Here is a 57,671-nt window from a genome sequence, read left to right as displayed (position 1 = left end):
ATTCTAAAAGCACAAGTTTGTCTGCCCAGTTTCCAGTGATGGGATATGGCAAGAAATTTTCTCTGTTTTTTACTCTTCTTATTAATAAAGCCAATTCTTCAATGTTTGGAGTAAACTTAAAGTTTTCCGAAGTCTCAAGAGTTCGCCATTCACTATGATACTCAAGACAAGACAATAAAAATTTCAATGCTTCCTTTTCGGGTTTGTTAAAGGTTTCATTATCGCTACTACTAATTTTTCGTTTAAGGTCTTCCAACATACCAGACGATAATTTACATCCTGAATCATATGATGCACCTGCACCAAAGAAGAAAAGACTATTATTTATTGCATCAGTTATAGTTATATTCATATCTTATAAAAACCAAGGAGTATTATTAACTGTTTCATTATTTGGTAAAACACCATTGTAATTAGCAGCAAACTCAGCTATCAATTTAGCATAAATTGTAGTAGCTGGTTGGCTTCTTTGTTTCAATCCTTTCCAATATAATCTTGAAAATTCATAGACTTGACTTATTAAGTCTTTGTGTGAAAAGCCACCAGTATCAGCAAAGTGAATCGCTACTTTGATTGGTAATTCTTCGGCCACACTTCTTAAAGGATTTTTTTGATAGCGGGTGTTATTAAAAAGTAGATATTCTGTTTTGCTAACTCTTACATATGTTCCACTTTCAGGCATTCCCATTGTAAAATCCTTATCAAAACAAATGTCCATTTGAGATTTACTGTCATTAATTTCCACAATTGCAAAAGGTATATTTAATCTTAATTCCTTTTGTATAAGGTCTTCAATTGATTTTTGTTCTCTTCCGCTTTGGGGTTTATAATAATGTATTACTAATCTCTCAGGCAGGGATTCTTTTTGACTAATGTATTGTTCAATTGCAGATTTTAAATTACTTATTAAGGCTGTTTCAGAATTTGTTTCAGGAAAACCAAATGTTTTACCAAGCTCTCCATCGTTTGAAAAGAACACCGCACTACCAATAAATCGATTTTCACCAATACTTTCTTGATTGAACCCAATTACTAATTCATCAGTCTTCTTGGTTTTTAAACGCCAAGGTATTCCACCAAGTTTTGCTAAAATACCGATTGAAATATTTGGTAAAAAGTAATGAAAACTTCCTGAATGAATATTTTTATCTTGGATAAATTGAGTTGGTATGCCCTTCTCTAAAAATTTCCTCTTAATCTCATAATACATTGGGTTTTCATCTTCCTCAATTTCTTCTTTATCCTGACTACTATTCGGATTAATAATTATAGCTAACAAATCACCGTAATATTCATTTGGCAGATTTTCCGCAAGAAAACTATCCATTCTGTTTTTTAAGTCATCAACTCCTGAGTATTGAATTTTTAAATCAGATAGACGAATGGGTATTCCAACATAGCTCCACAAGCCAGGGTAGTGTTTTAAGCCATTTTTTAAATATAAATAAAGTTGGTTAGCATCTCTACTATTCTCATATACAAAGATGAATTTTACATCCATTGCTTTAGGCGAAGGTTTATAAATGCCATAGTCTCTCATTCCTGTAACTGCATTAATATCTGTCTTTTCTTTTCCGAAAAGCATAAGATTTTCATTAATATTTACTTTGTTTAAATCGATTTGTTCAACATTTTTTAATCCACCTGCTTCGATTTTAAAGTTATCCTTGTCAAGGCTAAGCAACTGGTTATTGTAGAAGGCAACTAATTGTTTGTATAAATTCTTGTAGTTTAATTTTCTTGGTTCATTACTGATTCCTAATTTAGTTCGTTTGTCTCTATTTGCAATTATTCGGCAATTATTCACACCTTCTTTACCTCCAAGAGGCTTAATAAAACTGTCTTGATTATCAATAATTCTAATTTTATCAATTCGTTCAAAAGTTTGTGTTTGATTGCTTATTAGTGTTTTTTCACTGCCAATATTAAATGCAACTTCCTTTCTATGCGTCCGCACTAATAAATCGTATCTTCTATAAATACTCCATTCATTATTGAAATCATCTATTTTCTCATAAACACTTAGGTCGTTACCTTTAGGAAATGGCTCAACTAGAAAAGCCCTTTTTTTAAAGAAATTAATTAGTTGTTCCCGAATAAATTTTTCTTTGAATCTATTAAAAAGGTAATCTTCGGACTTAATTGCAAGAAAGTCAAAATTACTTGGTTCTGTAAAGCTGTAATAAATATAATCTTCTTCTTTTAATCCATTTGCCCACTGAGAAAAGGTCTCTTCTTTAAGGCGATTTGAAATGCGTTGTTTAAAATGCGTAACTTGCATCCTGAAAATTAAATTGTCAATTTTAGACAGATATAAATTCGGAACTTCGTCTGACAAAATATAATTTACTCTATTTATAATAAGATTTGTCATATTGTATTTTTAAAACGCATTAAACATATCACCCATATAATGTTTTAGATTGTATTTTTTTGATGTATCTAAAGCACGTTCAAGGCAAATGAACTTTTTGTCTATGTATTTCTTGAAATACTCAACAGTATCCATATGAATGGAAACATCTAAACATATCAAGGTTTCTTTTATGTTACCTGTCCCAACACTAGCAGGATCTGTGGCAAGATAGATTTCATTTTTTTTGAACTGTTCTTGCTTTTCTGTTGTGTAATTTAAGTTGAAACCTTTTTTCAATAATATTTCTGTCAATAATTCATCACGATTGAAAGCTGTTATTAATTGAGCCTCTTTGTCTCGAATATATTTTTTGAGCAATTCTATATTTTCTTCGTCCGTTTTTTCTGGGTCAGGAGCAAACTCAACTCTTGGAAAATTTGATTTTACCAATTTGAATACTTTAAAACCTAAGCCTTTTATAGAATCTTCTTTATGACCATTTGTAAATAAATCGGGTTGTTCCTTTTTTCTTTCCTCAACTATCCTTTCTACAACTCGTTTATTACGCTCTATGGTTATATCACTAATTTTTTTATACCCCGCTTTGTAGGCTTCACTCATTTCGTCTGTCGCCTCTGGAATCTGGATCAATATAAATTTGCGATCGCCAAAATCTTCTTGGTTTAATTCAAAGACCGAATGTCCTGTAGAGCCTGATCCCCCAAAAAAATCTAAAATAATATCTCCCTTTTTTAATACGAAGGGCAAAAAGGAATTTATAAATCTATAAGGCTTGGGATTTGTGAAAAGACGTTGAGAGTTTGGAAAAATCTCTTTCAAGTCATAGGACCCAATTCGTCCATCTAAATCTATTATACTTGATAACTTCTCCTCGTAGTCTTTTGCGTAGACTTTAAGTTCAATAATTTTTGTCTCGTCTTCACCGAATAGTATTTTCTCTTCGTTTATCAGATTGGTCATCGTATCTTTAGGAAACCTGTAACCCATTAAGGGCTGTTTACAAGGCTTAATTGTTACTGGATGAAGTACATCATACCTGTATCCTTCTTTCCCTGGATTGTGTACGCTTTGGCTGCCAGTATAAACACCACCAGTATCGATGTATTTATATCGATCCAGAGGCCAGAGCTCGGATTTATGGGCACGATACCACTCATTGTATTTAGTAATTAGTATATCAAGGTTGTCATTTTCCTTAACGAGGGCGTTGCCAATATTAATTAGTACTTCCTTTACATCTGATAACTGACTCTTCCATTCGTTTTCCAACGAACTTTTATCTTTTGCATAGCAATGAACATATTCGTGCTCTATTGCAATTTGAGTTGGATTGTTATCCGTAGCGTTTTTCCATACAATAGTGCCAATCCAGTTTTCTTCACCAAAAACTTCATCCCCTACCTTTCTCAAATGATGAACTTCACTGTCATCTATGGAAATAAAAATAACACCATCTGATTTTAAGAATTGCCTTGCGATCAGTAACCGACTATAAATCATATTGAGCCAATTACTATGATATCGGCCATCTGTCTCAGCATTCGTGTCTATTTTAAAGCCATTTTCGACAACACCAGCATCTTCCCAATATCCTTTTGTATCCTGCTTCCAAATATCCTTATAGACAAAATCTTTATCCTTATTATAAGGGGGATCAATGTAGATGCATTTTATCTTTTCTCGGTAACTATCACTAAGTAATTTGAGGACTTCTAAATTTTCTCCTTCAATAATAGTGTTTTCGCATTTGGTAGGGTTCACGCTTCTGTTTTCATCATAAACCAAGGTTGCATTACTTGGAGTAAACGCATTACGTTTCGCCTGGCTTTTGCCAAACCAACGAAATTCATAACGTTCAGTTTCGCTTACGTTTTTTGGGTCTACTACCTTTTTGAGTTCGTCAATATTGAGTTTCCCTTCATTAGTGAAGAGGTCAGGAAACAGTTTTTTCAGGCTATCCAAACGCTCTTTATTCAGATCGCTACTCAAGGGCATATAATCGTTAATATTTTCCATTGTCTTATGCTTGTTCAATTACTTTGTTAATGGTTTTATCTGCTTCGGTTCTAAAGAACTGGTAATCTTTAATTGGTGCGTTGTAATGCACTTCCACGCCTAAGGTTGTAAAGTGTTTCATTGCACACTTTATTTTATATACTTCGCTTTCGGTCAGTGCTTTTTTGTCGTTGATGTTGTTTGTTCCTTTGGTTTCTAACACAAAATAAAATTCTTTCTCATTTCCGCTTTTCAATTCCTTTCGTTTCATTATCAAACCAAAATCAGGTTCATATTCTCCAATGGGTGTTTTGATTTTATACCAACTTGGCAATTTGATAAAGCAAACAATTTCGGGGTCTCTGTCAGCACCTAAAGAAAATTGGCGTTCCACATCACTATCAATTAGCATTTTGTCAAACACGCCCTTATTTGGCGTATCAACGTAACCATTTGAAACCACATTTCTTATAAAATCATTAAAGCTAAACGGATAACTTTCACCAATTAAATGGTAATCTAAACCTCTTAGCATTTCATCCAATTCTATGTTGCGAATAATTGCCGCTGCTTCGTGAATGTATCTCGGTGGATTTTTAATTAGTTCATTGTGATTGGTTAATTGTTCAACAATTTTAAAAAGTGTGTTGTAGCTCAATCCTGTGTTTTCGCTTAATTCTTCAACCAAATCCAAAGGTGTAAACCTTGCTTTTTGCTTGATGCTTTCCGTACCGCCAAAAGTGTCTTGTTTACCTTCGTCTGTAATTTCATTAATTAAATGACTTGATGCTTCAATTACATAATCAGGAATAGTTATGGCGTTAATTCTTTGAGTTGCCGTTTCAATTAAATTTTCTTCATTAAACGCAATAGTATAATCGGTTTTCTTTGCTAAAGATTTCCAAAACCGTTTAAACGCTGCATCAATAGTATCGGAAGGATTACGTTTGAATTGAACTTCGTCTTGTGGTTTGCCTTTGTGCGTATGTGTCATACCTGCACCCGCTTTCGTGCTGCCATATATGGCTTTTATTTCTTCCTGATACTGCGTTACAAATGTTTCATAGGTTTCATTTGGAATTACAGTCAATTGATTGATGCGTTCAGCATCTTCAACAGTCAAAGCATCATAAATCCTTTGTCCGTCTTGGTTTACACAAATACGCAAACCCCTACCAATCTCTTGTCGTTTACGGATTTCGGAATATGCAGTGTTTAAAGTTGCGATATTGAAAACATTTGGATTGTCCCAACCAACACCCAAAGCGGAGTGAGAAAAAATAAATTGAACAGGGTTTGAAATGGTCAACAATTCTTCTTTTCCTTTTAAAATCAATTCATAAATTTTCCCTTGTTCTTTTACGCCTCCTTCGTTGTCGGCATATTCACCACTTGCTTTTTGTGCAAAATAATATCCTTGAATATCTTGTATATGTTGGTCGGTTGCATCTTTACCATCGTTATACTCAGGATAAATTCCTTTGTATTTTTCAATGAAAAGGTTTTTGATAACGGGAGTTTCTCCCATATAGTTTGCAACTCTGTCAATAAAAATTAGTGATAAACATTTTATTCCATTGGTCGCCAATTTTTGCGTTTTAGCAAAATGGCGGTGTATGAGCCATTCTAATTGCAAAGCCCAAATGTTTTCTAAATTACCTGATGCTTGTTTTTCAAATAACTCAACACCATTAGAAAAAGTAATACTCCATTTTCCACTTTTCAAACTCTTATTGATACGTTCAACTTTATAGTTTAAGTAACTTGGATTGTTTGTTTTTTCACCCAAATTGTCGCCAACTTTAAGCCAAGCCGTAAGTTTAAAATCAAACTTGTTTGTTGAGTTAGATTGATGCCAAGCCTTTAGTTTAGCTTTCGGGGCACTTGTTCCGTTTTGTGTTTCTGCTAATTCAATTTTTATGGTTGCTTCGTCATTCTTTTCGGTAACGGTCAACACTTCAATTTTTTTAACCAACCCCTGCTTGTAACTGTCATAAGGCGTTAAGCGATATAGTAAGTTTTTTACAGCTTTATGAGTTGCGGAATATCGGATTTTAAATAATGGATTGAGTTTCGCAATTTGCTTAACAGAGTTTTCTGTATCCATTCCCTCCTGTGGCTCGTCCATTAAAATAATTGGATTTGTTTTTCCGATTGCATCTATAAAAGGAATGTTTGCAAACAAATCTTCACGTTGTGCCTGATTTAATATTTTGTCTTCAGAGTTGAAAGAAGCCAACGTCATAATCATTACTTGTGGATGCTGGTCTTCAATAAAGTTGGTAACTTTGCTCAACTTCTTACTGTCATACTCAAAAGAGTTGGGTTTGAAGCCGTAAATGCTTTCTAATTGGCTGTTAAATGAGTTGAATGTTCCTAAAACGCCTTGTCTGATAGCAACAGAAGGAACTAGAATGATAAATTTTGTAAAGCCATAATGTTTATACAATTCGTATATGGTTTTGATGTACACAAGCGTTTTACCTGTGCCTGTTTCCATTTCTATTGTTAAGTCCTTTTCTGCTGTAAGGTTTAAAGTTTCAAGTTCAATTCCGTTTTCTTCAGCAATTGATTTTATATTTTCTTGTAATTGTTCAAAAGAAAGTTTAGAAACATTTGAACGGATGCCTTCAAAGCAAGCATTGTCAAAAGTGTTTTTCTCTGTTCCGTCAAACACCTTTACCACCGCTTGAATGGCTTCATCCTGATATTTTAGATTTTCAAGTTTTAATTCCATTATTTCTTGCCGTTCTTTTTGGTGATGTACTTTATTTACTCACCGATTTTATTTTTTTAATTGGTATTCGTGATTTAGCATAGCTAAGTTCTTCTTCGGCGGCAATTAAAATGTCCTTTGCAAATTTCTCGTCTGCCAATTGATAGGCAACTTGTTTGCTCATAAACTTTATTACGAGTTCCTTTTCATCCACCTTGAAAGTCTTTGCAATGATTGGCAACATTTGTCTGCTTACTGGTCGTTCTCCACGTTCCAATTTGCTAAGTGTGCTTTGGTCTATGTCGAGCAATGCAGCAAGTTTCCGTAATGGCATTTCAGCCTGTTCCCTTAACTGTCTAATGTAGTCGCCTATGTTTTCTATATGCATCTTGATTTATTTGTCTTGACAACAGTGTCAAAGATATAAATCATTTTAATATGAAGTATAATTTTTGATAACTAAATATTAATTTCTTTAACATAATTTTAGGCTTTATCCCTAAAATTAAAATACCCTGAATATATTGCTATATCCAGGGTATGGTGTTCTCAAGGGACTCAAAACAATAATTGCTAAATCAATAAAGGAAATATATCATTCCTTTTTTCTACATAATCGCTTCACCAGATTGGTAGCGAGATAAGATGATATGGCTCCGAGTGAAGATAAAAAGATAGTCTTAAACAAATCATTTATATCTATGCAAGAACAAATGCCTACTAAGGAACCAAAACATGTGGCGAGAAAACTGTGATCTGACTTCATCCTATTCTTCTTTCTCGACTGTTATCTGACTTACCGAACTCAATACTCCAGATGCTACCATAACATATCCAGCCACACTGATCACTAGTGGTGGAAGAGTAATGGGTGAGCTCAAAATGGCTCCGGCAACTCCTGCCAGGATTAATCCGATATTACGAAGCCGCTTGAAGAGTATTGGTGTGGGTGCTTTCCACCTTTCTAGCATACTCAATGGCTTGGAAGAACTTTTATGAATGCTTTTCATGGTGTTGTGTTTTTAATGGTTAAAAATAATGTTCCCTTTTTCATCAGACTCAAGTTGGCAATACTCATCATCTGCATAAAGGCCTTTTTGGAATAGATTCCTTGGCCTTCGCCCGTAAGACAAATGACTGGAGCTATGCATCCTTGCAGTTCTTCACTAGCATTATTGGCAGTATGTATAAGGATGTGATCTCGATCTATAATATTCTTGACTAAGAGCACATTTCCAAACTTCTGACTATAATGCTTTATCAGTTCATATCTTCCTTCCGGAATACAGGAGACTCTTCTACTGTTGTTCAGCCAAGGAAGTTCTATGGTATGGCAGATCAATTGACCACCACACCACAGACTTCCATTGCTGCCATTCGGAAAATATTCTCGGATTAGTATCCATTCCATTATCCGATTCATGGCAGAATGATTAGCTTACATGAACCAATTGGATGGCATTATGACCACCATTTTGTAGTGGATAAAATTGACCATTAAGATTCTGAAGAAAACTCACTTTCAATACTATGAAAGTAATACCAGAACCTGCCGGGGCTATTGTTGGTGACAAGACCACATTATTGGAAGTAAGATCAATCAGAAACTGACTTTCCGGGGATGAAGATGATTTAACTTCATTCGTTGTAAAATCAATGTTTGACCATCCACATTCTAGACTACAATGTGTAGCACCTGCTGGAAAAAGCAAGTCTTGCTTAGGAATGAAATTAGCAATAGTGACTTTACCTGTTGGTTCATCAATCGTAAACACGGATTTTAGAACTTGGGTAAGCACTGATCTAATATTGAAATTAAATCCTACCAATAAAGCTTTACCTTCTGAAGTGCTTAATCCAATGCCCACCTTACGTAAACCACGTAAACTTGTGGTATCTTCCTTCAATACTTGTGAAAGACTTTTGAGCAATCTGCTGGCAGATCGTGGATCTGAACCATTGCTGATAACATTGCGTAAGGATGTACGAATCAGTTTTCCGGTTCGACCCATTTCACCAAATTCTTGCATGTTCTCCCGAGTCCGGGCAAATGCTGGATCATTCTTAATGCGGTCACCACTAACTCCACCTTTCATGCGGACCATGTGACCATCTGCTGATTTAAAAAAAGTAAGATCTTCGAGTGTTCCGTTGATCTTAATTAAGCTACTTTGACGAGCCATAATTAAAAAATTAAAGTGTTAAAAAATCATTGCACTTATTTCTAGCTAGCTTTAGAAATTTGCGCTATCATTTATAAAACGAATTATGGTATAGGTTTAATTTTCGGCTTGTCGTATTTGACGCTTATAGTCACATTTGCCGTATTTTTTCACTTTTGTCGCGCTCTGAATTATTTTTTTAAAAATTAAATTTTTCTTCACAACATTTTGAGCTTGTTCCTTACTTGATAGTTACTTAATACTTACTTGATAGATGGTTCATATAGAGTTCATGGGAGTTCATGGGAGTTCATTTAATATTTAAAAATAGAAATTCTTTGCCATGATCCAAAAAAAAAAAAATTAATGTTTAAATAAATATTTTTATTAAAAAATCGTTATCTAATTATTGACAAAATTTTTTGAAGTAAACTTAAACACTATAAGTTTATTTCATTTGTCATAACACCCAAGGAAACAAACTTATTTTATTCATAAAATAAGTTTATTCCTAATGATTGAAATTGTTAAACAAACACTATGATAAAGTTTAGTCGATTCATTGTATACCCTAAAGATTTAATTTATTTGACTGGAAAAAGTGTTCGCTTCAGTCAACGTCTTTTAGTTCGTGTTCGAAAAAAATATAACAAATCCAAAAACGATCCAGTCACTAAAAGTGAAATTGGTCAATTTCTTAAACTCAGTAGTGAAGATATGGATCGATGGCACTTGGATTAAAACTTAATACATTCAAGATGTTAATGGTCTCAACTAATTGTTTGACTATCCATTTAGTCAATAAAAAGAATTTTAAACTATTAACAAATTAGGCACCATTTTAATATTTCATTTTTGCATTCAAATGAAATACAATTCTTTTTAATTTGTCCATTCATAACTAAAAATTGAACAACAATTTTGAATTGAGATTCAACATTGATATTGTGTAGTGCATATTCATAAGCTCTTTTTTATGAATACTATTTTAAAAACTGAATGATTACCCAAATAAGAATTTGTTAAATTTGAGCAATGATTTTTGGATTGTAACCACGAACAAAATAATGCAACACTACTCTATAAATATTGTATCTCTACTATTCATGAAGTCAAAATCTTTCTTAAAGTAGGTTCCTTGTGTTGGATAAAACCTTCCTGAATATAAACCTTTTCACCAGCCTCGGTGGCATGCAACTCAAAAGCTGTAACACTATATTTCCTTCCTTCCTCTACCAATAAATTTAAAATATGTTTACAAATTCCCTTTCTTCTAAATTCAGGAATGGTATACATATTCATAATATAACCCCATTTACCGGATAGATTTTTGAAATTTCCGGGCATTTGTCGGAAATGAACTGAACCAATGCCAGCTACTTTTCCATCACACTGAGCAATAAAAGAAATACAACTATGGTCGACAGTAGCATTGGAAAAATAACTTGTCATCTGTTCCCTTAAAAATTGAACCAAGTTCTCATCTTGATCCCCGGATAATTCTAAGGCAAATAAAATTCTGTTGTTAACTAAGGTATGAATATCACCTTGTGTAGCTCTGTGGTATGTTATGTTACTCACCATTTATTCTAATCTGAGTGTGTATAAATAATATTGCTTGCTATATATCAATTCGAGGTCCATTAATTTGGTAAATCCCACACTTTCATAAATATGTCGTGCAGCATTTTGAAATTCAGAAGTATGCAAAGCTATTGTTTTCACACCAGATGATCTTGCTGCATCAATACATAATTGTGTCAACTTTTTTCCAATACCCTTACCTTTACAATTCGGATGAACAGCAACTAATCTAATATAGGCCCAATCAGATTGAAACCATTTATCAGGGTTGCCATGAGGTATTAGGAATGCACAGCCCACAATTTTGCCTTTGTATTCACTAACAAAACATCTAGCTATAAGAAATAATTCTTTATATGTAATTTCGTTCCCAAGGCTTTCTTCCCATACCCTAGCATTTTCATCAGAAATAACATTTCTAAATTGCATATAAGCGAACAGAGTCAATTTCTTTATTTGATCTATGTCGTCTGAGTTTCCACTTCGGAAAATATATGCTGGCTTCATAATATTTAATGCTCCAAATATTCAGACACCCCGGTTTCATTACGATCACCCAACCATTCCCAATTTAATTTGAGCTTTATCTTTTCATTTTCTGTAAAAGATATGTCTGCAATTGCTTTACCTGCTTTCAATTCATTATCGAAAGTTATACATTGATAGAGCATATTTAATTGGGTTTCATTTAAAATAGCAATTATTTTTCCATACCGGATTGTTCCACCATAATAATCAGCAGTTACAAAGTTCCCATTTTGTTTATATTCAAAAATGGTTTCAGAATTTACTTTCCCTTTTTCAGAATTTGTAATTAATGAAAATGTTTTGTTGTTAAAATTTATTTTATACATAATGCTAAAGCTTTCATTATTTGTTCGTTATGAGAATAATTATGTAAGGCTACTTTTTCAAATTCCATCTGTAAGGTTCTCAGACCTGTTATATTATGTACAAACTCCTTATCTTTAAATTGGTCATAGTACTTTTCAATGAGTTCGCTATTCATTTCCCGACAAAGTGAATAGAGTTCCTTCTTACTTGTCAATGGCTCATTTATATAATCAAACGTCTCATTCCATTCATCTTGGTTAAAAGCCCAAATAACTTGTTTAGGCTCAGCCATTATTTTTTTTAACCTCCCAACAAATAAATATTCGGTATCGGTTAAATGATGGAGGATCTGACGGATGGTCCATTTGCCATCACCATAATTTTTATTAAGTTCACTATTAGATAAATCAAAACATGAAATGGTAAAGGACTTGGTGTCCTGCAATAAATGCAAAATTTCTGTTTTATTCATTTCTAAAAATGAGATAGTTCACAATTTATTTCTACTTCATCAATTTTGGCCCCTCGTTTTAAATAAAATTCAATAGCCTTGCTGTTCCAATTTGAAACCTGCCATTTAACTTTTTTACAATGCTCATTCTTTGCAATTTCTAAAACACGCTCAAACAGCATGCTACCAATTCCAAGACCTCGATAGGTTTGCATCACATATAAATCATCTAAATAAATGGCTTTGCCTGACCAGGAATAATAAGCCATAAAATAAGTTGAAAAGCCTACTATTTGATCCTTATCAAGAGCAATTAAACAAGTGAAGTGTTCCTTATCTTCGATCATTTGATTCACTGTTGTTAATACATTTTCCGGTGTTTTAATGTATAATGCAAACTCCAGTATCAAATCGAATACTTTTTCAAACTCAACAATTTCTGCTTTTCTAATTTCTATAGTCATTCCATTTAATTATTGATTGTAAAGTTAAATGCATTTGAAAAAATCATTTAATGTTTTCTCTTTGAACTTATAATATATGGTATTCATTCCTAAATTATGTCATCCTATAATAGAGCTTTTAATGAATGTCAATGTTAACCTTCAAAAGGAATAAGTAGCACTTTGGCAATTCTTATCCAAGCTGATGATTCTATTTTATTCTCATTGGGCTATCTATTTTTTTCATAATACTTTTTAACACTGCTACTCATTTCTAATGACGTACCAAATTTTTGATCTTGTCTTGGTTCTAAAGCTTTGATTGTTAATGGTATCACTCCACTCCAAACCTCATCCAATATTTCATCATCTCCCATCGGGCCTTCGCTTCTCATTTTTGCTGATGCAGATTCAATGGTGAATTTTATTACCATAGTGGCATTAAGTTGAGCTTCAGTTCCGATTTCTACTTCATCCGTTCTTCCCTTGACTAAATTTTCTGAAATGATTTTCATTCCATGAATTTTTTCTTGGTCATCATCAATCAAAACAGCTTTCCCAAATAAAATAGTGGACCTGTATGTAACCGATGAATAAAATAATGATTTTGCCAAAACGATACCATCTAAATGAGTCACGGTAATACAAATCGTTTGCCCATCTAATATTTGATTGAGCATAAAATTTTTAGTTGATCCATGAATATACAAATAGTCTCCAAATCTCCCATATGCTGTAGGAATCATCATGGTTTGCCCCTGGTGTTGAAACGCTATATGACACAAAAAACCTGCATCCAGTATGGCATGTATATTTTCTATATCATTCATTTCTCTTTTAGCTCCTCTTATTACTTTATTAAATTTCATACATCTTATTCATTCTGTTTATTAAAAAATGGATTAATTAGATGCAAAATTCAACCAAATATTATAATTAGTACAGATACAAATTTGTTTATTTTAACCAGTACAGTTACATTTACACTATGAAAAGTAAAGAACTACTTTATTTACAACTTGCTAATCATGTGGAACATCAGATTAAAAGTGAAGTGCTCATAGTGGGCGATAAATTACCCTCCTTAAGAACCGTGGCGCTCGAAAAGGGTGTTAGTATTACTACAGTGCAACAAGCTTATTTCGAATTAGAAGCCAGAGGCTTAATTGAATCTAGACCACAATCAGGGTATTATGTATCATACGCTCACAAGTATTTTAAAAATATTCCGCAAACAAGTCGACCCATTATTGCCAAGACAGAAGATGATATAGAAGATATCATTTTTGCTGTTTCTAAAAATATTAGCAAAGCTAAAATTGAGTTGTCAACAGGAGTTCCTGCATTAGAATTATTGCCAGTAGCTAAAATGAATAAGGCCATTGTGAATGCAACACGTAATATAAAAGGTGGGGGTTTAAACTATGACAAAGATGGAAATCAAAATTTAAAAAAACAAATTGCAAAACGGTCATACATGTGGGGCGGGACATTGAAAGAAAATGATATAGTTACCACTTCTGGAAGTATTGATGCCATATCATTTTGCATGCTCACATTAACTGAAAAAGGCGATACCATAGCAGTTGAAAGCCCAGTATATTTTGGTATTTTACATTTAGCAAAAAATCTGGGATTGAATGTTTTAGAACTACCTACAAATCCCATTACTGGTATTGATGTTGATGCCTTGAGAAAAGCCTTACAAACTAAAAAAATTAAATTGTGTCTTTTAGTAAGTAATTTTAGTAACCCTATGGGTTGTTGTATGCCGGATGAAAATAAAAAGGAAGTAGTTAAACTAATGGAGAAGTATAATGTCCCTTTAATTGAAGATGATTTATTTGGTGATTTGTATTTTGGAAAACACCGCCCAAGCTGTTGCAAAAGCTTTGATGAAAGTGGTATTGTATTATTATGTAGCTCTTTTTCTAAAACACTGGCCCCTGGTTATCGTGTAGGCTGGATGGTCCCAGGTAAGTTCAAAGAAAAAGTTGCCCGAACAAAATATTATCATTCATTATACACAACTTCCATCACTCATGAAGCTGTTGGTAGCTTTTTGGAAAATGACAGATATGAAAATCATCTACGAAAATTAAGACAAACACTTCACAGAAATTCATTGCAGTTTTTACGCTGCATCAGTCAATATTTTCCAGATGATACAAAAGTGACCAATCCACAAGGTGGTTTACATTTATGGGTAGAACTAAATAAAAATGCAAATACTATAGAATTATACAATACTGCCATGGCAAACAAAATCAGCATAGCCCCAGGTAGAATGTTTACTTTACAAAACCAATATAATAATTGTTTGAAATTAAATTACGGATTGTTGTGGGATGATAACGTTGAAGGCGCATTAAAACAATTAGGAAAACTATGTAGTTTGACCAGTATTACAAAACGGTTGTAATATTTTAAATAGGTCCATTTAATTTTGAGTTTCTACATATTTGTCTTTAGTTTTTTTAAAGCTTAATTGTCAAATAATCGCTCAGTATATTGATTGCTGCAAATATTATTCTTTTCCAACTATTTTCAATGGTGTATAATTTTGAAACAAGTGATCAAATTGGGAGAAGTAGAACTTTATAAAGTTGATGATATCTAGGATGTCATACATGATCCAGTATACTAAGTAATACTGTATTTACGCTTCTATTAAACTCAAAACAATTATAATATTATTCCATTTTAACTAACATTTTACTAGTTGAAAGGTTAGTATTGCCATCAATTACCTTTACTATATAAATGCCATGTATAAGATTATCTAAATTGATTCGGTATTGTAATCCTGAAACATCCTCTACTTTTTGCACCATTTGAGCATTCGAATTCCATATTTCAATTGTAGCATGATCTAGTATATTTGAAAATTGAAGTGTTGTTTGATTTGAACATGGATTTGGATTTGCGGCAACATTTTCAATTACTTGCACTCCGATTGAAGTAGAAGTATTTGAGATTGAATTTGAAATACTAAGTAATACAAAATCATTAAATTCGTATGCTTCGCTTTCTGCACAGATATAAATGTTTCCATCTTCATTAATCGCAATACTATTTGCATAATATGCAGCAAAATCAATTTGTTTGATGCCGTTTAAATTAAATGTATTATCCAAGGAACCATTTGAATTATATTTGAGAACCACAATATCTAAGTTTGCTCCATTGTAAGTTGCACCCGCGACAAGTATTTTCCCATCTTTTTGGATAATTGCATCATTTGAAAAATCAATCTGAGATAATACTGTATATACGATTCCACGTGTTCCGAATGTTGTATCTAACATTCCACTTGGCAAATATCTTATTAGAGCATTTCTTAAATTCGTACCAAAACTATTATCTCCTATTCCTGAGACAAGAATTTTACCATCCATTTGCTGAACAACTGAAGTGCCCAAACCTCTCCCTAAATTAAGATCTGTCGTAACATATCCAAATACATTAAAACCTATATCTGGTTTGCCATCTGTATTGATTCGTGTAGTCAAAATATCGGATCGAGTTCCTTTATATTGATTCCCAGTTACAAGAATTTTATCATCTCCTTGTAAATTTAAAGCTCCAATATATTCATCATATCCTGTATCAAAAAAAACAATTCCCGTAGCATTAAAACTTTTATCTAAGCTCCCATCTATATTATATCTCAAGATTGCGATATCGGATTGAGCTGTGTCATAATAATCTGCTCCGAGTACTATTTTGCCATTTGGGTAAATGCTTAGATCCTTTGTTTGCTCATCAAATCCGAGATCTGTTATAACTTTTCCATCTGTATCAAATGACTTGTCTATACTGCCATCAGGATTGTATCGAATTAAAATAATATCTGCATTATTGTCATTATATCGAATCCCTCCCACTACAATTCTTCCATCACTTTGTATTGAAATTGATTTCGCAAATTCACTACTTTCTGCATCTGTAATTACTTTTCCTGTTTTATTGAAACTTGTATCTAAGCTTCCATTCGGATTGTATCGTACCACGACAATATCAAAATCCAAACCATTAAATATTTCACCTGCTAATAAAATTTTCCCATCGTTTTGGATTGCAATATCACGAGATCTCTCATCTGATCCAAAATCACTGATGAGTTTTCCTTGATTACCAAAATTATGATCTAAACTTCCATCTGTATTTAATCTAATGGTGAACATATCTTCTTCGGTAATTAACCTAGAATCATAAATGTATAGTGTACCAACACCTAAGATCTGTCCATCACTTTGGATTGCAATTTGATTTAGAATGGCAGCTTTGTCTTTAATAGAAATTTTAGCAATTCCATCCACACCAAAAGTATTATCCAATATTCCATTACTTAAATATCTTTGAATAATGGCTTGACTAGAATTAAAAGTAAAAGTTGCAACTAACAACTTGCCGTTTGTTTGAATATTAAACTTAGTTGCATATGTATAATAACTAACTTTTGTTTTCTGAATGCCGCTATCCGCAAAAGTTAAATCAATCTTACCTGATTGTTCAAATCTGCGTAGAATAATATATCGCTGATCCATTGTATCCAAATAAGTTGAAAGGATTACAATTTTACCATCCTTTTGAATGAGCAAATCTTCAAATGTTTCTTCTGTTTTTGGAATGGGTGGATTGAAAAAGAAAAAAGTTTTATCAAAAGTACTATCTAAACTTCCATCTTGATTATATCGATTCAAATACAAAGCACTAACATACTTTGAAGATCCTCCTGCATGCCCACCAACCAATATTTTTCCATCGGATTGTACTTTTACACAGGATGCAACATTTAAATCAAAATAATAAATACTTTGAACGCCATCAACTGAAAAACTATTATCTATAGTGCCATCAGCATTGAATCGATATACAACCCCGTAAGTGATATTTTGGATTTCCAAGATACCGACGACGACTATCTTACCATCTGTATACAACGTCATGTCGTATGGAATGACATTATTGTTGGTTTTTAATATTACAAATCCGTTTTTACCAAAATTAAAATCTATATCCCCATTAGAATCATACCTAACTAACATTAAACTGCTAATTTTGTCACTTAAATGTGTCGCCTTTCCAACCACAATGATTTTTTTGTCAGCTTGTATTGCGCATGAAATCCCTATAGCATCGTAATCAAAGTTAGTGGTAAGAACCTTTCCATTTTCACCAAATTCAGAATCCGTACTGCCATCTTTATTTAATCTTTGAAGTGCAATACCTTTTGTTGCCAGAAGTTTTTCTCCGGAACCAAGCATAAGAATTTTTCCATCCTCCTGGATCAATACATCCGTTGCAGACTCATTTAACTCTAAGATATTTGTACTTACTATACCTTTTATACCAAAACTATCATTTAATCTTCCGTCTTGTGAGACAATAGTATTTGTAAAACAAAGCGTAAAAAGTAATATAATCAAGTTTTTCATAGGTCTAAAATGATAAATTTAATTGGTTCTTCAAAAATAATTCAAGGTTAGGGTTTAATTATCTTTCTATACCTTTATTTTTGAATTTTCTTTAATGCATCGAGGTATTTCTTCTTAACTCCATCATTTTCTTCATTACCGCATATAGATTCAATTGTTGGAATTAAATGAATATTATGTTTCGTTTTTAATTTAATTATTTCACCTAATGCATATGCAGTCGCCCATCTAACAACAGTTCCATCATGTCTGGCATTGATGAGTAAATGTTCAATTGTTTTATTTAGATTTGTTGGGAATAATTGTGCAATATTACCAATGACTTTTGCACTCTCCCATTTTATCCTTGGCGCACGTTCGTCCAATGATTTTGTTACAAAGTTTAAAACATTTTCATCAGCTATTATAGCATTTTGTTTTGTTGCAAATTCAATACTCTCTATACAGCTTGCTTTATCCGAATCCTTTGCATTTTCTGCAAAAACCATTAATTCTTCTATGGGTAACGAACCGTCTAACAACCATTCACCAATTGTTATAATCTTCTCTTTTGGCTTTGTTGTTTTGTCCTTAATTAATTCTAATAGCGTCATAGTTTAAACATATGAATTTTCTTCAAATGTAATAAAAAATTATCCACACTATTGACCTTATGTTTTTACTCTACAAATATATTGTCAAGTAACTTAAAACATGAAAAAAGTTCTAACTACTTGAGCTTGATGAATAAAAAATAAATCGTACCACAAAGCCTTCTGCTATAGTATTATTGGTTATTTACTGGAGAACACTGTTATTACAAATTAACTCCTTCGCACGTTTAGTTTTTTTCTTGATGGTAATTAATTCCAAATAGGATTGCCTCCTTAAGAATTTCAATGTTTATATCCTTAAGCCTTTTAAACTTAATACAATAACCAGTTACGCTTGCCTTCCCTATTTTTTGCCCAAATGTTTTGGCTAAATAGGTCTTATCTTCAATACCCATTATGTATACTGAAATTCCGACTGTATTTGCACTTAAACCAATTTGATAAAACTCTCTGGTTTTTGCTCCATCATTCGGGCTTACTGTAGCATAATTTATAGTGTATGATCCATATCCTATATTGGGATTAGAGACCGTTTTATTTTCGCTGTTTTTTCCATCTAAAAACCATAATTTACATCCTGGCATGACTTTCATGATGATAGTATGCAGCTCTTCCATTTCACTGCGTTTCGGTTCCGCCTGGCTGTTAATATAGGCTTTGATTTGTTCTTGCACGTTTGTATCCATAATAATATTGATGCCAATTAATGGTCGTTTAAAAGTTCTATTTTCTTATTGACTTCATCATTTTATTGATTTATTTTAATTGTGGTTTCGATAAATCTGCCAATAAATTTTCTAACATATTTAATGTCATCGTATATCCTTGTTGGAAGCCTTCTAGCAATTTCTCCATACGTTCAAAGGATTCGTTATAAATAGTTATGACCACTTTGGTTATAGGTCTGCTGACATGATTATGTATGCGAGCATTTTGTTCACTGAATTGGTAATCCCATTCAGATCCCGGTAATTCTGGATTTTCATCTTTGTCAGCAAAGGCATTGTACATTTTAAAATTGGTTTTTGGCGTTATTGACGTATACCGCTGTATCGACCAACGCTCTATTCCATCAGGGCTTACCATGGCATAGAACCTTTTTCCACCAACTTCAAAATTCATATATTTGGTTTTAGCTACCCATGGTGCTGGTGCTGTCCATTGGTCAAGGAGTTCTTGCTTGGTAAAAGCATCCCACACCAGCGTAAGTTCAGCATCAAATTCTCTGGTTATAATAACTTTTTTTGCTGTTTTATCAGCTTTAAAATCAAATAGTAATTGGTTAGTCATTTATTTTATTTTTTAATGTTTGATAATAAAAGGTCAAGTTGGTTAAACTGGGTTTCCCAATTTTTTCTAAATTGGCTCAACCAAATGTCTAATTCCTGCATTTTTTTTGGATTAAAGTGATAATAAATTTCTCTACCAGATTGCTCTGGTTTTATCAAATCACATTCTTGCAATACTTTAATATGTTTTGATACTGCTTGTCGGCTCATATCAAATTGTTCGGCCATTGCTCCTGGTGTTAAAGCTTGAATTGCAATGAGTGCCAAAATTGCCCTTCGTGTTGGGTCAGCTATGGCTTGGAATAGGTCTTGTTTCATTTTAAAAAAATCAATTACGCAACTTTAAGGTTGCAAATATATATGCAACTTTTGAGTTGCGCAAATTTATTGACGATTATTTTTAATAAATTAATTTAGAAGCAATTATTATTGTTTCCTATGGATCATCTATTTGTGCTTTAATTTGAATTTTTGGCAAAAAAAAATGGGTAAAACTTTCATCTTACCCATTTATTTTATCTTTTAATCTAATTTTATTTTGTCCAGTCTAAATCCAAAATACTTTGTGCTACTTTTTCACCTAAATCTAAACCTGTATCACAATCCATTCTAAAATGCACACCCAATGGAATTCTACTAAGAGCATTTTCAATTCCTGATTTTGTAATCAAACCATATGTCCTAGGTGCTCCTAAGAAATCTGTTCTGCCTTCATGACATCTATCTGTGAATTGAGTATTATCTATAAAAGCATTGGCCAATATTCTCGAACCAGTACCGCCAAAAGTAGAATGACCAGATGGATATGCAGGAAAGGCAGGTGTAAATCCAAGCCAACCCACAGTCCAGTTGGGATCAATATTACGATTAATATAAGTTACTGGCCTTTCGACATTATATACATATTTATTATACCAGCATGCTACTGAAGCATCATTTAATGCAAGCCCTAATTGAGCATTAACCGCGACAGCTGTTTCCAAATTAACTTGTTCCAATAGATACAATTGATCCGCAATGGCTAATAATCTAGAAGGTGGACTAAACGTCATACCTACTCTATCATCACTCCAAAATTGAGCAATATGAGCAAATTCTTCCTGAGGGTGATCCTTTGTCTCTTGATTTAATGCTATAACTTCTTTTGCTTGATTATAAATTACCGAATTAGGATCTGAATTATTTGTCCAATATGGAGGTTTCACTTTCAAATCCTGAATGGTTTTAGTTCCTAAAAGTCTTACATTTCCCCATCTTGGAAACATAGCTCTCCCTCCATCTCCTGGTTGTGTCTGTACCCATAATCCATCACCAACTGGTGGTGTGTAATCAATAGGCTGTGGATTTAAATAGGCTTCATGTCCATAAACATCAGTAGCGGACCATGCCCAAACAGCACGTGCCACATCCTGACCCCAAGCTTTTGAATTGTTTAAATTAACTTCATTGGATAATTGTAGGTATTTAGCTTCCAATTCATTTTCTAATGAATTGATCCGATCAATCATATTTTGATTGGTAATTCCATCGGTAAAAGATGTTTTTTCAAAAAATCTTCGCATTAAATATGCATATGATGCATTGACAACTTCCGGCCAATAAATCGATTTATCTTGTTTTAGAGTGGGTAAATCCAAGCCGATATATCTGCTTGCAATAGATTTGTAATCAACCATACCCGGAGCACATGCTTCATACGCACTTAAACCCATATAACCCAAAGCTCTTGGAGCTGGACCTGGCCGGTAACCTTTAGCATAACGTTCTATTTGTAAAAACAATTCATTCCATTTGTATATGGATTCATTGGTGTAATTTGCTACATGTGGATACTCAATGGGAATAACCGGACCTGTACATGAAGAAATAATTAACATCCCTATAATACCAACGGGAAGTAAAAGTTTCAAAATTGCCTTCATTATTTAAATATTTTGCTTGATTGATTAATAGACTTATTGAATTGAGCACAAAAGTATAACTAATATTTAATAATTATTGAGGATTAAAATAAATTTTTAAATAAAATAAATTTATATACATAATAAAATACATATGTAAGTTTGTAATTTACAATATATAATGAATAATGAATGCTTAATAATTAAAAAATACTAATTTTTTGTGGAATCAATCAATACTGCTCACTTTATTCAATATCATTTTATAGTATTTTTAAACTAATGATTGGACTGCATATTGGGTATGTCCTCCCTCTTGAATCCATAAAATCGACTGGCTTCTTCTTCCTTATATTTCTGTACCAAAGCCAGTGCTTCAGTTACAACGTCACTGCATATGACAATCAGGGAACCTGGCTTAGCATTTTCTAAAGCATATTGGATAGCCTCTGTTTCATTTGAAATCACCTGAATGGGTTTATTGGGATCGTGCTCATGAATTCCTTTTATGATCATTTGGTTAAGCTCTGTATTGGTTCTCCCCCTCAAATTTCTATCTTGCCGAATGATGATTTCATCAAACATAGTACTGGCCACATAGCCTATTCCTTCATTATCCTCCACCCTCCGATCTCCTATTCCCGCAATAATACCCACCTTCGGTTTACCATCCATTTTATCTATAAAGTTTTTCAATGCGGACATTCCAGCTTGATTATGGGCATAATCCAGTATAACATCGAAATGTTTGAAATTGAAAAAATTCAACCTTCCAGGGGTTTGGGCCGGTGATGGAATAAAGGTCTCTAAACTAGAACTTATATCATCTAATTCAAATCCATTGATATATCCTGCTAAAGCGGCCGGAAGGACGTTTTGGATCATAAAGGTGGCTTTACCACCAAAAGTCAATGGGACATTTACCGCTTTGATTAATCTCAGTTTCCATTCTCCCTTACATATGGTTATAAATCCGTCTTCATATATCGCAGACAACCCGCCTTCACGCATATGTTTTTTAATTCTTGGATTGGACTCATCCATTGAAAAAAGTGCAATTTTACAAGTTGCTTTTTCACGCATACCATAAACCAAATCATCATCTGCATTTAAGATGGCATATCCCTGAGGACTTACTGATTCTACAACCACGGCTTTAACTTTGGCTAATTGTTCAACAGTATGAATTCCTTTTAATCCTAAATGATCCGGAGCAACATTAGTGACAATAGCAATATCGCAATTCTTAAATCCCAGACCTGCTCTTAATATCCCCCCACGTGCAGTCTCAAATACTCCAAAATTTACTGTGGGATCTTTTAAAACAAATTCTGCACTGCCCGGTCCAGAACAGTCTCCATGCATCAATAAATGATTTTGTACATAAACTCCATCTGTTGTTGTGTATCCCACATTAAAGCCCATCATTTTAACCATATGTGCTAACAATCTGGTCGTTGTAGTTTTTCCATTGGTTCCTGTAACCGCTATTATAGGTATACGCGATGGTGTACCAGGAGGATAAAGCATATCAATTACGGGGGCAGCAACATTCCTCGGAAGTCCTTTCTCAGGTGCTAAATGCATTCTAAATCCCGGGCCGGCATTCACTTCAATCACCGCACCCCCAACCTCTGTAATAGCCTTACTGATATCTTTGGAAAGAAAATCAATACCACAAATGTCTAATCCAACAATTCTGGATATGCGTTCAGACATAAATACAATTGAAGGGTGAACAATATCAGTAACATCAACAGACGTCCCACCGGTAGATAAATTGGCTGTATCCTTAAGAACTAAAATTTCTCCTTTGGTAATGATAGTTTCCAAAGTATATTGTTTTAATTCGAGCAACTTGCGAGTAATATCGTCAATGGTAATACTAGTCAAAACTTTCTCATGTCCAAAACCCCGTCTTGGATCCTGATTAACTTGATCAATCAGCTCCTGTATGGTTTGTTTACCATCTCCTATAACTTGAGCCGGCAATCGTTTTGCCGCAGCCACCATTTTGTGATTAATCACAAGTATTCTATAATCTTCACCTGTAATAAATTGTTCTACTATTACGGAAGGGGAAATCCTCTTTGCAAGGTTAAATGCTTCAATGGCCTGAGCCCAATTTTGAATGTTAGTAGTTACTCCCCGGCCATGGTTTCCGTTAATTGGTTTTATAACTATGGGATATTGTTGATCTTCAATGGCAGAAATCAGTCCAGCTTCGGTTCGGATAATTTCACCTTTAGGAACCGGAATTTGTGCCTGTGTGAGTAAATATTTGGTATCTTCTTTATCCCCTGCGATTTCAACTCCTATATTTGAGGTTTGGCTTGTTACTGTGGCCTGAACTCTTCGTTGATTGCGACCATATCCCAATTGGCATAAACTATATTTATTTAATCTTATCCAAGGTATACCTCGAGCTTCAGCTTCTTCAATGATTGAACCAGTGCTTGGGCCTAAGCGACTGGATTCTCTTAATTCCCGCATTTCTTGGATGTCCTCAGTTAAATCATAAGTTACATTATCTATCAATGCCTGAACGATACGTACCGCTGCTTTTGCTGCATAAATTCCAACCTTTTCTTCCAAATAATCAAAAACCACATGATATACTCCATCTTCACCATAAGTTCTTGTTCGACCAAATCCAACTTCCATACCGGCCAGTGACTGAATCTCTAATGCTACATGTTCTATAACATGTCCCATCCAGGTTCCTTCTTCGACTCGTTGATAAAAACCACCAGGAGTTCCCACAGAACATCTATGACTGTACATTCCTGGTAATAATGCCTTCATCCGATCCAAAAACCCAGAAATAACATGGGTTGGCCGACTTTCCATTTCTTCAAGATCAAGGACCATTACAATAAGTTTATGCCTCTTAATGGACCAATAATTTGGTCCTCGCATGACGTTGATTTCTCTTATCCTCATTTCATTTTGAATTATAGCCGTCAAAATAAGAATTTAGTTTGAAAGCTGAATAGTATATTTAGTTTTGCAGTCGTTTTAAACCAATTATTTGTGAATTATAAAGGTACACTTATACCAGTAGGAGGAAATGAGGATAAAGGAATGGGTCTTAATGAAATGTATTCATTAGATTTTATCAAGCACGGAATTCTCTCTACTATAGTCAAGGAAAGTGGAGGAATCAATTCAAAAATAGTAGTTATTACTACTGCTTCCAAAATTCCAAAAGAGGTCGGCCACAGCTATAACATGGCTTTTAGTGCCTTAGGCTGTAATGATTTACACATTCTGGACATCCGCAAACGGTCTGAAGCTGATTCAAAAAAAAATTTGACCCTAATTGAAGAAGCCGATTGTTTGTTATTTTCTGGTGGGGACCAAAGTCAGATTATAAAATTTATTTCCAACTCTAAAATGCATGATTTATTGAGATTAAAACTTATTGAAACTCAATTTGTCATCGCTGGCACTAGTGCAGGAGCTATGTGTATGAGCAAAGAAATGATTGCCGGGGGTTCAGTATCCGAAGCACTTTTCAAAGGAAATGTCAAAATGAATATGGGAATGGGTTTTTTACCTGAAGCTATCATAGATTCTCATTTTATTCAAAGAGGGCGCTTTGGACGTCTAGCAGAAGCCGTCGCTCAATTTCCATCTTTATTAGGCATAGGTCTGGCAGAGGATACAGGTCTTATTATCAAATATGGGAATGCATGTCGAGTTATTGGATCTGGAATGGTTATTTTATTTGATCCGAGTCATTTGAGTCATAATAAATCAGCTATTTTATCTCCTGGAACACCTATGTCATTATCTAATTTGACCACACATGTGCTAGCGATTGGAGATCAATTCACTATTAAAGAAAGAAGTTTCGAAATTCTTCCTCTGGAAGCAGAGTTAGAGCTTAAAAAATGGGGATACTAAGCCCTATTTATTGTCATAAAACTAAAAGAGTGCTTATTCTTTATCTATTCGTAATTCCTGTATGATACTTTTTCCATCTATGTCTTCGAAGTAAATATAAACTCTAAAAAATTTACCTGAGGTCGTTGTTAATTGACCGATTAAATATTGGGATTCATTAGATTTTGATGAGCCCTTATGGATGGATGTGCATGTTTTCGGTTGATTTTGCTCTAAAAACCCCTTTAAAGCATTTGAAGCGGCTTCCTTTTCTAATATTTGAATTTTGCCATTAAAACAAAGTTCTATATGATTATCAAATTGACTTGCCAATGCATTTACATTTCCTTTGGCAATGGCATCAAAAGCCGAATATCTATCTTGTGCCGAAAGAAGAAACATTGGAACATTTAACAATATCACGAAAATTAATTTCATTTACTTTTTTTTACATTAAACCAACAACGAACCAATTCTGTTCCATCCACAAAGTAAAATTACATTAATTTCAATAAATTAGCTGAACTTTAAGTTTTTAAACACCTTACAAATAGATGAAAAAAGCAATGCTTGTTATATTAGATGGTTGGGGAATCGGCTCAGTACCAAAATCAGATGCCATTCAACAAGCAAATACACCCTATTTTGATAGCCTAATGCAAGATTTTCCCAACGCCCGGTTAACTACTTTTGGGTTGAAAGTTGGTCTTCCAGAGGGACAAATGGGTAATTCAGAAGTAGGTCATCTCAATTTAGGTGCAGGTAGAGTAGTCTATCAGGATTTAGTAATGATCAATAAATCCATTGAAGATCAATCACTAAAATCCAATAGAGTTTTGCAGGAATTGATTACATATTGTAGTTCAAATGCTAAACCCTTACATCTTATAGGCTTGGTATCTGATGGCGGCGTTCACAGTCATATAGATCACTTAAAAGCACTTATTGATATTTGTGAATCCAGTGATTTAAATCAAATATATATCCATGCTATTACGGATGGTCGCGATACTGATCCTAAATCAGGATTAGGTTTTGTAACTGATCTACAACAATATATTGAAGGAAGAAAAACCAAAATAATTTCGATCATTGGAAGATACTATGCAATGGATCGTGATCATAGGTGGGAGCGTACCGCCAAAGCATATCAATTATTAACTCAAGCCAACGGGAACACTTACCACAATCCAAAAGACGCTATACTTGATAGCTATAATCAAAACATCACAGATGAATTTATAGAACCTATAACCATCCTGAATGAGCAAAACCATAAGATGGTGATCGCTCCTAATGATGGCGTATTGTGTTTTAATTTTCGTACCGATCGTTTAAGACAATTATCCGAAGTGCTTACTCAAAAAGATGTAATTGAGTATGGCATGCACAAAATGAATTTACAATACATTACCATGACCCGATATGATTCAACTTTTGAACATATTCAAGTTTTATTTGAAAAACAAAATCTTTCGAATACTTTAGGCGAAATGATTTCAAAATATGGTGGCCATCAATTAAGAATTGCAGAAACAGAAAAATATCCTCATGTTAGTTTTTTCTTTAGTGGCGGTAGAGAAAAAATGTTTGCCAATGAAAGAAGAATCCTGGTACCCTCTCCAAAAGTTGCAACCTATGACTTACAAGCTGAGATGAGTGCCATTCCCCTTACTGAAGCGCTCATTAAAGATATCAATAATCACCAACCAGATTTTATATGTTTGAATTATGCTAATGCAGATATGGTTGGACATACGGGTGTATTTTCTGCAGTCGTCAAAGCTGTAGAAACAGTAGATCAGTGTTTGTCTCAACTAATACCCTTAGCTCAGTCACATGGTTATTCGATTATTATTTTAGCTGATCATGGAAATGCTGATTACATGATCAATGAAGATGGTTCACCCAATACAGCTCATTCTAAAAATCCTGTACCCATAATATCAATCACAAATGACAAAAAAATAAAGATTAAAGATGGCATTTTAGGAGATATAGCTCCTACCATTTTGGCCATAATGGAATTGCCTAAACCCGTTGAAATGTCAGGTCAAAACTTAATCAGCCATTTATAAAAATAATTGAATGATTATTCGAAAAATTGATATTAGACATTTACTGACTTTATTCACATTATTGATATGGATATCATCCTGTGCCAATATAAAACCTATTACCGGTGGTGATGATGACCATATTCCTCCAAAAATCATTAAAGAAAAATCAACTCCAAATTATCAAAAGAATTTCGCATCTAGAAAAATCATTCTTCATTTTGATGAATGGGTTAAACTTGATAACCCAACAGGTAATATTATCGTATCACCTACTACACAATTTCCTTTGGAATATACCTTAAAAGGCAAATCGCTAATTGTAAAATTAAATGAAAAAGAAACACTCAAAGAAAATACCACATATTCCATACAATTCGGCGACGCTATTCAAGATATCACTGCAAATAATAAAGCATCAACGATAAAATATGTTTTTTCAACTGGAGATTATATTGATTCTTTAATGATCAGAGGTATTGTTAAAGATGCAAAAACCTTACTCTCGGCTCCCAAAGTTTTAGTTCTACTATATAATAACCTAATGGATACTGCTGTTAAAAGACAAAAACCTGATTACTTCACTTGGACTGATAGCAGTGGGCGGTTCCAATTTCAAAATATTAAATCGAATACTTATTCTATTTATACTTTAATAGATAAAAATCAAAATTATTATTTTGATCAGCCTAATGAGTTTTTTGGATTTTTAAATCAATCCATTGTACTTACAACAGCAAATCTAGATTCTATTGCTTTAAAAATTTCACAAGAAAATCTTCCTCTTGCAATAAAAGAAAAAAGAAACACCCCAGGTAAAATGGTTGTTATTTTTAATCAAGCAGTATCTAATGCAAGTCTAAATCCGACATCCACAATTTCTAAATTCCAAAATTTCGATTATGATAGCTTGACCATTTGGTATCAGGCTGATAGTTCGTTTTCAGAATATATTTCGTTCGAAAATCAATCAGACACGATTAAATTTATCGCCGGCAATTATTTCAAAAATAATAACAAAGAACACTTCACATTACAAAAATCTGTTTTAACTCCTGAGGAACACATTGAATTGAATTGGGTGGATTTAATAAAAGATTGGGACACCACAAAAATTCACTTCATTCCAGACCAACCATTGAAAATCATTTGCGACACAACACACTCTCGGAAATTATCGATCATTCCATTTACTAAAAATCAAGACCCATTAACTTTAGTTGTTGATTCGATGATGATCAAAGGAATAAGTAACAAAACCAATCTTCAGGATACTTTTCGTGTTTCATGGATTCAACAAAAATCTTTGTCAAATATTAAAATTACTTTTGATAGTGTCCTTATTAATCATCACTATATTTTTGAAATAAAAGAGAATGACAAAATATTAATTCATAGAACTTTTGTTGCCAAGAATAAACAAGAAAAAATATCAATTTCAAATATATTACCTGGCAAATATAAGGCTGTTTTAATTCTTGATGAAAATGAAAATGATCGTTGGGATCCGGTAAAATTTGATCAAAAAAGAATGCCCGAACAAGTTTATATTTGGGACCTGAGCGAATTAAGAGCAGATTGGGAAGTTGAAGTTACATTAAAATTACAATAATGATTTTAAGAACAGAACATTTAATCAAAGCATACGGATCAAGAACAGTAGTTAATGGTGTTTCAATTGAAGTAAAGGAAGGGCAAATTGTTGGTTTACTAGGGCCAAATGGCGCCGGTAAGACAACCACATTTTATATGATTGTAGGTTTTATTACGCCCAATTCAGGTAAAGTCTTTTTAGATCAAGTTGATATCACCAGAGAACCCATGTATATTCGTGCCAGAAGGGGATTGGGTTACCTTCCGCAAGAACCATCCGTTTTTAGAAAGCTTTCTGTTGAAAATAATATTAAAGCCATTTTAGAGATGACAAATTTATCTAAACTTGAACAGAAGGATAAATTAGAGTCTTTATTGGATGAATTCCATTTGAATAAAGTAAGAAATAATCTTGGTGATTCTCTTTCAGGTGGTGAACGAAGACGAACAGAAATAGCTAGAGCACTTGCATCTAATCCAAATTTTATTTTACTGGACGAACCTTTTGCAGGTATAGATCCTATTGCTGTTGAAGATATTCAATCCATTGTACAAAAATTAAAAACCAAAAATATTGGGATTTTAATAACGGATCATAATGTACAGGAGACACTATCCATTACCGATAGTGCCTATTTAATATTTGAAGGAAAAATTCTTAAAGCAGGATCTGCAGAAGAATTAGCTTCAGATGAAGAAGTTCGCCGTGTTTACTTAGGTCAAAATTTTGAATTACGTAAAAAAATTTAAATTGAACTTTAGACTGGTTTTTATTCTTTTTTTGATAATAAGTGCGTGTTCTGATCCAGGCAAAGAAATGGAACGAATTTCATTTCAAACTGCAGATAGTCTATTTATTACCAATAAGGCTAATTATGAATTAATAGCTGATTCATTATGTCAAGAATTATCAAATCTCAAAAAACAATTTTGGATTGATTCCATTATCCAAATTAGAAAAGAACAAATCATAAAACTCCAGAATCAACAATGAAACACATTTTAATTTTATTGATGATGGTTATTATAATATCATGCAATAATGACACACCCGAAAAACTCCAAAATCTTATTCAACAAAAATTATTAGAACGAAAAACGATATTCTTACAAAATAAATATGACGATTGCAAACGAAGCCTAATGAGTCGTGTTCAATTAGAAGTTGATTCAACGCTAAGTTTTGGGTCTAAATACTTGAAATTTGATAGCATTACCGTTCCTCATGATACCAATCGTCCTCTAAAACCTGAAATATCTTTTCCTCAATTTAATAAACCTGAAAGACCAAAATCTGATAGTATCATTATAAAATAATTTGAGTATGTTAAAAATAATCTTTTCACTTATTTTAATATTAAATGGATTTATTGCTCAAGGGCAAACGAATCTTACAAAAACTATAATTCACGATGGTATTACTCGTGATTATAAAATTTATATTCCAAAAATGTATAATCCTAATACATTAACTCCACTTGTTTTTAATTTACATGGCTATGCTTCAAATAATGTTCAACAAGAATTCTATGGAGATTTTAGACCAATTGCCGATACTGCTAATTTTATAATAGTACACCCTAATGGGACAAAAGATCCTTTAGGAAATCAGTTTTGGAATGTTGGATTTTTTCCTTCGAGCATTAATGACGTAGGATTTATAGAAGCCTTAATTGATACCATATCGTTAATTTATTCGGTTGATCCAACTAGAATATACAGTACTGGAATGTCTAATGGAGGCTTTATGAGCCATGAATTGGCATGCCAGTCAACACGTTTTGCAGCAATTGCTTCTGTAGCTGGATCCATGACTAAATTGAGGAATTTACAATGCCGACCTTCTAAACTTATTCCGATTCTTCAAATTCATGGAACGGCCGATTCAACTGTTCCCTATCTAGGAACAGTGAGTTTTTTACCTATAGATACACTCATAAAATTTTGGGCAACTCAACTTTCTTGTGAATCAAAACCAAATGAAATAAATTCATTTCCAGACATCAACCTTAATGATGGTTCTACTGCAATACAATATAAATACAACAAATGCTTGAACAACAATAAAGTTGAATTTATCAAAGTTGAAAATGGCGCACACACTTGGCCTGGTGCTATCTTTAACATAGGTGTTACTTGTCAGGATTTCAGTGCGAGTAAAGAAATTTGGAGATTTTTTAGTCAATCTACATTACAAACATCTACAGAATTAAATGCTTTAAATTTTGAATTTAATCTATTATCGAACCCGGTTTATCATGAATTAATAATAAAAATACCAAGTGATGATTCATATACAATTTGCATTTTAGACTTTGTTGGAAGGAATCATGGATGTTTTACAGCTAACAACACATTTCAAAAAACAATTCCTATTGAAGATCTTGAAGCTGGTTGTTACATATTAAATATTAGAAATGGTCGGGTCCAAAAAAATCTTACTTTTATTAAATCTTGATTTCTAATTTAATTTGAACCTTGATTTATCTCATAAGTATTTCACGTTTATGGCCGTTTTAAGCATTATATTCGCACTTGAATAATAGGTATTTAATATATGGAAAAAATAAAAATTGGAATAACTGCTGGGGACATGAATGGTATTAGCCTGGAAGTAATACTAAAGGCCTTGCATCAGGATTATATTTTTCAACACGTGATTCCCATAATATATGGAAATGTAAAAATTGCTTCCTATCATAAGAATATTGTCAATCTTGATAATTTATCTTTATATGTATTAAATCAAGGTGAAAAACCTAAAGCAGGAAAAATCAATATCATCAATTGTTGGAATGATAATGTCACCATTTCTTTAGGCAAAGCAAGTGTTGAGGGAGGTAAATATGCCAAATTATCCTTAGAGGTCGCATTGCAAGATATAATGCAGGGAGAGTTAGATGCAATTGTAACAGGACCCATCAACAAACACGCAATGAAGCTAGGAGGTTTTGAATTTAATGGTCACACAGATTATCTTAAGGCCAAATCAAATTCAAAAGATATACTTATGATGATGGTAAGTGATAAATTAAAAGTTGCATTGGTAACTGACCATATACCATTATCCCAGGTTTCATCTCAATTGACAAAATCTTTAATTGCTTCAAAGATTCAATTATTGGACCAATCATTAAATAAGGATTTCGGAATTGAAAAACCTCATATTGCCGTATTAGGCTTAAATCCACATGCTGGCGAAGAAGGATTATTAGGATCTGAAGAGGAAGAAATGATTAGGCCTGCTATTATAGAAGCCAAGAAGAATGGAATTTTTGTTGCAGGTCCCTATTCAGCTGATGGATTTTTTGGTTCAGGCCAATTTGCTAAATTTGATGGTGTGCTTGCCATGTATCATGATCAGGGCTTAATTCCATTTAAAACAATTTCTTTTGAAACAGGAATCAATTATACTGCAGGTTTGCCATTTGTAAGAACATCTCCGGATCATGGCACAGCATATGATATTGCGGGTAAAAATGAGGCTGATCCAACTTCTATGCAACATGCAATATATTTAGCAAAAGACATCGTTGCACAACGAAAAGGATACGTGGAAATGCGCCAAAATGTGTTAAAGAAAAGGCCAAAGCTGTCAGAAGAAATGAGCGAGTAGGTTAAAAACACTTATTACATTCGTCTAGGTTTGATTTGAGATTGGTTTACTTCGACTCCGACAACCTTGGCGCCGTAAAAGTACGAAATCTCTTTTTGCTTTTTACATTATATGATTTATTTTTTGAATATTTGGAGGAATTTAAACTTCCTTTAACAACTTGTTTATTGGTCGTATTAACTTGCGTCTTTATGGTATTTTCAATAACGGGTAAGACAGGTACAGGCTTTACTATAACGGGCGCATCCAATAAATTAAGATTGTATTTTTCAATAGTTTCTATTAATCGTATTCCATAATTTGGATCAGTAGCATACCCACATTTTTTTAAGCCCATTGCCCAAGCTTTGTAGTCATTCTTTGGAAGACTAAATAACGGTTTATATCGTGATCGATTTAATATAAAATCTGTATGATCTATGTAAGACTGTTCACCAGAACCATACATTCTAAAACAAGAATGTATTAATTCGCCATTCTCATCTAAATCATCATCTTTATACTGATAAGTTTCACCGGACCAATTCGATTTACATTTAATTCCAAAATGATTATTGGCATTTACAGCTAATTCACTTCTACCTGATTGTGATTCAAGAATACCCTGAGCTAATTTTATACTTGCTGGAATTCCACTTCTGTTCATTTCGCTGATAGCCATATATTTGTATTGCTCCATGTAACGTTCTTGTACAGTAATAACCCTACTGCTGGTTGATAAAATTCCAATCAAAACTAGAACTGGGAGTAAAATAGTACTTTTCATGTTGACAAAAATTTTAATGCTTGTCTAATCTAACACAAAAATAATACCAATTTTAAATATAACAAAGGGGTAATAATATGTATATTAATTGATTATCAGTATATTATAAATACTAAAATAATTTAATATATTTAAAAAAACTCATTTCTTGATTTCTAACCTAAAAGAAACTCGGTTGACATTACCAAAAACCTTTCCCATTTATAATGTCATTGAATAAGAGGGAGAATTTCCTCATATCATGATAATATGCTATAAAAAACGGATGTTAAATCAACCATTGAAATAACATCCATTTCAGAATCAAAGAGACCCTCTTATAAAATGATTAGTTTCTTGCGTATTGATTTTCCATTTTGAGAATTATACAAAATAATATATTGTCCTGATGGTAATTGGGAAGGCAGTTTTACTTCCTGGACATCTTTATTAATTGGAATTATAGCGACTCTATTACCCATTGCATTGTACACTTGCAATTCACTTGATTTTTGATTGGGTTGATTCAAATGAACTACAAAATGACCATGATTTGGGTTGGGCAAAATATTAAAATCTACCTCATCAAAATCTACCACACCTACCGCATCAGCTGTAATAACTAAATCGTCCATTATGATAAGGTCACCATCAGGATTAATCTCACCTGTAGTAGAATCTACAGATCCCTTTAAACATAAATTGGTGATCTCAATGGCATAAGTTTCAGCCGGAATGGAATGGATTTTATGTCTCCATTCTGCTGGAACCACTGAAGCATTATTAATCACTTCTGTAAATATTGCACCTCCAGTTATATTCCTATAAATAATACGGGTCGATGCCGCGAAGCTTGGATCCTTCATTCCAAAAGATTCATAATCTGTTCCACTCAACTGTTGCGACATGTTATATTCCAGCTTAGGATTAACCAATCCTTTAATATCTGCACATAAATATATTGTACTTGAAAATTTTATATTGTTTCTTATAAAATTCGACAAATCATCATTTAAAGCTGGTATGAAAAAATTATTTGAATTAATAATATTACCTCCAGTGCAATTCAATGTAAACCCAGTACGCATGGGTTTATTAATAATTTGAACAGTATTGAAGGAATCAATATTCAATGTAATTTTACTACTATCAAATCGGAAATTATTAAACATTTCAATTTCATCTTTCTTCGTATATTCTAAAAAAACAACTTGGAAATTTGCTATATTATTTTTTGTAACGGTATCATTGGCATAAACCAAAACGCCATTTGCCTTTTTTAGTCCCAAAAATGTTCTTGGAATATCAAAACCTGGAATTGGAACTTGCCCACCAGGATAAGTTGATTTAGTAGTTTTAAACGGAATAACAACAGTTGTATCTTTATAATTAAGTCTCAATTCCATCGCTGTGTTGATTGGGATTATACTACACCCGTTATATACAGCTTGCCCACTACCTCTGTAAACATTATTATTATTTGGACATGGCGAACCGGAAACATTGATTCTACTTAATAATATATCATGTTCAATGGCTGAATTTGCACTACTCTTTGCAATAGCCACAGTAAAGTGATTATTAGAAGTATCTACATCATTTGAAAGTTCAACGGTTACATAAAATGTTGTAGATGGTTTTGTTAAAAGTACAGGTGTCGTAAAAGTATATTTTAAATCTTGTCCTGGTTTAAAATCTGCTGTTAATATATAAGTCTCCTTTACGATAGCGCCTTTAGGAGCTACTTGATATGAAAGTTCGATGGGTGTATTTAATGCATAGGTATTACTGCAACTAAGATTTATGAGTCTTACTTCAAATTGGTACAAACCATCCTTACATGATGTCAGGCTTGTTTTATTGTTTAAAATTTGTACATCAGCACTTTCTGTTGTTCCACCTAAACCTACTGCCTTCCAGGCTTCGGCGACCTGTTTATAAGCGTCTGAACAACTTCCCCACCAATTTGCAGCAATTTGTAACGATGCTGTTCTTGCGTCAACGTAAGTCGATGTTGGTGTTAAGTAATCCGTTAGCATATGGTAAGCTAACTGAATGGTGGTATCAAAACCCAATCGCTGAACATTGAAGTCTATTTTTGCTTCATTTTTTCCTGATTTACCCTCGCACAATAAATAAAACCAATAATTCAAAACGCCACTATTATAATGTACGCCTCCATTATCTGCAGTTCCCTTAAACCAAGAAGCACCTTTATAATATTTTGGATTTCCAAATCGATTTGGATCTTCCATACTTCTCAATGCTGAGTTAGCCGCTACAGTAACTTTACCACCAATTAACCAATCAAATTGAGGACGATCATAATAATATTCTACCGATTTTCCGAAAATATCGCTAAACGATTCATTCATTGCACCGGATTCATATAAATATTCTAGTCCGGCAGAAAATTGTGTTACTCCATGAGTTAGTTCATGTCCCACCACGTCAATTGCGGTAAATGGTTTATAAGTCACATTATCCCCGATGCCAAAATTTATAGTATATAATTTATCATCCCAATAAGCATTATTATATGCACTAGTATCCAATAATATGGCACTTATTTTAATACCCTTTCCATCAATGCTATTCCTATTGAATTTACTTTTATAAAAATCATACGTTTTTTGACAGCCCCAGAACATATCTAGCGCACCATTCTTTTGATCATTTGTACCTTTTTCCCAATCATTATCCGAATCCGAATAAATTTTTCCAGTTATACTTCGGGTTTGAATACCATTACCTCTTGATAAATCCTTAAGTAAGAATTCTCCATTTTCTAGTTCTGTATCTATTTCTTGATCTCCATGATACAAAGTATGTGCGGTACCTTTTTCTCCAAAACAACTCATTAATGTATTGAAACTTAAAATGATTCCGCCATCGACTGCATCGACAATATATTTCTTAAAGCTATGTGGATTTGTTGCCCTTAACTCAAAAATATAAGCTAATTTCATCTGTCCGCTCCACAACGGATAATCAGTATTGATAATTACTAATTCTGGAATTGGGATTGACTCAGAATTCTTCTTATTCTCCCAAGTATAAACACTAGCTTGCATATCCTCTTTAGCAATTTGAAGGGCTTCAGCAGCACTTATTTGGGATCTAATATCCAAATTAAGGTTTGGAGAGATGATTCCATTAGCAGATTCTACATACTGGTTCTCTTCATGAAGTATATACTTGGCTCCATATACTTTGACGTTTTTATAGTATTGTTGATAATGATAATGTTTTCCATTTTGTTGATCATTTGTGGTTCTAAGCCATTTCATTTCTGAATCTGGTGTAAGTCCAAGTCTTTGAGCATATTCATCAAAAAATTGAATTTGATTAACTTTAGAACCCTCTGGGATCTGCAACCATCTTGTGTCATGAAATGACCTATCTTCGAATAGTTGTTGACCAGAAATAGTACTAATTAAAACAAAGCCTAATAAAGCCCCTAGAAAAAATTGAATTTTCATGTTTGTTTGAGATTTTTGTCAAAGTTAATCAAGAAAAACATTTATGAATAAAAGATTTCCTTTAATCTTTAAACCAGCACTATTATTTAGTTAAATTATAGATATTGTAATTCCTTAAGGGTTATTATTTGAATTGGTGTAACTTTAAATTTTGCGATAAGCTGTATGTTCAAAATAAACCCTTGAAATGACACCTCCCAATTGTGGCATTTTACTGACCCGAACCCTACATTCAAAAACTAATGGAAATGCCTGTAATACATTGATAACGATTCGTTTAGTAAGTGTTTCTATAAATTGGTCTGTAACATTAACAAGCTTAGTAATCAATTGATACAACTCGATATAATCAACGATTTGCTCCAATTTATAATCCTCCTCTTGATTCTGATTCATTCCCAAATAGATATCTACAAGAAAAACCTGTGAAACTGTTTTTTCAATCTCATATAAACCATGGCACACGTTAAAGCGCATACCTTCAATTGCTAATACATCTTTCCCTATTTCAGTGCCCATGATATTTTAAATTACAGCAAAATAACACTTTAAAAATTAACTTTTGTAAATTTATTGGCCACTTAATAAAAAATATTTGTTTCAAATTATAATATTGATAATGAGCATTGCTCACTGATGCGTAAAACAAATTAAATAATATTATAATATGTTTATATATTTGCACATAAAATCAAGGTTTAATGGCATTGGTAAGTAACTACACAGAAGAAAACATTCGCTCTTTAGATTGGAAAGAACATATAAGATTAAGACCTGGTATGTATATAGGCAAACTAGGTGACGGTACTACCATAGATGATGGTATCTATATTTTACTTAAAGAAGTGTTAGATAATTGTATTGATGAATATGTCATGGGATTTGGCCGAGAGATAGAGATTGAAATTATTGATGGAACAGTAAGTGTCAGGGATTATGGTCGTGGGATACCCTTGGGAAAAGTGATCGATTGCGTTTCTCAAATTAATACTGGCGGTAAATATGATTCTAAAGCTTTCAAAAAATCTGTGGGATTAAATGGTGTAGGTACAAAAGCAGTTAATGCATTATCCTCTTTTTTTAAAGTCCAGTCTGTTCGTGAAGGCAAAACTAAAATAGCTGAATTTACTGTAGGTAATTTAATTAAAGAACATAATCTTAAAAATACAGACGAAGCCAATGGTACCATTATTGTCTTTAAACCTGATGAAAAAATATTTCCAAAATTTAGGTTTATTCACGAATTTATAGAAAGTAGATTATGGCATTATGCCTATTTGAACGCGGGATTAAAATTACATTATAACGGCAAAACCTTCATATCCAAAAATGGATTAAAAGATATGTTGGATCGACGCACGGATGGTGAAAGCCTTAACTATCCAACGATACATCTGAAAGGAGAAGACATTGAAGCTGTTATTACACATGGTGAACAATATGGCGAACAATATTACAGCTTTGTCAATGGTCAATATACTTCTCAAGGCGGCACTCATCTCAATTATTTTAGAGAAGCTATTGTCAAAACAGTTCGTGATTTTTTTAAAAAAGATTTTGATGTTAAAGATGTTCATACAAGTATCATTGGAGCTATTTCTGTACGAATTGAAGAACCCGTTTTTGAATCACAAACCAAAACTAAACTTGGTTCTACAACTATTGCGCCTGAAGGTGCATCTCTTCGGTCTTTCATCGCAGATTTCATCACCAAGGAATTAGATAATTACCTGCATAAAAATCCAGATACCGCTAAGGAATTATTGGGAAAAATTTTACAATCAGAACGCGAACGAAAAGAAATTGCAGGAATTAAAAAACTAGCAAACCAACGTGCCAAAAAAGCAAATCTCCATAATAAAAAATTAAGGGATTGCAAAATACATTTGACAGATACTAAAGCCAAATCAGAATTAAAGGAACAATCAACTCTTTTTATTACAGAAGGTGATTCTGCTAGTGGGTCTATTACCAAATCCAGAAATGTCGAATTGCAAGCAGTTTTTTCACTTCGTGGAAAACCATTAAACTGTTATGGCATGACCAAAAAAATAGTTTATGAAAATGAGGAACTTAATTTACTCCAACACGCATTAGATATTGAAGATGGAATTGAGAATTTAAGATTCAATAAAGTGGTTGTTGCTACTGATGCTGATGTAGATGGAATGCATATTAGATTATTACTTTTAACCTTCTTTTTACAGTTCTTTCCTGATTTAGTAAGAGCGGGCCACTTATATATTTTAGATACACCTTTATTTAGAGTAAGAGATAAAAAGCAAACCTTCTACTGTTATTCTGAGAAAGAAAAACAACAGGCCATTGAAAATTTACAAGGAAAGGCAGAAATAACAAGATTCAAAGGACTGGGTGAAATATCTCCTGATGAATTTGGTACATTTATTGGACCAAATATTCGTTTGGAACCAGTTGTAATGAATGAAGACTCGCATATAGAAAAAATTCTAGAATACTATATGGGGAAAAACACACCTGAAAGACAAGAGTTTATTATTGAAAGACTTAGAGTAGATATTGATCAATTAAAACCTTCAGAAATTGAGGACGTAATGGAAGATATTGATGAATTGGAAACCATTGCTTAGTTCAACTATAATATTGTTTAAGATACTTTAATTTATTCTAGATTATCTAAGTAAAAGAATTAATAATAATTCATTTGAAATTTGATCAATAGGACATTATATTTGATTCTCATTTTCCAAATAATAAATATATTAAATGACATTAATGGACGATTATTTTAAAAAATTTAGAGACCAAATCATTGGAGCTGACGAATATTTCGAAAGTCCATTTAAAGAAAAACTCAAAATTATTTATGCAGATTGGACGGCTAGTGGAAGAATGTACGGACCCATTGAACAACACTTAATACAACATATTTATCCTTATGTCGCGAATACACATACAGAAACGAATACTACTGGAAAGGCAATGACTTCAGCCTATCACAAAGCTTTACAAATTATTAAAAAACATGTGAATGCCAATGCTAATGATATTATCATATCATCTTATTCTGGCATGACGGGAGTTGTCAATAAACTACAAAGGATTCTGGGTTTAAAAATTCATGAACAATATGCAGACAAAATAACCATTGCACCAGAAAACAGACCAGTTGTTTTTATTACTCATATGGAGCATCATTCCAATCAGACGTCATGGTTAGAGACTATAGCCGAAGTCGTCATTATTCAACCCGATGAATCTGGTTTAGTCGATTTAAACCATTTTGCCCAGTTATTAAAATTATATGCTAACAGACCCTTAAAAATTGCCGCAATAACATCTTGTTCCAATGTAACAGGAATTTTTACACCTTACTTTAAAATGGCAGAAATGATTCATGAAGTGGGTGGATTCTGTTTTGTTGATTTTGCATGCAGCGCACCATATATTGAAATAAACATGCATCCAGAAAATAAAAATCAACAGTTAGATGCTATCTATTTTTCACCTCACAAATTTTTGGGAGGGCCTGGTTCTGCAGGAGTATTAATTTTTAATAGGAAATTGTATACCAATAAAATTCCAGATATTTCAGGAGGTGGTACTGTAGAGTGGACCAATCCTTGGGGCGAACATAAATACTTTGATAATATTGAAACACGTGAAGATGGCGGAACACCATCATTTATACAAACCATTAGAACGGCTTTATGTATTAAACTTAAAGAAGAAATTGGAGTTCAGAAAATGATGGATCGAGAAAAAGAGATAATGAACCGTATTTGGGAACCATTAAATGCGATTCCAAATTTTCATATTTTGGAAGCTCATAATAAAAACAGGTTGTGTATTATTTCTTTTTATATAGATGACTTACATTATAATCTCGGTGTTAAAATGCTGAATGATAGATTTGGAATACAAGTAAGAGGAGGTTGCTCTTGTGCAGGAACTTATGGTCATTATATATTAAACGTTCAACGGGAATATTCAAATCATATTACTGATTTAATAAATCATGGAGACTATTCTGAGAAACCAGGTTGGATTAGATTATCTATCCATCCAACAACGAGTGATCAAGATATTGACTTTATTTTAGAAGCCTTAAAACAACTTGCTAAAAATCATAAATCCTGGGCTAATGACTATCATTTAGATTTAAGAAATAATGATATCCAATGCAATATAGAATTTGAAGATAATTGGGTTGATAATCAAGTCAATAGGTGGTTTGATTACCCAATGGCAATAAGTACTTGATCTTATAGCCTAGATATTGATTTAATCTAAAACATCTTGAATTTGACTTGCTAATTCGATAAATTCAGAAGTCATTAATGAAACTCTGGGACCGCTAAAATTGAGATCACTAATATTATTAATTGGAACCAAATGTATATGCGCATGGGGTACTTCTAAACCAATAACACTCATTCCAATTTTAGTACACGGTACAATTTTTTGGATTGCCTTTGCTACTTTTTTTGCAAATACAAATAGGTCCAAATATAATTCATCATCAATATCAAAAATATAATCCATTTCTTTTTTAGGAACAACAAGGACATGTCCTTTTGCTAAAGGATTAACATCTAAAAATGCAATACAAGATTCGCTTTCAGCTACTTTATAACATGGAATTTCGCCACTTATTATTCTGGAAAAAATACTTGCCATAATCTAATGTGTTATTTCCATTACTTCTAGTATCATTTCGCCTGCAGGGGTTTTTATCGAAACCTTATCTCCAACAACTTTACCCAACAAACCACTTCCTATTGGAGAATTTAATGATATTTTATTCAATTTTATATCAGCTTCAGCCTCTGAAACTATTTTGTAAATCAGCTCCTTGTTTATTTTGTGGTTCTTTATTCTGACATTGGTTAAAATAGAAACAATAGATGTATCTATTAGATTTTCATCTATAATTCTAACATTCATCATTTTTTTATCCAACTCATTAATTTTCATTTCCAACATACCCTGTGCATCTTTTGCTGCATGATATTCAGCATTTTCAGATAAATCACCTTTTTCTCTTGCTTCAGCAATGGCTCTAGATGCTTCCTGGCGACCAACCGTTTTTAAGTGTTCAATCTCGGCTGCAATTCTGTCATATCCTTCCTGGGACATGTAGTTTATAGTACTCATTTTAATAAAAAATTTAATATGGTTCTGATATAAAACGAAAGAACGTCTCCTAATTGTAGAAAACGTTCTCCGAGCTTAATTAAGCTAAATATACTAAACGAATATTATCTATTGTAAGTTCAAAAAAAATTTAAAACATTAAAAAAGTAAGCTTAAACCAACATTATGCGTTCCTTCAAAAGGTTTTGTAGTTCTATAAGCATAGTCTAATCCTAACATGGTATTTCCTTTTTTATCCAATGGAATGTTTACACTAGCTCCTAGACCTAATCCGGTATAAGCACTCTTTCCAACAGTAGTTGACTTACCTATATCGTATTTATATGATGCTCTTAGACCAAAAGCCTTAGTTATTTTTAACTCTAAACCTGCACCTATCTCATCTCGCCCAAAAGAATTGGAAGTAAAATTGACAACAGGTGTCAAACTAAGATCATCTCCAACCTCAAAATCATAAGATACTCCCATATGTAATAACGATGGTAGCTCAAATTTGGTTAATCTAACATTATAAGTCAGTTGGCTTCCAGAGGAACTTGCCAATTGGGTAGACAAACCTTGTCCTGTGAATTCCATTGGACCACCGATATTTCGAAGTGAAATTCCAAGTTTAAAATTGTCTTTTGTTCCCCCCACATATTGAACACCAGCATCAAACGCAACTCCAAAAGCACTCAAGCTTTGTATCGATTCAGACACACCTCTTACTAAAAAACCAACCGATACTTTTTTTCCAAATCGATGTGAATATCCAAGTCCGATATTAAAATAGTTAGGACTATAGGTTGCACCTGTTCCTTCAGGAGCTTCTGTAGTCGTTACTTTGATGTCGCCAAACTTAACTGCCATCAAAGCAATTCCCAAAGTACCGTTTTTACCAACATGTTTTGCTATTCCTAAAGCATTCATACTTACACCACTTGGCACCAACCATCTAGTATGACCCAATACAACTTCTGTTTTAGAAGCTCGACTTAAACCTGCAATGTTTACAGCCATGGCTTCAACCCCAACGGCGTAGGATCCATTTAAACTGTTCATTCCAGCTCCTTTCGCCCAAGGATTAATAAGCAATTCATAAGCTCCAGCTTCACCTTGGCGATCTGGATTTCCAGCTTGAACATTGGCAATGGTCAGTATTAATATACTTACCATAAAACTTAAATTATATTTATTCATTAGCCATTTTTTTTATCATGATTAAATTTTAGATCCCAACATTAAACTCTTTTAATGTTGGGGTCTTTATTATTTTTATAAACCAGATGGGTCAAATTTACGGGCTACCCCAAACCATTTTATGATTTTTTCTACACCTGTATCCGGTTGCTTAATATATATTAAATATGCACCACTAGCAATTGGAACTCCAGCGTAATTCGTCAAATCCCATTCTATATCAGGACCGATTTGTCGCTCTAACAATCCACGCTCATCACTAATAATCTTTTTAGGTAATTCATCTCTGTTATATTCTTTAATAAATTTACCGTCAATCGAAAAGATAGTTACTTTACATTTTGGAGGAAGGTTAGTTATTTTGACAATATTACTATAAACTGTTTGCTCATAACTTGAAAATCCATAATAAGGATTAGGGACCACATTGATATCATCTAAAATTCCTTTATAGTCATCTTTAGTTGTTACAATTTCAGTTTGTTTTCCAGTAATTTTAAACGAATACATATTATGGGCCATGTTTTCTCCGGTACCATAAAGCGCACTATATGGATTATCAACTCTTAATCTAACAGTCATGTCATTAGGAATTAATCCAGTTGGTCCATTGGTCAATGGAGTAAAACTAGTTAACGGAAATAACTGCATCATAGAACACCAAGTAACTTCACGAATGGCTCTTAATTTAAAATTATTTCCAGTATTTAATAAATTGGTTCTAATCAAATTACATGAATCATATGGTTGTTTTGTAACATATATATAGTGATGCCCTCCCAACACTATATTCAATGGATCGAAGAAATTAAATCCACTACAATCCGTGTTTAAAAATGTCTGATCAGTTGGATTAAACATTAAGTCATTCCCAACAGCCATGGTATCCTTCATGCAATCTTTAATTAATGGGAAGTCAGAATAAAATGAATTTTCTCCAAAAAATATATTAAGTCTTTTTCCAGTCTCTACATCAATTGCATAACCAGGAAACCACCCAACACCTGTTAATGGTTTACCTGTGGCATCCAGAGCTCCATCAGGATCAGCATATCCATCTCCATCCGCATCATTTTTTCCCACTGAAGGATTTTTCTTAACATCAAAATTTCTATTTCCAGTGACCGGCTCTTTTGGATTACCAGGTGTAGGTGAATTATTCTCATTCCATGTTTCAATTACGACACATCGAGACCATTTTGATTTATCCGAAGTAAATACGATATCCACATTATTTAATGAATCCATTTTCATCTGGTTAACTACAGTATTATTAAATGAATTCAACCAAGCTGGAGTTAATGGTAAGGTATCTCCCGTCACTAATTTGTATGGAAACCAGGTACCTTCATTTACTCCTGTTCCCAGATTGCTATATAATTCTTGAGGATCAAATACATAATTACGGCTAGATAATTCTGTTTTTATAAAATCTATTTGTGCTGAGTTTCGATCCCTTTGAGCCAAAAACCACTTAATTCCATTGACATCTTTATATTCAAATTCTAAGCCTTCTCCAATAATTCCATTAGTTCCTCTAGGGTCCGATCCTGCTTCACCAGTTTGTCCAATACTTACAGAAAATCCAAACTTGGCAATCATTTGTTCATTGAATTTTGCTATAGAAGATTTCGATTTAATGACATCCGAAGGATTATTTTTATTGATTAATGTCCAGTTTACATCCGGTGTATCCAATTTACCATTGGTCATGTCTTTGTCAACGAATCTAAATTCGTATTCTCCATCTTTTACAATTAATGGGTTTACAATTTTCACTTCAATGGGTCCTGATCCTTCTTGATATTCAACTTTGCCATCAAACTGTCCATTGAAAAATTTATCATACATGTTATTATTCATGCGAACAAAATTATGCCCAACACCAATACCTTCATGTCGAGTTATTGCTATTCCATCACCATATTTAGATTTTATTTTCTCATACACTTGTGGTCTTGGAGTGGCCGTATAAGGTCTACCATCACCTTCAGGACCTAAATTTAATCGTCCAGGACAATATTGCATTCTTTGACCAATGTATGTATCCGCATCAAAATCTGCATAATTATTATAACTGTATGCTAACACAAGGAAGTAATATTTTTTATGATTGATTAAATTTTTACTCAATCCAGAAGCGAATTGATCTTCCTTAATGCTAAATGTATGTCGAATACCTTGATCAAGTCCTTCTACTTTTTTAACCGGATAGTAAATGATGGGACGGTTTACACTTGCATTTGGATTTTTTATACCTACCCAGTTTGTAACGGTAGTTATTTTATTTTTTAAATCAACTGTTGCTACTTCTCTTATTAAACTTGGATCTTCAATGGTTCTGTCGGATAATGAAACATCCGCATTTGCCAATTGAAAAACTCTATATCCTTCAAAACGATACACTGAATCTATTACCGGAGGAAAACCAAGTCCTTTTTCTTGATATTGTTCATTTGCATTATTGGAAGCAGGGTCATTACTAAGAATCAACACAATTTCTTGATCCAATTCCACGATATCAACATCAGGGGCGGTTGGACCATCTTTGATTTTAAAACAATTATCAAACAAATCCTGACATAGCTGATCTGCTTTAAGTAGTTCATCTAGGCTTGGACATGGATAAACTTGATCCGGAACCCATGGCACACCAATGATCAATTCATTCACATCTCCAGGGCCTAATACAAGTGGTCCTGAAGCCTGAATGGTCCTCCTGTCTCCTTCTCCTGTTGCAGCAGCACACATACTCCATCCAGTTGGAACATTAGGAGCTGCAGGAAAAGCATATTTAGTTACATTACTACTTCCAGGATTGTAACCTGTTCCCCCAACTGTTAAATCTGATCCATCTTTCCAGCGTCCAGTTATATAATAATAAAATTCAGTTGAATTACCTGGATCCGTGGTATTTGAATTTGGATTCCCCCCACCCGAAGGATTATTGTAATACATAAATGTAGACATACCTAACTCAGTTTTAACCAAGGAATCATTTCCATTTGCGTCTTTTACAAAATCATTCTTAGTTGGTCCTCTGAAATAATCAATTCCCAAGATTGGTACATCTTGACAATAGGTATTTACAGAACCGCCTCCTGGACTAGGGCACTGACAACCATTAGTACCATCTGTGGCATCAATATTATAGATATACATTAAATCTCTTGATTTGCCCTTGACTACCGTTGTATCACAACCAATATAATCATCAGAAAAACAACCCAAATCCGGATCAGTCCACATGGCAAAATAACATTGATTTATTTCCTGTGGAGCTCTGTTGATCAATTTGTATCGTTGAAAGGTCATATCGTTTAATTCATCTGCTGTTCTAAAAGCAAAGGCTTGAACCTGAACTTCCATACGGATAGGACTTCCTTGAGTATTGGTATGAATGCCCCCTGCGTCGTTATATATCCAGAAAATCATTTCGTCCGGATAAATATCCTTAGGACAGCCCCTAATATCAATAACTGGAAATTCTCCATATTGTGGTTCATATATTCCATTTTTGTGGCTACCTTCTGCTTCAAAAAACAAAGCTAAACCTTGTCTTGCATCAGGAAGTTTGAATCCATATCTGGATTCAAAGTACTGATTTCCTTTACCAGGCCAGTATAAAACATCAGATGGAATCTCAGAACGATCTAGTTGGTCCTTGCCACTATTTGTTGCTGCACTCCATGCAGCTTTAAGTTTAGTTATATTGGCTCCTGATACTTTGAAAAATTGATCCCAGTTCAAACAATCTTCTGTACATGTTTCTCCAGTTTCCATTAAAGGTCCTGGCCAGCAATCATTCGCAGTTGATCTTCTATAGGTCTGACCCATAAACTTAAGTGCACCTGCTGGATCATAACCCCCAACCCAAACGCCACCTGCAAATATAGATGATACTTCAGGTTTTCCTGAACCAGCTTCAACTTTAGGAATAATATATCGACCTTTATCTAAATCCCACCATACATCACCGCCATTGAGTAATCTAGCTCTAACGTTATTGATCTCCTGATCGATTTGTTTTGTTGCTGCAACACAAGGTCCTTGTCTAGTACTCAGACTAGAACTAGGTGCTTTCTTTGTTGGTGAAAAACTAGGTCTTGTTGCCCATAATAATTGGAGGCAGCAGACTTGTAATACAAGTATCCATAATATATTTTTCATAGATATAATTTTCAAATGAATTAATTAAAAAATTAAAAACCTAATACAATTCCAAGAAATATCCTTCTAGGCAAGGTATAGTTATCAGGATTTAAAAGTGCATAATTATAAGAGTCAATAAAGTAATGAAGATTCTCTTCACCATAAGTAGTACTTGTACTTCCCTTTTCAATTTGTCCTCTTCCTGAAGCCAAATAACCATCATCTGCCGGATCTTCAGAACCTCTATATAAACCTATCACATTTCGTGTATCCAATAAATTCTGCACTCTAAGGTAAATGTTCACATTCATAGGATGTTTTGATTCAGGTTTAGAGATTGTGAAAGATTTATCAGCCTTCAAATCAATATTAAAATTCCAAGGCAAACGTCCACCATTGATGTCCCCACGATAACCAGCTCCATCATATCTTACTATGGTCAAACCAGGAGTATATGGTCTTCCAGAGGCTGTGGTAACTAACATATTAATTCCAGTGTTAGCCAATATATTTACGCCACCAATTCGTGGTCCGTTGTATTGTTTACCTGAACCATATCTATAATCTCCTGTAAATGATAATCGATGTCTTTCGTCATATGTAAATGCGAAAATATTTCTAATGTTAATACCTTTGCCAGTGAGTCCTTTTTGAGAATCTGGATCAGATCCTGTTCCATCAGCAAATTGTAAAGTATAAGCAGCTGTGAATTCGAAATTATTTATTCTGCGCAAATCATAACTAAAATTAAATCCTTTTACTGTTCCAAAGTCGATATTAGTATAGGTATTATAGGTTCCTACAGTCGCAATCTTACTTAAAGTAGAATATGCAATCATATTTCTTAATTCATTATAGTATGCAGAAATACTAAGTGCAGAATTATCTGACAATTTTTGTTGAAATCCAACTTCATAATCCACTTTTCGAGAAGGTTTTAAATTTCCATTTTGTTCTGGAGTTCTACCTTGAATATCAAAATAATAATAAGAAAGTGGAGACACATAACTATTCGATGTTGGTCTTTGGACCAATACATCGTAATGTGAGAAAAAGTTAGCGTTATCCGAAATTGGAAATGAAAACGCTATCCTTGGCATCCAATTTACCTGAGGTTTATAATCCTCAAAAGATTCATCAACCTTAAAGTACTTACCACGAATGGTACGCAATGAATCCACTGGTTGGATATAAGCAGGACTTACTAAATTGTTTTCCCCAAAGATTAAAATAGAAGAGTTAGCAGGCGTTCCATTTGCAAAATACCATTGATCGTTATTTCGATATGCTTTTACATCCGGAGATCCAGCCTCTGTAAGGTATACTTTATAATCGTCTCCTATTGAACCAGGTTTTACTGAACCTTTTTGTTCATGAAATGCCTTGGCACCAAGAATTCCATGAAGAGAATATGGATCTTTTAAAACCTTAGTGTTGGCATCATAGTAGTCTACACGAGTTCCAATTCTAAATATAATATCTTTAAATACAAACTTGTCTTGTAAATATCCGGCAGCATAAATAGGGGAGAATGGTGCAACTGAAAAATTCTGATTACCATTGGCATCTCTTTGGAAAAAATCTTCAAACTTAACCCCACGAGCTAATTTGTTACCCAAATAGTCATAACCACTAAAACCGAGAGCGGATTGATCTGTTAATTCTGAAGCAGAGAACATATCTAAAGATAATTGATCGGGTCTCAATTGATCAATGTTGGCATATTTATGAATTGAATTACTTAATGAGTCATTCGGGAATAATACACCACGAATTGACTTATAAAATTTTGATCCTTCTTTTGGAATAGTTAATGTACAATAAATAAGTCTTCCCAACGAATCTACTCCAGCAATACAAGTACTGTCAATACCGGTTATATGATCATTTTGATACAATCTTCCGAATTTCCATAATTCATAAGGAAGTATAGTCCAGTTGCGATTTACTCTCTGTTCTATAACTAACCCCAATTGAATATTATGTCTTCCATTTTTTGAACCACCTGGTAAAAAATCAAAACCAAAACTTCCTTGAAGAGTGGTAATATCATCATCCGTTTTATTATACCGATTATATACACTTCCAGCATTGGTATGTACCCCACTCCATACATTATGAAATGAAGAACTTATAAAACTATTATATGCTCGATATGAATCTAATACCTGAGGTGTAAGATTAGGTTGATCGTTGTAATGTGCAAACGTTGGATTTTTATCTCCAGATGTAAACGATCTGACTAAATCTACATATCCAACATGAACATCTTGTTGATCAAAAATAGGTTCCCATCTTCTATCAAAACTACCTACATATCCGTAATCAAAAAAGTTGTCTTTATGTACGATGTCTTCTGTTTTTCCCTTGGTATTCTGGTAGCCAAATTGTAAAGTATAAGTTGCATTTTGAATGGGAGAAGCTTTTTTAGATTCTGTTCCTTCTCCAGATTCCTTTTGACTGACGTCAACTATTTTACCAAGCCTGTGCCGAAATCTTAAATTCCCTCTATATGTTGTGACATCAGACATTGGATTATGGTCCCAATTGAATAAACGCCATGATCCTGTTCCAATAATATTATCAGTTGGTACAAAGCGATCTGTCACATTTGCATAAGTACCAGACAGTGTTACATCGACATTTTCAGAAGGACGGATGTCTAACTTTCCTGTAAAGTCTAACGCTTTGTTTTGATCATTTTTATTGTATTTAGAAAAATCCACTTCGTTATTTTCAATGAACGCACCATTTACTGCCGGGTCACCTTTGAAAAGAATAATAGGATCTTTTACTAATCGATCAATGGTAGATTGTTTTGCGAAATATTCACCAAAAGCTGGAGGATCATCATCTTTTTGATAAGTATATTGACCTGATAATCTAAATCCCAATACAGAACGATTACCTTTTTTATACAATGGTCCGCTCAGATTGGCATTAATAAAACTATATCCATATGGATCTAAATATTGAGATGTCTCACCTTCGATTCCTCCGGATAATTCGCTAGCTGGACCTTTAGAAGTCAGCGATATAACACCTCCTGTGACATCACCATATTGTGGTTCAATACCACCTTTAATGATTTGGATTTGTTCAATATCTGAAGATGAAGGAGGTCTACCAGTAAATCGAATACCATCTAAATAATATACAGTAGCATCTGTTCGTCCTCCTCGTATATTAAGATCTCCTCCATCAATACTTGATACCCCTGCTGAGGTAGCAGCAATAGCATTAATGCTTCTGGATCCAAGTTTTGCAATATCTTCCGAAGTTATGGTCTGATCTGTTGTAGTTTTATCAATTTCAATAATCGGAATTCTATTCACACTAATTGTAATAGGGTCCAGTTCAAGACCATTAACTAGGATAACATTAAGTACATTTACTTTGCCACCTAAAGCCCGAACATTATCAATTCTTCTGGAATTGTACCCTGTATAACTTACCTCAACTGAATAAGTCCCTGGATCTACTTGAATACTATAGTTGCCATCAAAATCTGAAATGGTCCCAACTATCATATTTTGACCCTTGAGAACTTTAATTGAGGCGTTAATTACAGGTTCTCCAGTCTCTTTGTCTTTAATTTGGCCAGCAATGGATGTTTGACCTTGTAAGACAGATGCAGCAACGATACATGCGAAAAAGAAAATCACTCTTCTAAACATAATGTGGTTTTATTATTAGATGATTTATATAAAAAGTCTGCAATGTTAAGGATTTCTTAAGTTTTATCAAAAATTCTTTAAAATATACTTTTACACAAGCTTTAACATTAATTATAAAAAATAATTAAATCAAGAATTAAATATATATTAATCAGTATATTATAAATATATCATTTTTTAATATACTATATATTAAATATTCTAAAACTCAAAAAAATTATTCCTCAATTTCTCATTTTAAAGGAACTTCTTTAACCCAATCAAATTGAAGATAACAATAAAACGGCAACACTACCGTTAAGCTGCTTCGACCTCAAGTTATTTAAGAACTTTAACACTTTCATTCCTTGTCATTATTCTAAATTATAAATATAATAATTTGATTTACAAATACTTAAGATACGAATTCAACAATTTTATTAAATAATACTTCAGCAATTTTTTCTTTGGATTGAAAGGTCCATCCTGCAATATGTGGGGTCAGAATGGTATTTTCCATGGCATAAAGTTCGTTATACATAGATTTTTCAGATTCTGAATAAGAATTTGGCTTTTCATTTTCAAAAACATCAAGCGCGGCACCTATGATTTTACCATTCTTTAAGGCTTCGATTAGATCAATGGTATTAACAACTGATCCCCGGGATGTGTTAATAAGGTAAAATGGGTTTTGGATTTGATTAATAAAGTCCTTGTTGCAGAAATATTTGGTTTCCGGACTTAATGGAAGATGAAAACTAATAATATCACAGTCCCAAAGGTCCGGTAGATCCTGAACTTGATACATATTTTCGTGAACTCTCGGTATGGTTTTGTATTTATCATAAACCTTCACTTCACACCCAAATCCCCCAAGAATATGGGCTAATCGACTTCCCGTATGACCACAACCAATAATCCCAACTTTCTTTACACTTAATTCTTCACCTCTATTTTTTTCCCTTAACCAATGCATGTTTTTAACCTCCTTGTTTGCCCTTGGAATATTTCTTAGCATTCCAATCAACATGCCCAAAGCATGCTCTGCTACTGCATTACAATTAGCTTCTGGTGTGCTAAGAATGTGAATATGTTTGTTTTTTGCATAATTGAGATCAATAATATCGAGGCCTGATCCAAGTCTACCGATCCATTTTAATCCGGATCCCAAATCCATCATTTCACGATCAACAAGTATCTTACTATTAATAATCAATCCATCATAATTTTCAATGCATAATTTTACATCATATATTGAAATATCAGGTTGATAATCAACGACATAGCCAATACTATTCAACTTTGCAATTAAAATAGGATGTACATCATCTGTAATTAATACACGCATATTATAGAACTTAAACCTATGCAAAGCTAAAGCATTACTAGCTTACAGAATGATAGCCTTAAAGGAACAGATGAATTCCTAACAAATAAATAAGTATAAAAATTTACTGACCCGGAGGAGGTGCATCAGGGATAATAGGTGCAGCCGCTTCAACTCCAGTACCAGCCATGATCGCAGCGAAAATACATAATATAAATAATGCAGCAGCTAGATACCAGGTCAATTTTTCAATAAAATCAGCTGAACGGGCAGCTCCAAACATTTGATTCGCACTTTGTCCACCAAAAGTAGAATCTACACCGCCCCCTTTTGGATTTTGAATTAATACAACTCCAATAAGGAGCACACAATCAATAGCTATCAGTATGGTAACCAGCGTTAGCATGGGTTAAGATTTTAGATTTTTAATAAGGAGTGCAAAGGTACTACTTTTTTCAGGATATTTCAAAGTCAATTTTTCATACATTCTTATTGCCTGGTCTTTATGCCCTTGTTGAGTCAATAAATCTGCTAATGTCTCTGAAATAACCTCTTCACCTAAATTTTGGCTATCTTTAATGGAACGTTCAATTTCTAATATTTGAACTGATTTTGGAGCTCTTTTAGCTTTTTTAACAAGTTTTGTCTTAACTTTTGCAGGTTTTTTAAGAAGTTTTGAATTCTCTTTTGTAGGTTTTTTAGTTTCAGATTGATTAATCAATTCCAGCCAAGTGTAAAAATCTGAACTTATCTCATTTACGGATGACTTTTCAGATTTTGAATTTGACTTAATTGTTTTTGAAATTGACGAACCTAAATTGATTTTTTTAGGTCTTCCTCGCTTTTTAATTGTTGGTATTTCAGGATTATCTAAAGGTAAATTTGATTTTGAATTGGTTAATTCTTTTGAATTTTCAATGTCCTCATGATTAGCTAATTCAATATTAATCTTAAATTCTTCTTCATTGTGAACACCATTTTTAGGAATAGAAGTCACATTAGGAATTTCGATAGTTTCAATGATATCATCATTCCTATTTTGGATTGATTTTTCTTCTTCAATTTCAGTTTGTAGCACTAAAGTTTCCGTTTGAATAGCATCGGAATTGATCTCATTGTTTATTATGTTTTCTTTTTGAGTTGTTTCTGTTTTTCGATTCCAATTTTTAGAAATAATAAATGTAGGGTCGGCAAGTCGCACTGAATTATTTATAGGGGAAAGTTCATCTTTCCAAGAAGAAGCAGAAAGTGGGTAATTCACTTTAGCTAATTTTATATCATCATTTATTTTTTCTGAATTCATTTTCATATGGATTGGAGAATAAAATAAGGTTTACCAATTGGTAAATGCTCGATTGAAAATATCATCTAATAATTTTTTATTGATCTTCTTCAACAGCTCATCTTGAACTGAATTAAAATTAGTAGCCGCATCAAAATCCTCATAATACGAAAATCTTTGATTCCAGTTTTGTTTCTCAAATTTCGTATTAACCGATTCAACCTCTATAGTAACATTAAGTCGATTCAAGGCAGCAAAGGATCCAGCTATTGGTGCTTGTGGACTAACAGCGAATTCTCTGATCCCTAATTTAAAAATTAAATCCGGATTTTTACTATCAGATATCAATCTTGATTCTTTTCTAATTTTTGAATTGAGCTCATCAGCAAAATCCAAAGGATAATTAACGGGCGCGGCAAAGGTATGATCTACTATGGGTTCTATAGAAAAGGTATTTATGGAAGGGTCAATGCTGATTCCTCGAAATGAATAACACGAACTAAAAAAACACAAAAAAACTAAACTAATCCATTTCATATATCAATAGAGAATTGTTTAATTTTACGATACAATGTACGTTCAGAAATTCCCAATTCATCAGCTGCATCTTTTCTTTTACCATTAAATTTTTTGAGTGCTTTATTGATCATATCTTTTTCCATTTCATCAAGAGATAAATGCTCTTCAATCAATTCAACCGTTTCGAATTCTTCTTTTTGCTTAGGTAAAATCATAGGTCGATCTAATTGCGATTCATTTCCCCTTGTGGAATTATTAATATTCCAATTTTGTCCAGAACCATGAATTACATTGGAATTAGGAATCATGGATACTGTAGCATTAACATTATCCATTACTGGTGGCATCTCCAAATCATTTGCCTGAACCATTTGAAAAAACATATTTTTCAATTGATTAAGATCTTGTTTCATGTCAAAAAGGAGCTTATAAAGAATCTCCCTTTCTTGGTAGCTCATATTCTCATTGGATCCTTCGTTTGGTCCAACTGACGGCAAGTATGTATTGTGTATATCAGGTATAATTCTTGCTATTTCCGAAGGTGTAATTATTTTTTTATCAGATAATACGGATAATTGTTCGACTGCATTTCTCAATTCTCTGATATTCCCGGGCCAGGCATATTGTTCAACGAGTGCGCCAGCGGCTTCATCTAGTTCTATGGGCGATGTTCGGTATTTTTCAGCAAAATCTTGTGCAAATTTTCTAATAAAAATTTGAATATCCTCCCTCCTTTCTTTTAAAGCCGGTACACGAATGGGCACTGTATTTAATCTATAATATAAATCTTCACGAAATTTCCCTCTTCTTACTTTATCTAATAAATTAACATTAGTAGCCGCTATAACACGAACATTTGTTTTTAATACCTTGGATGAACCAACTCTAATAAATTCACCAGATTCTAATATGCGCAACAAAAAAGATTGGGTATCCTGTGGCATTTCTCCTATTTCATCTAAAAATATTGTACCTCCATCAACGGTTTCAAAATATCCCTTTCGATCTGCAGTAGCTCCTGTGAAAGATCCTTTTTCATGACCAAATAATTCCGAATTAATGGTTCCAGAAGGAATGGCACCACAATTTACTGCAATAAATTGATTGTGTTTTCTTGGGCTTAATTGATGTATAACTTTAGAAAAAACTTCTTTTCCGGATCCACTCTCACCTGAAATCAAAACTGTCAAATCAGTTCCTGCAACGCGTATTGCAGTATCTAAAGCTTGATTTAGTTTTTCAGAACGACCATAAATCCCGAAGCGTTGTTTTATTGTTTGAATATTTTCCACAGAATTAGATTATTTCCCCAGATAAAGTAGCACTGGTCGCTGAAGTAACTTTTACATTAACATAATTACCTGAGTAATAATTTGGTTTCTTTTCAAAAATAATGATTTTATTTTGTGAATTTCTTCCTTTAAACATTTTATCAGAACGCTTTGAGTCTCCTTCTATCAATACTTCAAATGTTTTCCCAATATCCAATTGGTTAAGCTGAAAACTAACTTCTCTTTGTAATTCTATAATTTGACTTAAACGCCTTTTTTTAATTTCTAGCGGCACATCATCCATTAATTTTTTTGCTGCAGGTGTCCCTGGTCGTTCAGAGTAATAAAACATATATGACATGGTGTATTTAGCCAATTCAATCACACTTAATGTTTCCTTATGATCTAATTCTGTTTCTGAACAAAAACCAGTGATGATATCAGATGATATTGCGCAATCAGGAATAATTTGGTAGATTGCACGAACACGATTCATATACCATTCTCGATCATATGTTCTATTCATTAATGACAATATTCGACTGCTTCCAGATTGTATTGGTAAATGTATATAATTACAAATGTTAGGATACTTTGCGATAGTATATAATACTTCATTTGTTATATCTTTTGGATGTGAAGTCGAAAATCTTATTCTCAATAATGGATTGACTAAAGCTACCATTTCCAATAATTCAGCAAAATTTATAATTTGATCTTGTTCAGGGTTAAGCCATTTGTATGAATCAACATTTTGTCCCAATAAAGTCACTTCCCGATATCCTTTTTGAAATAAATCTTCTGCTTCTGCTATGATCGTAAAAGCACTCCTACTTCGTTCTCTTCCTCTGGTATATGGCACAACACAAAACGAGCACATATTATCACATCCTCTCATAATTGAGATAAAAGCAGACACTCCATTAGAGTCTAATCGCAAAGGAGCTATATCAGCATACGTTTCCTCCCTTGAGAGAAATACATTCACACCCTTTTCCCCATAATCAACCTTACTCAATAAATTAGGCAAATCTCGGTAAGCGTCAGGTCCAACAACAATATCTACTAGCTTTTCCTCTTCGATAAACTTGGCCTTTAGTCGCTCAGCCATACATCCTAAGACCCCAACTATAAGATCTGGCTTTTCCTTTTTTAAATGTTTAAAATCTGTTAGCCTCTTTCTGACCGTTTCTTCAGCTTTTTCTCGTATAGAACAGGTATTTATCAATATAAGATCTGCTTGTATCAATTCACGGGTAGAAACCATGCCTTCCTGATTTAATATGGAGGCAACGATCTCAGAATCACTAAAATTCATCGCACAACCATAACTTTCGATATAAAAATACCTTTTTGGAACAGAAGAAATGATCTCATATCCGACCAAAGCTTCACCTTGACGATTCTCATCCAACTGTTGGCTTTCTGATTCAGGACGATACATGGTTCAGTTAATTTTTAAAAATTTGGATAACAAAGGTAATTGATTTTATATAAATGACAAAATGGCAGAAACAAGTAATTAATTCAAGAAATCATATAATTCACAGCATAGGCTTAAAATATAATTAAAAACCAGTACTTTGCCTTCAATAAAAATTCTGTATTGCACTTTGGACTCATAGGAAAATCATTAAAACATTCTTTTTCTGAAAGATATTTTAATAGTTTATTTAAAAAACAAGGACTTATAAATTACAAATATAGTCTATACGAAATAGACAATATAGGGAAGATTAGATCCCTATTCTATAATGACTCTTTATTGAAAGGAGTCAATGTAACCATTCCGTATAAATCTTCAGTTATCCCATATTTAGATGAATTAAGTCCGGAAGGCCACTCTATACAAGCTATAAATTGTATTTTGAATCAAAACCATAAACTTATTGGCCATAATACGGATGCTGAGGCTTTTGAAGCTAATTTAAATCAGTTTATACCTCCAAATTTTAATAGTAATGCTCTGGTCTTAGGAACCG

General features: G+C 33.2%; 49 protein-coding genes (2 of these 49 running past the window's edge). 13 read left to right on the top strand and 36 right to left on the bottom strand.

From position 1 onward, the window contains the following. From IPK88_08355 to IPK88_08320, 8 genes are all read right to left on the bottom strand, one after another. A protein-coding gene (locus IPK88_08355; GenBank protein MBK8243423.1) for an SIR2 family protein crosses the window boundary here: on the bottom strand, window positions 1–352 show its 5' portion. The gene continues 941 nt to the left of window position 1, outside the view; only the first 352 of its 1,293 coding nucleotides appear in the window; it begins with the start codon at window positions 350–352; the stop codon falls past the left edge of the window. 3 nt (window positions 353–355) lie between these two features. Continuing rightward, window positions 356–2,374: a hypothetical protein gene (locus IPK88_08350; protein MBK8243422.1), complete on the bottom strand. Its 2,019-nt coding sequence runs from the start codon at window positions 2,372–2,374 to the stop codon at window positions 356–358. A gap of 9 nt (window positions 2,375–2,383) precedes the next feature. Then, window positions 2,384–4,393, bottom strand: a complete 2,010-nt coding sequence (locus tag IPK88_08345) for a site-specific DNA-methyltransferase (GenBank protein MBK8243421.1) — start codon at window positions 4,391–4,393, stop codon at window positions 2,384–2,386. A gap of 4 nt (window positions 4,394–4,397) precedes the next feature. Further along, window positions 4,398–7,109 carry a DEAD/DEAH box helicase family protein gene (locus tag IPK88_08340; GenBank protein MBK8243420.1) on the bottom strand — a complete coding sequence of 904 codons (2,712 nt, stop codon included), beginning with the start codon at window positions 7,107–7,109 and terminating at the stop codon, window positions 4,398–4,400. A gap of 31 nt (window positions 7,110–7,140) precedes the next feature. Continuing rightward, window positions 7,141–7,476 (bottom strand): helix-turn-helix domain-containing protein, encoded by a 336-nt coding sequence (locus tag IPK88_08335; protein MBK8243419.1) that lies wholly within the window; start codon window positions 7,474–7,476, stop codon window positions 7,141–7,143. A gap of 379 nt (window positions 7,477–7,855) precedes the next feature. Next, on the bottom strand, window positions 7,856–8,065 hold the full coding sequence (locus tag IPK88_08330; GenBank protein ID MBK8243418.1) for a hypothetical protein: 210 nt from the start codon (window positions 8,063–8,065) through the stop codon (window positions 7,856–7,858). A 29-nt stretch (window positions 8,066–8,094) separates the two neighbouring features. After that, window positions 8,095–8,499 (bottom strand): hypothetical protein, encoded by a 405-nt coding sequence (locus IPK88_08325; protein MBK8243417.1) that lies wholly within the window; start codon window positions 8,497–8,499, stop codon window positions 8,095–8,097. A gap of 22 nt (window positions 8,500–8,521) precedes the next feature. Continuing rightward, on the bottom strand, window positions 8,522–9,271 hold the full coding sequence (locus IPK88_08320) for a hypothetical protein (GenBank protein MBK8243416.1): 750 nt from the start codon (window positions 9,269–9,271) through the stop codon (window positions 8,522–8,524). A 519-nt stretch (window positions 9,272–9,790) separates the two neighbouring features. Here IPK88_08320 and IPK88_08315 point away from each other — a divergent pair. Beyond that, window positions 9,791–9,991: a hypothetical protein gene (locus IPK88_08315; protein ID MBK8243415.1), complete on the top strand. Its 201-nt coding sequence runs from the start codon at window positions 9,791–9,793 to the stop codon at window positions 9,989–9,991. A 363-nt stretch (window positions 9,992–10,354) separates the two neighbouring features. On the opposite strand, the gene IPK88_08310 is transcribed toward IPK88_08315, so the two are convergent. From IPK88_08310 to IPK88_08285, 6 genes are all read right to left on the bottom strand, one after another. Continuing rightward, window positions 10,355–10,834 (bottom strand): GNAT family N-acetyltransferase, encoded by a 480-nt coding sequence (locus tag IPK88_08310; GenBank protein MBK8243414.1) that lies wholly within the window; start codon window positions 10,832–10,834, stop codon window positions 10,355–10,357. Beyond that, on the bottom strand, window positions 10,835–11,341 hold the full coding sequence (locus IPK88_08305) for a GNAT family N-acetyltransferase (GenBank protein ID MBK8243413.1): 507 nt from the start codon (window positions 11,339–11,341) through the stop codon (window positions 10,835–10,837). Between the two features lie 5 nt (window positions 11,342–11,346). Further along, a complete protein-coding gene (locus IPK88_08300; protein ID MBK8243412.1) occupies window positions 11,347–11,688 on the bottom strand; it encodes a n-acetylglutamate synthase in 342 nt (113 codons plus the stop codon). Next, window positions 11,676–12,140 (bottom strand): DinB family protein, encoded by a 465-nt coding sequence (locus IPK88_08295; GenBank protein MBK8243411.1) that lies wholly within the window; start codon window positions 12,138–12,140, stop codon window positions 11,676–11,678. Before IPK88_08295 ends, IPK88_08300 begins: the two co-directional genes overlap by 13 nt. Window positions 12,141–12,142: 2 nt before the next feature. Next, on the bottom strand, window positions 12,143–12,583 hold the full coding sequence (locus tag IPK88_08290; GenBank protein ID MBK8243410.1) for a GNAT family N-acetyltransferase: 441 nt from the start codon (window positions 12,581–12,583) through the stop codon (window positions 12,143–12,145). Window positions 12,584–12,792: 209 nt separating this feature from the next. Then, the gene (locus IPK88_08285; protein ID MBK8243409.1) at window positions 12,793–13,431 is read right to left on the bottom strand and encodes a pyridoxamine 5'-phosphate oxidase family protein; all 639 of its coding nucleotides are present in this window, start codon (window positions 13,429–13,431) and stop codon (window positions 12,793–12,795) included. A gap of 119 nt (window positions 13,432–13,550) precedes the next feature. Between IPK88_08285 and IPK88_08280 the strand changes: the two genes are divergently transcribed. Continuing rightward, a complete protein-coding gene (locus tag IPK88_08280; GenBank protein MBK8243408.1) occupies window positions 13,551–14,984 on the top strand; it encodes a PLP-dependent aminotransferase family protein in 1,434 nt (477 codons plus the stop codon). 271 nt (window positions 14,985–15,255) lie between these two features. Here the strand turns inward: IPK88_08280 and IPK88_08275 are convergent, their stop codons facing one another. The 7 genes from IPK88_08275 to cphA all read right to left on the bottom strand — a co-directional run bounded on the left by IPK88_08275 (window position 15,256) and on the right by cphA (window position 24,729). Then, complete coding sequence (locus IPK88_08275; protein ID MBK8243407.1) at window positions 15,256–18,003, bottom strand: T9SS type A sorting domain-containing protein; 2,748 nt, start codon at window positions 18,001–18,003, stop codon at window positions 15,256–15,258. Window positions 18,004–18,077: 74 nt separating this feature from the next. Further along, window positions 18,078–18,596, bottom strand: a complete 519-nt coding sequence (locus IPK88_08270; protein MBK8243406.1) for a HEAT repeat domain-containing protein — start codon at window positions 18,594–18,596, stop codon at window positions 18,078–18,080. 227 nt (window positions 18,597–18,823) lie between these two features. Further along, entirely contained in the window at window positions 18,824–19,282 is a 459-nt protein-coding gene (locus IPK88_08265; GenBank protein MBK8243405.1) for a DUF1801 domain-containing protein, read from the bottom strand. Window positions 19,283–19,352: 70 nt separating this feature from the next. Continuing rightward, the gene (locus IPK88_08260; protein ID MBK8243404.1) at window positions 19,353–19,886 is read right to left on the bottom strand and encodes an SRPBCC domain-containing protein; all 534 of its coding nucleotides are present in this window, start codon (window positions 19,884–19,886) and stop codon (window positions 19,353–19,355) included. A 5-nt stretch (window positions 19,887–19,891) separates the two neighbouring features. After that, entirely contained in the window at window positions 19,892–20,203 is a 312-nt protein-coding gene (locus IPK88_08255) for a winged helix-turn-helix transcriptional regulator (protein ID MBK8243403.1), read from the bottom strand. Between the two features lie 215 nt (window positions 20,204–20,418). Then, the gene (locus IPK88_08250) at window positions 20,419–21,807 is read right to left on the bottom strand and encodes a vanadium-dependent haloperoxidase (protein ID MBK8243402.1); all 1,389 of its coding nucleotides are present in this window, start codon (window positions 21,805–21,807) and stop codon (window positions 20,419–20,421) included. 258 nt (window positions 21,808–22,065) lie between these two features. Then, on the bottom strand, window positions 22,066–24,729 hold the full coding sequence (cphA, locus tag IPK88_08245) for a cyanophycin synthetase (GenBank protein ID MBK8243401.1): 2,664 nt from the start codon (window positions 24,727–24,729) through the stop codon (window positions 22,066–22,068). Between the two features lie 90 nt (window positions 24,730–24,819). On the opposite strand from cphA, the gene IPK88_08240 reads away from it, so the two are divergent. Next, window positions 24,820–25,695 (top strand): cyanophycinase, encoded by an 876-nt coding sequence (locus tag IPK88_08240; GenBank protein ID MBK8243400.1) that lies wholly within the window; start codon window positions 24,820–24,822, stop codon window positions 25,693–25,695. Window positions 25,696–25,728: 33 nt separating this feature from the next. On the opposite strand, the gene IPK88_08235 is transcribed toward IPK88_08240, so the two are convergent. Next, window positions 25,729–26,112, bottom strand: coding sequence for a DUF4783 domain-containing protein (locus IPK88_08235; GenBank protein ID MBK8243399.1), 384 nt, complete (start codon window positions 26,110–26,112; stop codon window positions 25,729–25,731). Window positions 26,113–26,228: 116 nt separating this feature from the next. On the opposite strand from IPK88_08235, the gene IPK88_08230 reads away from it, so the two are divergent. From IPK88_08230 to pdxA, 7 genes are all read left to right on the top strand, one after another. Then, window positions 26,229–27,752, top strand: coding sequence for a 2,3-bisphosphoglycerate-independent phosphoglycerate mutase (locus IPK88_08230; protein ID MBK8243398.1), 1,524 nt, complete (start codon window positions 26,229–26,231; stop codon window positions 27,750–27,752). A gap of 10 nt (window positions 27,753–27,762) precedes the next feature. Beyond that, window positions 27,763–29,343 carry an Ig-like domain-containing protein gene (locus IPK88_08225; protein ID MBK8243397.1) on the top strand — a complete coding sequence of 527 codons (1,581 nt, stop codon included), beginning with the start codon at window positions 27,763–27,765 and terminating at the stop codon, window positions 29,341–29,343. Continuing rightward, window positions 29,343–30,074: an LPS export ABC transporter ATP-binding protein gene (gene lptB, locus IPK88_08220; protein ID MBK8243396.1), complete on the top strand. Its 732-nt coding sequence runs from the start codon at window positions 29,343–29,345 to the stop codon at window positions 30,072–30,074. Before IPK88_08225 ends, lptB begins: the two co-directional genes overlap by 1 nt. 1 nt (window position 30,075) lies before the next feature. After that, the gene (locus tag IPK88_08215) at window positions 30,076–30,318 is read left to right on the top strand and encodes a hypothetical protein (GenBank protein MBK8243395.1); all 243 of its coding nucleotides are present in this window, start codon (window positions 30,076–30,078) and stop codon (window positions 30,316–30,318) included. Further along, window positions 30,315–30,641 carry a hypothetical protein gene (locus IPK88_08210; protein ID MBK8243394.1) on the top strand — a complete coding sequence of 109 codons (327 nt, stop codon included), beginning with the start codon at window positions 30,315–30,317 and terminating at the stop codon, window positions 30,639–30,641. Before IPK88_08215 ends, IPK88_08210 begins: the two co-directional genes overlap by 4 nt. 7 nt (window positions 30,642–30,648) lie before the next feature. Beyond that, window positions 30,649–31,782 (top strand): hypothetical protein, encoded by a 1,134-nt coding sequence (locus IPK88_08205; GenBank protein MBK8243393.1) that lies wholly within the window; start codon window positions 30,649–30,651, stop codon window positions 31,780–31,782. A gap of 99 nt (window positions 31,783–31,881) precedes the next feature. Then, window positions 31,882–32,940, top strand: a complete 1,059-nt coding sequence (pdxA, locus tag IPK88_08200) for a 4-hydroxythreonine-4-phosphate dehydrogenase PdxA (protein MBK8243392.1) — start codon at window positions 31,882–31,884, stop codon at window positions 32,938–32,940. A gap of 46 nt (window positions 32,941–32,986) precedes the next feature. Here pdxA and IPK88_08195 read toward each other — a convergent pair whose 3' ends face one another. The 3 genes from IPK88_08195 to IPK88_08185 form a co-directional block, all read right to left on the bottom strand. Then, window positions 32,987–33,706, bottom strand: a complete 720-nt coding sequence (locus IPK88_08195; protein MBK8243391.1) for a glucosaminidase domain-containing protein — start codon at window positions 33,704–33,706, stop codon at window positions 32,987–32,989. Between the two features lie 317 nt (window positions 33,707–34,023). Next, window positions 34,024–37,167, bottom strand: coding sequence for a M4 family metallopeptidase (locus IPK88_08190; protein ID MBK8243390.1), 3,144 nt, complete (start codon window positions 37,165–37,167; stop codon window positions 34,024–34,026). A 144-nt stretch (window positions 37,168–37,311) separates the two neighbouring features. Continuing rightward, the gene (locus IPK88_08185; protein ID MBK8243389.1) at window positions 37,312–37,686 is read right to left on the bottom strand and encodes a dihydroneopterin aldolase; all 375 of its coding nucleotides are present in this window, start codon (window positions 37,684–37,686) and stop codon (window positions 37,312–37,314) included. A 182-nt stretch (window positions 37,687–37,868) separates the two neighbouring features. On the opposite strand from IPK88_08185, the gene IPK88_08180 reads away from it, so the two are divergent. Then, window positions 37,869–39,776, top strand: a complete 1,908-nt coding sequence (locus IPK88_08180) for a type IIA DNA topoisomerase subunit B (protein MBK8243388.1) — start codon at window positions 37,869–37,871, stop codon at window positions 39,774–39,776. A 145-nt stretch (window positions 39,777–39,921) separates the two neighbouring features. Next, a complete protein-coding gene (locus IPK88_08175) occupies window positions 39,922–41,409 on the top strand; it encodes an aminotransferase class V-fold PLP-dependent enzyme (protein ID MBK8243387.1) in 1,488 nt (495 codons plus the stop codon). Between the two features lie 21 nt (window positions 41,410–41,430). Here the strand turns inward: IPK88_08175 and IPK88_08170 are convergent, their stop codons facing one another. The 11 genes from IPK88_08170 to miaB form a co-directional block, all read right to left on the bottom strand. Then, on the bottom strand, window positions 41,431–41,826 hold the full coding sequence (locus IPK88_08170; GenBank protein ID MBK8243386.1) for an HIT family protein: 396 nt from the start codon (window positions 41,824–41,826) through the stop codon (window positions 41,431–41,433). A gap of 3 nt (window positions 41,827–41,829) precedes the next feature. Beyond that, window positions 41,830–42,303: a transcription elongation factor GreA gene (greA, locus tag IPK88_08165; GenBank protein ID MBK8243385.1), complete on the bottom strand. Its 474-nt coding sequence runs from the start codon at window positions 42,301–42,303 to the stop codon at window positions 41,830–41,832. 138 nt (window positions 42,304–42,441) lie between these two features. Continuing rightward, on the bottom strand, window positions 42,442–43,458 hold the full coding sequence (locus tag IPK88_08160; GenBank protein ID MBK8243384.1) for a PorV/PorQ family protein: 1,017 nt from the start codon (window positions 43,456–43,458) through the stop codon (window positions 42,442–42,444). A gap of 99 nt (window positions 43,459–43,557) precedes the next feature. Then, a complete protein-coding gene (locus IPK88_08155; protein MBK8243383.1) occupies window positions 43,558–47,652 on the bottom strand; it encodes a hypothetical protein in 4,095 nt (1,364 codons plus the stop codon). Between the two features lie 32 nt (window positions 47,653–47,684). Continuing rightward, complete coding sequence (locus IPK88_08150; GenBank protein MBK8243382.1) at window positions 47,685–51,311, bottom strand: carboxypeptidase regulatory-like domain-containing protein; 3,627 nt, start codon at window positions 51,309–51,311, stop codon at window positions 47,685–47,687. A gap of 394 nt (window positions 51,312–51,705) precedes the next feature. Next, on the bottom strand, window positions 51,706–52,638 hold the full coding sequence (locus tag IPK88_08145; protein ID MBK8243381.1) for a hypothetical protein: 933 nt from the start codon (window positions 52,636–52,638) through the stop codon (window positions 51,706–51,708). Window positions 52,639–52,741: 103 nt separating this feature from the next. Beyond that, window positions 52,742–53,023, bottom strand: coding sequence for a preprotein translocase subunit SecG (gene secG / locus IPK88_08140; GenBank protein MBK8243380.1), 282 nt, complete (start codon window positions 53,021–53,023; stop codon window positions 52,742–52,744). 3 nt (window positions 53,024–53,026) lie between these two features. Then, complete coding sequence (locus IPK88_08135; protein MBK8243379.1) at window positions 53,027–53,920, bottom strand: hypothetical protein; 894 nt, start codon at window positions 53,918–53,920, stop codon at window positions 53,027–53,029. A 30-nt stretch (window positions 53,921–53,950) separates the two neighbouring features. Continuing rightward, window positions 53,951–54,436, bottom strand: coding sequence for a hypothetical protein (locus tag IPK88_08130; GenBank protein MBK8243378.1), 486 nt, complete (start codon window positions 54,434–54,436; stop codon window positions 53,951–53,953). Continuing rightward, on the bottom strand, window positions 54,433–55,710 hold the full coding sequence (locus tag IPK88_08125) for a sigma-54-dependent Fis family transcriptional regulator (GenBank protein MBK8243377.1): 1,278 nt from the start codon (window positions 55,708–55,710) through the stop codon (window positions 54,433–54,435). The genes IPK88_08130 and IPK88_08125 overlap by 4 nt, the downstream gene beginning before the upstream one ends. A 4-nt stretch (window positions 55,711–55,714) precedes the next feature. Next, window positions 55,715–57,133 carry a tRNA (N6-isopentenyl adenosine(37)-C2)-methylthiotransferase MiaB gene (gene miaB, locus IPK88_08120; protein MBK8243376.1) on the bottom strand — a complete coding sequence of 473 codons (1,419 nt, stop codon included), beginning with the start codon at window positions 57,131–57,133 and terminating at the stop codon, window positions 55,715–55,717. Window positions 57,134–57,295: 162 nt separating this feature from the next. On the opposite strand from miaB, the gene aroE reads away from it, so the two are divergent. After that, window positions 57,296–57,671, top strand: the 5' portion of a protein-coding gene (aroE, locus tag IPK88_08115) for a shikimate dehydrogenase (protein MBK8243375.1). Its footprint extends 353 nt past the window's final position; 376 of the gene's 729 nt are visible here — the first part of the coding sequence; its start codon is at window positions 57,296–57,298; its stop codon lies off the right edge, out of view.

Source organism: Candidatus Defluviibacterium haderslevense, from assembly GCA_016712225.1.
Taxonomy (GTDB): Bacteria; Bacteroidota; Bacteroidia; order Chitinophagales; family Saprospiraceae; genus Vicinibacter; species Vicinibacter haderslevensis.
This window is presented reverse-complemented; position numbering and strand designations above follow the sequence as displayed.

Coding starts and splice junctions, on each gene's coding strand:
- IPK88_08350 (MBK8243422.1), bottom strand. CDS start 2,374: ATGACAAATCTTATTATAAATAGAGTAAATTATATTTTGTCAGACGAA.
- IPK88_08345 (MBK8243421.1), bottom strand. CDS start 4,393: ATGGAAAATATTAACGATTATATGCCCTTGAGTAGCGATCTGAATAAA.
- IPK88_08340 (MBK8243420.1), bottom strand. CDS start 7,109: ATGGAATTAAAACTTGAAAATCTAAAATATCAGGATGAAGCCATTCAA.
- IPK88_08335 (MBK8243419.1), bottom strand. CDS start 7,476: ATGCATATAGAAAACATAGGCGACTACATTAGACAGTTAAGGGAACAG.
- IPK88_08325 (MBK8243417.1), bottom strand. CDS start 8,499: ATGGAATGGATACTAATCCGAGAATATTTTCCGAATGGCAGCAATGGA.
- IPK88_08320 (MBK8243416.1), bottom strand. CDS start 9,271: ATGGCTCGTCAAAGTAGCTTAATTAAGATCAACGGAACACTCGAAGAT.
- IPK88_08315 (MBK8243415.1), top strand. CDS start 9,791: ATGATAAAGTTTAGTCGATTCATTGTATACCCTAAAGATTTAATTTAT.
- IPK88_08310 (MBK8243414.1), bottom strand. CDS start 10,834: ATGGTGAGTAACATAACATACCACAGAGCTACACAAGGTGATATTCAT.
- IPK88_08305 (MBK8243413.1), bottom strand. CDS start 11,341: ATGAAGCCAGCATATATTTTCCGAAGTGGAAACTCAGACGACATAGAT.
- IPK88_08300 (MBK8243412.1), bottom strand. CDS start 11,688: ATGTATAAAATAAATTTTAACAACAAAACATTTTCATTAATTACAAAT.
- IPK88_08295 (MBK8243411.1), bottom strand. CDS start 12,140: ATGAATAAAACAGAAATTTTGCATTTATTGCAGGACACCAAGTCCTTT.
- IPK88_08290 (MBK8243410.1), bottom strand. CDS start 12,583: ATGACTATAGAAATTAGAAAAGCAGAAATTGTTGAGTTTGAAAAAGTA.
- IPK88_08285 (MBK8243409.1), bottom strand. CDS start 13,431: ATGAAATTTAATAAAGTAATAAGAGGAGCTAAAAGAGAAATGAATGAT.
- IPK88_08280 (MBK8243408.1), top strand. CDS start 13,551: ATGAAAAGTAAAGAACTACTTTATTTACAACTTGCTAATCATGTGGAA.
- IPK88_08275 (MBK8243407.1), bottom strand. CDS start 18,003: ATGAAAAACTTGATTATATTACTTTTTACGCTTTGTTTTACAAATACT.
- IPK88_08270 (MBK8243406.1), bottom strand. CDS start 18,596: ATGACGCTATTAGAATTAATTAAGGACAAAACAACAAAGCCAAAAGAG.
- IPK88_08265 (MBK8243405.1), bottom strand. CDS start 19,282: ATGGATACAAACGTGCAAGAACAAATCAAAGCCTATATTAACAGCCAG.
- IPK88_08260 (MBK8243404.1), bottom strand. CDS start 19,886: ATGACTAACCAATTACTATTTGATTTTAAAGCTGATAAAACAGCAAAA.
- IPK88_08255 (MBK8243403.1), bottom strand. CDS start 20,203: ATGAAACAAGACCTATTCCAAGCCATAGCTGACCCAACACGAAGGGCA.
- IPK88_08250 (MBK8243402.1), bottom strand. CDS start 21,807: ATGAAGGCAATTTTGAAACTTTTACTTCCCGTTGGTATTATAGGGATG.
- cphA (MBK8243401.1), bottom strand. CDS start 24,729: ATGAGGATAAGAGAAATCAACGTCATGCGAGGACCAAATTATTGGTCC.
- IPK88_08235 (MBK8243399.1), bottom strand. CDS start 26,112: ATGAAATTAATTTTCGTGATATTGTTAAATGTTCCAATGTTTCTTCTT.
- IPK88_08230 (MBK8243398.1), top strand. CDS start 26,229: ATGAAAAAAGCAATGCTTGTTATATTAGATGGTTGGGGAATCGGCTCA.
- IPK88_08225 (MBK8243397.1), top strand. CDS start 27,763: ATGATTATTCGAAAAATTGATATTAGACATTTACTGACTTTATTCACA.
- lptB (MBK8243396.1), top strand. CDS start 29,343: ATGATTTTAAGAACAGAACATTTAATCAAAGCATACGGATCAAGAACA.
- IPK88_08210 (MBK8243394.1), top strand. CDS start 30,315: ATGAAACACATTTTAATTTTATTGATGATGGTTATTATAATATCATGC.
- IPK88_08205 (MBK8243393.1), top strand. CDS start 30,649: ATGTTAAAAATAATCTTTTCACTTATTTTAATATTAAATGGATTTATT.
- pdxA (MBK8243392.1), top strand. CDS start 31,882: ATGGAAAAAATAAAAATTGGAATAACTGCTGGGGACATGAATGGTATT.
- IPK88_08195 (MBK8243391.1), bottom strand. CDS start 33,706: ATGAAAAGTACTATTTTACTCCCAGTTCTAGTTTTGATTGGAATTTTA.
- IPK88_08190 (MBK8243390.1), bottom strand. CDS start 37,167: ATGAAAATTCAATTTTTTCTAGGGGCTTTATTAGGCTTTGTTTTAATT.
- IPK88_08185 (MBK8243389.1), bottom strand. CDS start 37,686: ATGGGCACTGAAATAGGGAAAGATGTATTAGCAATTGAAGGTATGCGC.
- IPK88_08180 (MBK8243388.1), top strand. CDS start 37,869: ATGGCATTGGTAAGTAACTACACAGAAGAAAACATTCGCTCTTTAGAT.
- IPK88_08175 (MBK8243387.1), top strand. CDS start 39,922: ATGGACGATTATTTTAAAAAATTTAGAGACCAAATCATTGGAGCTGAC.
- IPK88_08170 (MBK8243386.1), bottom strand. CDS start 41,826: ATGGCAAGTATTTTTTCCAGAATAATAAGTGGCGAAATTCCATGTTAT.
- greA (MBK8243385.1), bottom strand. CDS start 42,303: ATGAGTACTATAAACTACATGTCCCAGGAAGGATATGACAGAATTGCA.
- IPK88_08160 (MBK8243384.1), bottom strand. CDS start 43,458: ATGGTAAGTATATTAATACTGACCATTGCCAATGTTCAAGCTGGAAAT.
- IPK88_08155 (MBK8243383.1), bottom strand. CDS start 47,652: ATGAAAAATATATTATGGATACTTGTATTACAAGTCTGCTGCCTCCAA.
- IPK88_08150 (MBK8243382.1), bottom strand. CDS start 51,311: ATGTTTAGAAGAGTGATTTTCTTTTTCGCATGTATCGTTGCTGCATCT.
- IPK88_08145 (MBK8243381.1), bottom strand. CDS start 52,638: ATGCGTGTATTAATTACAGATGATGTACATCCTATTTTAATTGCAAAG.
- secG (MBK8243380.1), bottom strand. CDS start 53,023: ATGCTAACGCTGGTTACCATACTGATAGCTATTGATTGTGTGCTCCTT.
- IPK88_08135 (MBK8243379.1), bottom strand. CDS start 53,920: ATGAATTCAGAAAAAATAAATGATGATATAAAATTAGCTAAAGTGAAT.
- IPK88_08130 (MBK8243378.1), bottom strand. CDS start 54,436: ATGAAATGGATTAGTTTAGTTTTTTTGTGTTTTTTTAGTTCGTGTTAT.
- miaB (MBK8243376.1), bottom strand. CDS start 57,133: ATGTATCGTCCTGAATCAGAAAGCCAACAGTTGGATGAGAATCGTCAA.